The organism is Bradyrhizobium zhengyangense (assembly GCF_022012555.1).
In the GTDB taxonomy this organism is placed as follows: domain Bacteria; phylum Pseudomonadota; class Alphaproteobacteria; order Rhizobiales; family Xanthobacteraceae; genus Bradyrhizobium; species Bradyrhizobium zhengyangense.
Genome location: NZ_JAKLTZ010000011.1, coordinates 1 through 56,894, shown reverse-complemented (window position 1 = coordinate 56,894; position 56,894 = coordinate 1). Strand labels below are relative to the sequence as shown.

Sequence of the window (56,894 nt, the reverse complement as noted above, 5' to 3'; positions counted from 1 at the left end):
ACCGCACCGCCGTAGCGACAAGAACCGCGATGGCGGCATTTGTGCCCATCGTACTCAGCCAGGGTCTCCAGCCGCCACGCATTCTCCCTACCGGCCATCGATGCTTCAGAATGAAGAGATAGGCGGGACCGACGCCAAACATCACCAGGGGATGCCGATAGAGACGATATAGCAGCCGACGCCCGCGCGGCTGCGCGAGAAACTCACCCACGGTCAATGTGTCGATGTCGCCCAGTCCCCTGTGGTCGAGATTGCCGGAGTTCGCATGATGGCATGCATGGCTGTATCGCCAATAATCGTAAGGCGTCAGGGTCACAACACCGAGAGTTCGGCCAACCCAATCGTTCACGACCCGGCTGCGAAAGAACGAGCCATGTCCGCAATCGTGCTGGATCATGAAGAGGCGCACGAGCAAGCCAGCCGCGGGCGCCTCCAGCAGCAGGCCAGGCCAATAACCGTGACTAAAAGCACCCTGGATCAGAGCCCAGATGAGCAGGAACGGCACAGCCGTGATCACCAGTTCAAAAACCGCACGCGTGCTGTCGGGTTCGCGATAACGGGCGAGCAATTGTGGCAGTGCGCGGATTTCCGGCAATGTTGGGCTCATATCTGATTTGCTTCCGAACATGCCCGCACAAGCCGATAAGGTTCTCGCGCACGGACGCCTCCGCCAGCGGCTCCGGGGTCGCGCCCCACGTACTCCCATATTGATCAGTGCGCGGATGCTTTGCTGAGCAATATTGCACAGTCCAGGATCCAGCGATCCCATCCGAACATCCCGGGCCGCGCGGCTCACCGCGATCGGAGGCGGCCCAGCGCTCGCTCCGGCCATCAGGCAATTGCCGCATATGAGCAATATTGAACAGTGGCCGACATGGGAGCGCGGCATGCTCACGCCGTCGTAGCGGGCGAATCGGCTGCGAGCGGCGGCGGCTTCGGGTGCGGCATACCCCGCCATATCGGCAGGAGCTTCATATGTCAGAGGTCTACGCTCGTCCCGAACCGACGCTGATTCCCATACCCCGGCCACTCTGTCCGGCCTGCCAAACCCGCATGATGCTGATCCACGTCGCGGCAGGTTGCGACGGGCCCAATCTACGGATCTTCGAATGCTCGAAGTGCGGGAATGTCCACAAACTATCCAGCGTCGATCCGACGGTGGCAGCCAAGTAGCGGCTGAAGGGGAACGTTGGAAGAAGCGACCCTGGCACAGGGGCTGCGAGCCAGGGCCGCCATTCATCGGATACGATGAGTGGGCATCGTATCCGGTCGCCATCACCAAGTAGCCCCGGCGACGTTCGTTCCAAGCGCATGCTCTCGCGAGGCGCTACCAGCGTTTCCGCCAAGCGCCGCCCCAGCTTCCGCCCCATCGGCTCCGCCCGCGGACGAGCCCGATGATCAGGAGCAGCAAGATCGCGCCGATCGCTGCGTCAACGATCTGCGCAACCATCCCAGAACCGAGATGGAATCCAAGTTGCGGAAATATCCAGCTCGCAACGAAGGCTCCTGCGATTCCCACGACGAAATCGCCAACCAGACCCAAGCCCGTACCCATGACGATCTGACCCGCCAGCCAGCCAGCCGCAACGCCCACGACCAATATGACGAGAAGGCTCTCACCGGATATGTTCATGTTCACGTCCTCACCAACAAACTGCGGAACTTCCGCCACCGCTCAGAATAGACCAGAGCGACAGCGCGGGATGTGCAAAACGGCTCAGATGCCTGTCGTCTGAGCGGCGCGGGGCTTGCCGCTATTGCGGACCAATCCTCCGACAGGGCTGAGCAATTCTGCTCTACGGAGACGCGACCTAGCTGCTGGACTCGATGACGTCGCCCACTATTCGAAACGACCAACCGCATCGCGGAGCTTAATGCCGCACTCATGATGAGCCGGCAGAAAGCAAGATTCGGCTAACCGACCAGGTGTCGGCCTGCTAAACTGAGGTGATCCTGCAGAGGACTTCCACGACATCATGCCAAAAGCGCCGAAAGGAACATTCGATCCAAAGACCTTTCTCGCCAAGGTCGGCGACGGCAAAGCCATATTGAAATTCGACAAGAACCAGGTCGTGTTTTCGCAAGGCGATGCTGCGGATACCGTTTTCTATATCCAGAAGGGGAAGATCAAGGTTCTGGTCGTCTCCGAGCAGGGCAAGGAAGCGGTGGTCGGAATCATGGAGCCGGGGCAATTCTTTGGCGAAGGCTGCCTGAACGGACATCCCTTGCGAATTTCGACGACGGTGGCGATGGAACAGTGTGTGATCACGTCCATCGCGAAGCCAGCGATGCTTGCGACACTCAAGAGCGAGCCGAAGTTTTCCGAATTGTTCATGGGGTACCTTCTCAGCCGAAACAGCCGCATCGAGGAAGACCTGATCGACCAGCTGTTCAATTCCAGCGAGAAGCGGCTCGCACGGCTCCTCCTTCTCCTGGCAAATTTTGGAAAAGACGGCGGCGCCCAACCGATTGCAGTGCAGATCAGTCAGGAGACGCTCGCCGAGATGATCGGGACAACGCGCTCCCGGGTCAGCTTCTTCATGAACAAGTTTCGCAAGCTCGGCTTCATCACCTACAACGGCAAGATCGAAGTTCACAATTCCCTGCTGAACGCGGTCTTGTATGACAAGCCAGAGATCGTGAGGGACGACGACTGAGCCATTCGATCGGAAGGATCGAAGCGGTCCGGGCGATCTCCCGCGCATAGCGGAACATCAAGCGCGCCGTCTCGTTGCCTATAATGGCAGTCGATCACGCGAGGCGCGATGCAGGACAATGACCGGCGCTTCGACTTTGCAACGATGCGAGAAGAACCAATGAAAAAGCCCCCTGCACCAGCAGACGAGAGTGAGCCGAGAATCGTTCAAAGAGCCGACGTGGCGCCAACGGACGGCTTCTCGCTGGTGGTCGACGGTCGCTTGAAGGCGCATTACGACGACCAGAATGCCGCTCAGAAAGCCGGGGCCGAACTGCTGGGCAGGTTTCCAATGCTACAGATCCTGATCTACGATGCCGCGACGAGGACGAGATCCCCGCTGCAATGACGCTCCGCGCTCATTCCTTCTTGCGACGATCCGACGGGGTGTCGGGGACCATCCGACGGAGACGTATTGCTTGCGCGAAGCTGGCAGACGGCTGCCGCTTCGGGACGGCAGGCTTCTCCGGCTTGATAGATTCCGGGCGTCCTCGGACGGAAAGAAGCTCTTGGCTGTGGCGATCCAGACGCTTGTCCGAGCCGGGCGTATCGAGCAAATGGCCGACCAATTCGCCCGAGAGACGATAGATATTGTTGCCCCTGAGCTCGTAAACCTTTCTGCCGGCAAGGTCGAAGATGGCCGTGCCGGTCTGAAGTCCAGCGCGAGCACCCTTGTTGTTGATAATGTACCCGCTCATGACACACCCTCCATCAAGAGTTCCTTGATGGTGCACCCATCGTCAGCCATCCGGCCGCGACCGGAACCTTCGCCTCTTCTTCGATGAGACGTTTCAATAGCCACTGCCGTCGGGCATCGTCCTGGGCCAGATCAAGCTGCCTTCTGAAGAGTTTCAGGTTCTCGCGGTGAACGAATTCCTCCAGATCATCAATTCGGGTCACTCGGTCAGGTCGGCGGCCTGAGTTCGTGACTGGCGAGCCAGAGGACGGCTGTCGAGCGCATCGGATCTGCTTCAACTGTGGCAGCATAGATGTGCTGGCAACAGTCGCAATCGAACATTCCGATGTCCAATGCGGATGGCTCTCCAATTCTTACCAGGTTCACGTGTCCACCGCACTTGGGACAGCGCGGCTGCAGGACCGGTGCAAGTGACGGGCCGGATGAGTGGAAGTATTGCGAAAGCAAACGATTCACTCCTATCGGGCGAGAGCGTTGCATCGCCGATAGTTGCCCATAGGGACGACGACCAGGACACCATGTGCCTCCGGGTCCGAAGTTGCTGGTCAATATTGCTCGCTGGAACAAACCCCGCGCCGTAGCCGGATGCGCGCCTCCGGGGGGAATGAGGCCGAAATCGCCCCTAGACGCCTAGCGCCTTGCGATTGAACGTTCGCAGGAAGCGCAGCGACAACGTCCGCACATTGGCGACATTGAGAAGCCACGCGAGGGCGACATAGGCAAAGCCGCCCGCAACGCTCACGATGATCAGCGCCGCGATACCCGTCCCATGGATCTGCGACCGCGCGAGGAGGATCGCAGCTGCCATTGCCGCGGCAGAAGCGGCGACGCCGGCCAGGCGATTGACGTCGAACGGCACGGGATGGGCACGGCGCATGAGAACGACGGCGACGACGAAGCCGATCACCTCGGTTGCAAGCGTCGCCAGCGCAGCGCCGTAGATGCCGTAACCCGCAACCATCGTGAACATCAACGCAATGCTCAAGACCAGCGTGAGGAACGACTGTGCCGCCAGCATGAAGGGCCGTTCGGCGAGCTGGAAGCTGAGCTGGACGTAGAATTGATTGGCGATGCCGAAGCAGCGGGCGAGCACCAGCGTCGGCAGCAGCGCGGACACGCCGGCGCGAAAATCGACACCGACGAGCGTGCCCGTGACCTGATCTGCGGCGAGCGCAAGCCAGACCGCGACGGGCGCGACGACGACGAGCAGCAGCTCGAGACTCTCGGTCAGCCGCTCCCGCGTCGTGTCCTGCTCCGACAGCGAGCGGAACACCATCGGCACGGTGGCCGCGGCAACGCTGGTGGCGATCATGACCATGAACTGGCGCGGCAGATCGGCGGCGACACCGAAGATGCCGGCGGAATCCCTGCCGAGCAAATAGGCGACGATCAGCCGGTCGCTGGCCGAATAGACCGCGACAGACAATCCAGCCAGGGTCAACGGCAGGCCGTAGCGCGCGAGCTGCATGAACTGGTTGCGCGAAAAGCTTGCGACCCTGGCGCGATCGCTGACGAGATTGAGGATGACGCCGGCGAGCGAACCGAGGCCAAAGGCTGCGAGCAGGCCCATGCCGCCCCAGCCAAGCCAGATCCCGAGCAGGCCGAATCCGACGCTCGCCACGCTGCGCACCATCGAAATCGCCGCAAATCGAAAGGGCCGAAACTTGGCACGTTCGAACTCCTGGCCGACGTCGAACCCATTCGACATGATCGCGACGAACATGCTGGCGAGCACCAGCTCGACACTGACGTCGATACGGAACAGGAAGACCAGCGGGGTCGCCGCACACATGGCAAGGACGGTCAGTGCAAAGCCAACCATCGCCGTGCCGCGAAAATCCACTTCCGCCGACATCGCCTGATAGCGCGACACCGACAGCTTGATCCAGGCGAAGAAGATCGCGCCCAGAATTCCGGCGATGCTCATGCCGACGACATAGACGCCATACTCCGCCGGCGTCAGCAGCCGCGTGTAGGCGGTGACCGCAAAAAAGCCCATCGCAGCAGACAGGATGTAGCTGACGAGGTAGATGGAGAAATGGCGGTTCAGCATGCGTGCACGGGACCGGCGGCCTTGAAATCGAGCGGCCGTTAATCAGTTGGACCTTGGCGTGATGGTTCGACTGCGCCGCAGCATCTCCCAAGATAGTCATTTAAGTCTGCAAATCGGCCGCCAAATGGGATGGCTCCACCGCTTTCGCGCGTTAGCGTTAAATTTGCGCTGTCCTTGAACGGGGCGCCGCGATCACCGAAAAGAAACCATGATTTCAAGACGTCGCCCGGCGTTTGGTTAACGTATGGACGTGGCTAAAATGGACGTTGTCGAACGCATAGGGGCAAACCCGAGTTCCCTGCCCCATGGCGGGACCGATGCGTCCCTGGTCCCGGCGTCCCCTGCGGACGGGGGCGAGCGGATGACGCTCAATTTGTTCTTCGAGGAGCGCGACGACCGCTGGTTTCCGGGCGACCGCCACGTCCGGCCGCTGGTGCGGCGGATGCTGCTCGGAAAATCCTGGATCAGCGGCCAGCGGCGCGTGTTCCTCAATCTCTGCGCTGGGCTCGACCGGGTCGGCATCCCCTATCGCGTCAATGACTACAGCTACATCCGCAAGCATCCGGAGGAGCTCGCCTGCATCCTCGGGCGCCCCTTCGTGCTCGACTGGTTCGCGTGGAAGAACCCGCTGCTGCTCGGCGTCGTCATGTACAACCATCCTGTCGACGTGCCCGAGCGCCTCAAGGAGTTTCACGAGAACACGATCCTCGTGCCCTGCGACTGGTATGCAGAGATGTGCCGGCCATATTGGCCGCGTATCGAGGTGTGGCCGGTCGGCATCGAAACCGATTTGTGGATGCCAACGCCGGCCGCGCAGAAGAGCGTCGACGTGCTGCTCTATGACAAGGTTCGCTGGGACCATGACCGCTATGATCGCGAGCTGATCGAACCGATCCGCAAGCATCTCGAAGCAAGCGGCCGCTCGGTGGAAGTGATGCGCTACGGCCATTACAAGGAAGATGACTACAAGGCTGCGCTGGCGCGCTGCCGCAGCATGGTCTTCCTCTGCGAGCACGAGAGCCAGGGCATCGCCTGTCAGCAGGCGCTATCGAGCGACGTGCCCGTATTCGCCTGGGATCGCGGCGGCCCGTGGCAGGATCCGGAATATTTCCCGGACCGCGTGAGATACGAAGGCGGCGTGTCCTCCGTGCCCTATTTTGACGCACGCTGCGGCGGCACATTCGTCGATGCCGATGGCTTCATCGCCGGCTGGAGCGGCTTCTGGTCGCAGGCGAGCGCAGGCAGCTTCGCGCCTCGCGACTATGTGATCGACCATCTCACGCTCGAAAAGGGCGCGCTTCACTATTACGACATCGCCGAAGCGGTGATGCAGCGCCACGCGCGCTGAGCGGAACATTCGCGACAATTAACCCAACAACAGGAAACCGCGGCGCTGCAAGGCGCCGCTTGGTACGATGGCGCGTTGGTTCCGAAAGGACTTCCACCACGTGACGACGCTCGACAGACGCCAATTTCTCCTCGGCAGCGCCGCAACGCTCGCGACAGGCGCGTCGGCGTCCGCGGCCCCGCCAGCGTCGAAACTTGTCCAGCGTCATCAGGGCTATGGCGCGGCCGCCACGCTCTGGGATTTGCAGGCCGATCCACGGCTGGGCGAGGCCATCAGCACCTATTGCACGCAGGTGGTGCCGGTGCTCGAGCTGAAATGGCCGATGCTCCGGCCGGACGCGCACACCTTCGCCTTCGAGCGCGCCGACGCGATCTATGATTTCGCGCAAAAGAACGATTTGACCATGCGCGGCCATACGCTCGCCTGGTATCACGACATTCCTGACTGGACCAAGCAGATCAAGGATTCGAAGGGCGTCGAGCGCGCCTATGTCGATCACATCAACACCGTCGTGTCCTATTACAAGGACAAGCTGACCTCGTGGGACGTCGTCAACGAACCGATCCCTGACAATCCCGGAAGCGTCAAGGACCGTCGCGATACATTCTGGACGCAGCATCTCGGCGACGGCTGGATTCCGCTCGCGTTCCGAACGGCCGCAGCGGCCGATCCCTACGTCAAGCTCGCGATCAACGAATACGATATCGAATCGGCAAAGGATTCGTTCATCGCCAAGCGCGCGGCCTACCGCAACCTCATCATGGAGCTGCTGGATCAAGGCGTGCCCCTGCACGCGGTCGGGCTGCAATCGCATCTGCATGCCGAGCTCGAGATCGACACCCACGGGCTTGCCGAATTCGTCACCGAAGTCCGCTCATGGGGCCTCGAGGTCTTCGTCACCGAACTCGACGTCGACGACCAGAAGCTGACCGGAAGCCCTGCGGAGCGCGATGCCATCGTCGCCAAACGCGTCGACGATCTCCTGACCGCGATCTCGACCAGCGGACCTGTGCGCTCGGTCCTCACCTGGGGCATTTCCGACCGTTACAGCTGGATCAACGGCTACGTCAAACGCCCGGACAAGCAGCCGAACCGGCCATTGCCGCTTGATGGCGAGTTCAAGCCCAAGCCGTTGATGAATGTCATCAGCAAGTTCACGAAGGACGTGTGAGGATCAGCGCCTGTCTTACCTCGTCCTCACCGGGACAGGTGAAACTCGGCTCTTCGTCAGCCATCCGACGGCAGTCCCTGCTCGAGCCCGCGAAAGCGCAGCGGCGCCAGGGCGGATGCGCGTTGCCACCAGTCGGCGACGCAGTCGTCGAGTGCCGTCACCCCGCGGCCATGGCCCGGAAAGATCCGAATCTGCTGCACCGCTTCGGCGACGAACCCCTTGCCCCGGCGCGTGATCTTGAGTGCGGCGCCTTCGCGGTCACGCTGCGTCAGCGGCACCAGCAGCCGACCGCGCCGGCGGAGCGCGGCAAGCCAGAGCGGATGCGGATGCGAAAAGCCGGCATGCACGATGATGATATCGGCCGGCTCGCCGATATCGCGACAGCCGTCGCCGTTGATAATTTCGACATTGGGATAGGCCCGCAGGTAATTCGCAGCGCGCGCCGCGAGCCGGGCGTCGCATTCGATTGCACGCACCCTGCCCTTCGCCCCCACGATCTCCGACAGGATCGCGGAGAAATAGCCGAGCCCGCAACCGATCTGGACCACATGATCCTTCGCTCGGACATCGAGCAGATCGATGAAATGGGCCCACAGGCTCGGCAATCCGGTGTCGAGCTTGCGGCGCGCGTCGATGGCGACGAGCACGTTATCGTAGAGATGAACGGGATCGGCGCTGGGTGTCAGCCGATAGCTGCGCGCCGCCTCGGTTTTGATGCGCCAGGGCCCCTTCGCCAGAAAATTTTCACGCGGCACCGACGCGAGGGCGGCAAGCAGTCGCTGCGAAGCAATCCGCTCGCGCTTCGCAATGAGCTCGACGTAGCGCGCCCGCGCGGCGGACAGATCGCTCATTTCACCGGATCGGCCTGTGGACGCGCCGGTGTATCGCCGCCGAGTTCGTGCACCAGCTGCAAGGCGAGCTTCAGGTCGGGCGTCAGGAAACCCTCGTTGAACTTGCCGACGATCGGCACGAGCAGAAGGCTTGCGTGCTCGCGCTTGCCCGATGCGTGCGACAGCCGCGCGAGGCTGACCGCGGTTCTGAGCTCCCAGGACAACGCGCCCTGCTTGCGTGCCGTCTCCAGCGACAGGTCGAACAGATCTTCGGCCTCCTGCACCGAGGCCGGATTGCCGTCCGACAAGGTGATCTCGCCTTGCAGGCGGTAGACCTCGGCGAGATAGGAGTGATCGCCGGTGCGCCTTGCGGTCGCGAGCGCACCGTCCAGCGCGCGCAAAGCGGCGTCGCGCATGCCGACCTTGGCATAGGCCTCCGCGAGCAAGCAACGGAACCAGCAGCCGGCGAGCCAGGAATCCATCGCCTCATATTCATCGAGGCCAAAGCGCATCTGGCTGATGCCTTCATCGGCATCGCCGAGCTGGGCCAGCGCCCAGCCGCGCAGGATCGCGGCCTGCTGCTTCCAATGCAGGAAATTGTGTTCGGTGGCGATGATCATGGCGCGGTTGGCATGATCGCGTGTGCCCTCGATATCGCGCAGATGCTGGCAGAGATAGGCGCCGAACACGAGCGCGAAGGCGAGCGAGAACGGATGGCGGATCTTCTCCGCGAGTGCAATCGCCTGCTCGCTGTGCTGGCGCGCCGCATCGGGCTGGCCGAGGAACCAGAGGAGATAGCCGAGATAGGACAGCGAGACGACGCCGGGATCGGTGCCGTGGCGCTCCATCAGGTCGGAATGCAAATCGGGACTGTAGAGATCGATGCAGCGATGCAGATGATGCTGCGCGGCGGCGAAGCGACCGCGATAGAGCATGGTCATCGCGATCGAGCGGTGCGCCTCGATCAGGTAGCCAGTCTGCTGCACCGTGTCCTCATTCAACCGCTCTCGCTTGGCGAATTTCAGCAGTTCGACGCTGAGATCATGCGCGCGGGTGAGGTCGGCACGGATGAAATGGCACACCCATAGCCCGCGCGTGGCCGCAAAGGCCTTTTCGTCGTCGTCCAGCTGCTGGCCGAGCTCGAGGGCGCGGATGTAATTCTCCTCGACCTCCTGCACGGCGTAGCCCTTGGCGGCGATCAGCGCGTTGCCGAGCGCGATCCGCAGCTCGAGCTCGATCTCGTCGGCGCCCTGCATGCGTGCATTGGCCTGCACGACGCTCAAGCCCCGGCGGAGATGGCCGATCGCCTCGAGGTTGGCGCCGCTCTTGGCCGCTTGCTTGCCGGCCTTGAGCCAGAAGCTCGCCGCGCCTTCGCTCTGCCCGGACTCAGTCAGATGATGGGCCAGCAGCTCCGGCTCGCGATCGGTCTTCTCCGGATACATTTCGGCCAGGACCTGGGCGATGCTGGCATGCAGCTTGCGCCGCTCACTGTGCAACAGGCTGTCATGCGCCGCGTTCTGGATCATGACGTGCTTGAAGGAGTAGAGCGCATCGGGCGGATGCCCCCGGCGCATGATCAGGCCGGCCTCCTCCAGATGGGTCAGCGCCGCCTCGATCTGCTCCGCCGGCATGTTGGCGACCGCGTGCAGGGTCTCGTAGGAGAATTCGCGGCCGATGGTCGCGCCGATCTGTGCGATCCGCTTGAAAGGCCCCATCCGGTCGAGACGGGCCATCAGCGAGTCCGTCAAGGTCGCCGGGATCGCGAGCTGCCGCCACGGGCCCGACAGCACGTAGCGCCCGTGCCGCTCGGTCAGAAGGTTGGATTCGAGAACCGTCTTGGTCAACTCCTCAAGGAACAGCGGCACGCCGTCGGTCTTGACGATGATCTCCTCGACGACCTCCTTGGGAAGCTCTCTGCCCGCAACGCGCTCGACCAGCGTGGTGCGCAGCGCCCGGCTCAACCGGTTCAGCACCAGCGTTGTGATGTGCGAATGCGCATTCCAGCTCGGCTGGAATTCGGAGCGCGCCGTGATGATGGCCAGGATCGGCTGGTTCTGCACCTGCTCGACCAGCAAATCGACAACCTCGCGCGACGTCGGATCGATCCAGTGCAGGTCCTCAAAGGCCATCACCAGCGGCATCTCGCGGGCGAGCCCCAGGAAATGATTGACCAACGCCGCGACAGTTGCGTCTTTCTGTTGCTGCGGCGACAGGTCCAGCGGCGCATAGCGCTCTCCGGTCGGGATCGACAGCAGCGCCGCGAACAGCGGCGCCACCTGCTCGATATCGCCATGGGCCGCTGCAATCGCATTCTCCAGGCTGGTCAGCGACAGCGCGGAGGCATCCTCGCGGTCGAGGCCGAGGGAGAATTTGAGCTGCTCGACAAAGGGATAGAACGCGGTGGAGGTGTAATAGGGCGAGCACTGGAACGCGACATGCCCATGCCGGTCACCGGCGATCCGCTCAAAAATCTCCTGGATGATGCGCGACTTGCCAATCCCGGGCTCGCCGAACTTGACGACGACCTGGCCGTCGCCCTCCTTGACCTGCTGCCAGCGCGCCATCAGCAGCGCAATTTCCTCCTCGCGGTTGACGAGCGGGGTCAGTCGCGTGCCCATGGCGGCGGCGAAGCGGGTCTCGACGCGCGTGGCGCGCACGACGTGCCAGGCCTGGGTCTTTTCCGAGATGCCTTTCAACGCCTGGGCGCCGAGATTGCGGTAGTCGAACTTGCCCTTCAGCAGCGATTGCGTCGAGGCGGAGATCACCACGCCGTTGGGCGGCGCCAGCGCCTGCAGACGCGCGGCGAGATTGACGGTCTCGCCAACGGCGGAGTCGCGCTCCTCGGTACCCTGACCGACGAGGTCGCCGACCACGACGAGGCCCGTCGCGATCCCGATGCGGACGGCGGGCGCGTGGCTGAGCGCACCGCGCGGCTCGATTGCGCGCGCGGTCGACAGCACCCGCACGATCTCGAGCCCGGCGCGCACCGCGCGCTCGGCGTCGTCCTCATGCGCAGTCGGATAGCCGAAATAGACCAGAATGCCGTCGCCGACGAAGCGGGCGGCAAAGCCTTCGTAATGCTTGACGACGCGCACGCAGGTTTCGCGAAAGCTGGCGATCATGTCACGCACGTCTTCCGGATCGAACTGGGCCGAGAGGGCCGTGGAATCCACCATGTCGCAGAACATGGTGGTGAGCTGGCGCCGCTCGGCGCCAACCTCTATGCGGGTCTGCGGACGCGCCGGCGCAACCGGCGCCTCCACCGTCTCCGCCTTGAACAGCGCGGCCATGGCCCGCTGCAACCGCTTGCGATCACCGAGCGGCAGCCCGAGCTCGGCAAGATCCGCCTCGGTCAGGTCGCCCATGACGTCGAGATCGAGGCGGTGCTGCGCGAACAGATCGGTGTAGTGACCGAGACCAATGCCTTCGAGCCAACGCTTCAACCCGACTTCAGTCCCCGGCTCATTCTCCAGCATGGTGATCCCGCCGTACACTCCCTCCGCCAAAGGGCTTAAGGTCCCTCAACCACAGATTTTGGGGCCTAAACTTCACCTCAGACTGGACGCATTCCCAAACTCCAGGGAAGAATAGCCCAATCGGATCAAAAGGGAATGGCATTGTCGGATATTGCACCCGAGGCGGGAGATAGACTGGCCGGCGCGGGCGTCGAAACCGAGAACCTTGCCGATATCGGTAGCCTTCTCGCTTTTCACGCGCGCGCGATGCCCGCGGCGCCCGCGCTGCTGGCTCCCGGCCGGCCTCCTCTGACCTATGGCGCGCTCGGCACGAGGATCGCGCATGTCGTCCGCACGCTGCGCGGGCTCGGCATTACACCTGCCGACCGAGTTGCCGTTGCACTGCCGCGCGGGGCCGACAGTGCATTGGCGCTGCTCGGGGTGGCATCGACCTGCGCCTGCGTCCCCGTCAATCCCGACTTCACGGCGGACGAGCTGCAACGCTATTTCAGCGAATTGAAGCTCACAGCGCTCGTCACACGGGCGGACATGAATTCGCCGAGCCGCGACGTCGCCAGGGCGCTTGATATCGCGGTGGTCGATTTCGTGCCGGGACCGGAGGCGGATCTCGGCGGCTGCGAGTTCGTTGGCCCGACGATCGGCCCGGCCTGTGCCGACGGCGCAGCCCGCGCGGAGAACGACGCCTTCATCCTGCTGACGTCGGGCACGGCCGCGCGCCCGAAGATGGTGCCGCTGACGCACCGCAATGTGTGTCTCTCGGCGCAGAATGCCGGCCGGGTGCTCGCGCTCACACCACATGATCGCCTGCTCAATGTCCTGCCGCTGTTTCATGCCCACGGCCTGATCTCCGGCCTCCTGACCGCGCTCGCGGCGGGCTCCAGCGTGATCGCGACCAATGGTTTCGACGCGCCGTCCTTTTTCGGCTGGATGCGGGACCTGCAACCGACCTGGTACACGGCGGTGCCGACCATTCATCGCGCGCTGCTGACGGCCGCGGAAGCGAGCCCCGAGCGCGTCCGGTCATCGTCGCTGCGCCTGATCCGTTCGGCCTCGTCCTCGCTTGCGCCCGCGATCCTCAACGGGCTGGAGGCGATCTTCGGCGTCCCCGTGCTGGAAACGTACGGGATGACGGAAGCTGCCTCGCAGATCGCCGCCAATCCGTTCGAGTTGCGCAAGATCGGTTCGGTCGGCCGTGCCGCAGGCCCCGAGATCGCGATCATGGATGAAGCGGGCCGCCTGCTTGCGCACGGCCAGCATGGCGAGATCATGCTGCGCGGGCCGAACATGAGTCGCGGCTATTACAATGACGAGGCGGCAACGCAAGCCGCCTTCCGCAACGGCTGGTTCAGGACCGGCGACCTCGGCTATCTCGACGCCGACGGCTATCTCTTCATCGTCGGCCGCATCAAGGACGTCATCAACCGCGGCGGCCAGAAAATCTCACCGCTCGAGGTGGAAGAGGTGCTGCTGGCGCACCCCGCTGTGCTGGAAGCCGGTGTCTTCGCCATTCCCCATGCCAAGCTCGGCGAGAACGTCGCCGCCGTCGTGGTGCTCAGGGACAATTCCGAGACAACCTCGGACCAGTTGCGCCAGTTCGCGCGCAAGCGTCTCGCCGCCTACAAGGTGCCGGGCCTGATCCACAGCGTGGCCGCACTGCCGAAGGGCGCCAGCGGCAAGGTCAAGCGCAACGCGCTGGCCGAGCTGATTTCAGCGCCCCACGACGACGACGAGACGCAGCTGCCGCGCAACGAGCTGGAAACCCAGCTTGCCGAGACCTGGGCCGATCTGCTCGAGCTTCCGCAAGTCGGAATCGATCAGGATGTCTTTGCGCTCGGCGCGGATTCGCTCGCGGTCACGCAGATGCGTTCGCGCCTGCGCGAGCGGTTCAGCGTCGATTTCTCCTTCGAGGACATCTTTGATTGCGCCACGGTCGGTGCTCTCGCCGCCCGGATCGAGACCACGGCGCACCGCGACGCGAGGCTGCCGGCATGGCGCCAGGAGGCTTCCGGAGGAGACGCCCCGCTGTCGTTCCAGCAGCAGCGGATGTATGTGCTCTCAAGGCTCGATCCGACGCGTTACAATTATAACGTGGTCGAGGTCGCGCTGCTGAAGGGCGCGGTCGATATTGCTGCGCTTCAGGTCAGCCTCGCTGCGATCTGCACACGCCATGAGGCGCTGCGTTCGGTCTTCGTCGAGCGCGAGGGCGAGCCTGTGCAGCGCGTGCTTCAGGCATCGCCACAGTTCGAGCGGATCAAACTCAAACCCTGCCCTCCGCACCGGCGGGTTGCTGTCGTCAGGCGCGAGGCGCTCAAGCTCGCGCAGTCCGCATTTGATCTTGCCGGTGAGCCGCCGCTGAAGGTCACGCTGCTTTCCTTCGACAAATCCAGCCATGCGCTGGTGGTCAATGTCCATCACCTCGTCACCGATGGCTGGTCGCAACGGCTGTTCTGGGAAGCGCTTGCCGCCGAATATTCTGCCGCGCGCAAGGCGAGTGTGACGGCGTTGCCCTCGCCCAGCTTTCAATATCGCGACTTCGCCCGCTGGCAGCAGAGCTGGGCGCAGACGCCGGCCGCGAAGGAGCAGCTCGACTATTGGCGGACCCAGCTCGACGGCGTCACCACGCTGCCGCTGCGGACCGACCGGCCGCGGCCGGAGGTCTGGAGCGGTCACGGCGCCCGTCATCATTTCGAATTCTCCAAGGCCCTTTCCGCCGACATCCGCTCGCTGAGCCAGGACCAGGGCGTGACGCCTTTCATGGCGCTGCTCGCAGTGTTCCAGTGCCTCCTGTTCCGCCACACCTCGCATGAGGACGTCGCGACGGGATCTCTGATCGCGAACCGCAACCAGATCGAAAGCGAGCGACTGATCGGACTGTTTGCGAACACGCTGATCCTGCGCAACGATTTCGGCGGCGACCCGACCTTCGGCGAGCTGCTGCGCCGGGTGCGTCAGGTCACGCTCGATGCCTACCGCAACCAGGACCTTCCGATCGAGGAAGTCCTGCGCGCGTTGCAGGTCGCGCGCAGGAGCGACGGCAATCCGCTGTTCCGGATCATGTTCATCCTCCAGAATGCATCGATCGAAGCCGCGCGCTTCCCCGGCCTGTCGACGCGGCGGCTGGAAATTGACCCGGAAGTCGCGCGCTTCGACATCACGCTCGAGCTGGTCGAGGCCGAGGGCCGCTTCACCGGCTTCTTCGAATATGCCACCGATCTGTTCGACGCGGGTACGATCGAGAGCATGGCAAACCAGTTCAAGACCCTGCTCAAGGCGGTCATCGCCAATCCCGAGCAGCGCATCTCGCATCTGCCGTTGCTGACCGCCACCGAGCGCCGGCAAGTGCTGGCGAAGGGCAGGCCTGTCAACTTCGCAGCGCGCGGAAATCTCTGCGAACGCTTCGAGCGGCAGGCGAAAAAGACGCCGAATGCCGTCGCGGTTTCAGATGCACATGTGTCCTTGAGCTATCGCGAATTGGCAGGCCGGAGCCAGGCTATCGCGCGCTGGCTCGCTCGCGAAGGTGTCGGTGCGGAAACCGTGGTCGCGCTGCTAGCGGATCGCGGACCGGACCTGCTCGCAGCGATGATCGCGGTGCAGCGTGTGGGCGCGGCGTTCCTCAATCTCGATCCCGAGCAGCCGCCGGCGCGGCTCGCAACCATCCTCGGCTCGAGCTGCGCAAGCGTGCTGCTGACGGGTCGCGCGCAGTCCGCCATGGTCGACACGCTGCTCGAACCGCTGGTCGCGCGCATCCGGGTCGCCGAGCTCGACGAGACAATCGCATTCGCATCGACCAAGCCGGGCCGCCCTGCGCGGCGCGTGGATTCGAGCCTGGCCTATCTCATCTATACGTCCGGCTCCTCCGGCGCACCGAAAGGCGTCATGATCGAACAGCGCGGGCTGTCGAACCATCTCGCCTCGCTCATCGACGAGCTCGGCCTCACGGCCAAGGACGTGATCGCGCAGACTGCGCCGCAGAGTTTTGTGATCTCAGTCTGGCAGTTCCTTGCCGGTCCCATGGTTGGTGCGCGCGTCCATGTCTGCGCCACCCCGGCCGTGCAGGATCCGATCCTGCTGGCACGGGAGATCGATCGCGCGGGCATCACGGTGCTCGAGATCGTGCCGTCGCTGCTCCGCGTGATCCTCGAACGGATGGACGAGGCGCCTGTGCTGCGCGCCTTTGCGAAGCTGCGGCTGCTGATCTCGACCGGCGAGCCGTTGCCGGTCGATCTCTGCCGCGCCTGGTTCGCCCGCTGCCCGAAGGTGCCGCTGATCAACGCCTATGGCGCCTCGGAATGTTCAGACGACGTCTCCCTGCACCGGCTGACCCGCGCACCTGAACCCGCGACAACCAATGTTCCAGTCGGAGCGCCGCTGCCCAATACCCAGATTTACGTGCTCGATCCGCATCTGGAGCCGCAGCCGATCGGCGTGGTCGGCGAGCTCTGCATCGGCGGCGCCGGAATCGGCCGCGGCTATGTCAACGATCCCGCGCAGAGCCGGGAGCGCTTCATCCCCGATCCGTTCGCGCCGAGGGAAGGCGACCGGCTCTACCGCACCGGCGATCTTGCCCACCGGCGCGCCGACGGAACAATCGAATGCCTCGGCCGCGCCGACCTTCAGGTCAAGGTCCGCGGCTATCGCATCGAGCTCAAGGAGATCGAGGCTGCGCTGGCAGACCATGCGAGCGTGTGGGCCGGCATCGTCGAGCCACGGCGCGACGGCAATGGCGATGTCAGGCTGATCGCCCATGTCGTTGCCAAAGCCGGCAACAAGATCAGCGCCAACGAGCTGCGGGATTTTCTGAAAAGCCGGCTGCCTGTTCATGCAATCCCGTCGGCGTTCCTGTTCCTGGATCAGGTCCCGCTTAATGCCCACGGCAAGCTCGATCGCTCCGCCCTGCTGGCGCCGATGCAGCAGGAGAGCACCGCGACCGAGACGGCCGTGCCGGCGCGCCGCTTCACGGAAAAGGTCATGTCCGACATCTGGGTCGACCTGCTGAAGGTCGAAAGCCTCGGCGTCACCGATAATTTCTTCGATCTCGGCGGCCATTCGCTGCTCGCCGGCCAGGCAATGGCGCGCATCGCCCGGGCACTCGGCGTATCACTGCCGATCAAGACCATCTTCGAGGCACCGACGATCTCGGAGCTCGCCCGGCGGGTCGACGAGGCCGCGGCCACGACGCGGCAAAAGCCCGCGGCCGGCGTTCCACGCCTGGCCGAAAGCGCGCCCCCCACGCTGTCGATCGCGCAGGACCAGATGATGCGGATCGAGCGGAACCTGCCCGATCTGCCGCTGTTCAACCTGCCCTTTGCCTTCCACCTCGAAGGCCCGATCAATCCGCGCACCCTGGCGCAGGCCATCGACGACATCGTGCGCCGCCACGAATCATTGCGGACGGCGTTCGGCTGGAATGGCGAGGAGCCGGTCAGCCGAGTCCTCGCGCCAGCCACGCTCGGTCCGGTCCTGACCGTCGAGACCATCGGTGACGGACGACCCCACAACAACCGGCGGCGCAAGGCGCTCGAACTCAGGAAGATCGAGCTCCTGGTCGCGCAGGAGGCCTATAGCCCCGTTAACACCGCCCGGGCGCCGCTGCTGCGGGCGCGGCTGCTGCGGCTTCACGCCGAGGATCACGTCCTGTTGCTGACGCTGCACCATGCCATCGCTGATGGCTGGTCGATCGGCGTGCTGTTCGAGGAATTGTCCAACCGCTATGCCGCGCTGGCAGGCCATCCACCGCCGCCCCTGCCGAAGATGCCGCTGGCGTTTTCCAGCGTCGCGCGCTGGCAGCGCTGGTGGTGCGGAACCGATGCGGCCCGCCGGCAGGCCATCGACTGGGCCGAGAATCTACGCGGTGCAGCCCCCTTGTTTGACGGCGAAGGGCGCGCGGGCGCGGCGACCGGCCATCATCCGCTCAGCCTGGAGCGTGATCTCGTCGCCAGTCTCGCCTCCTATGCGCGCCAGCAGAACAGCACGCTGTTCATGTGTCTGCTCACCGGCTTGAAGGCCCTGCTGCTGGCGCGGACCGGGCGCACCGACATCTCGGTCGCCACCGCCATGGCCAACCGCGCTCAGCCAGACACTGATCGCATCATAGGCCCGTTCGAAAACACCGTGATCGTCCGCAGCCGAATCACGCCCGATCTGTCTTTCGCGCAGGCCTTGGACCGCGTGCGCCGGGGCGTGCTCGACGCGCATGCGCGGCAGGAGCTGCCGTTCAACATCCTGGCCGACCATCTGGAGCAGAAGGGCATCGACCCGGCTTCACTGCTCCAGGTCTATTTCACGCTGCAAAACCCGCTGCGCCAGCCGCTCGACCTGCCCGATGTCACGGTGCGATCAATCGGAAACGTCGCGAGGGAGGGCCAGCCGGTGCTGCCGGTCGACCAGACCTGGCTGTCGCTGATGCTGAAGGAGCGTCCGACCGGGATCACAGGTTCGTGCAATTACAAGGACGATCTGCTCGACGGCGCCACGGTCGGCGCATGGATGGAGGATCTCGTCGCGCTGCTCAAGGCCGCCATCCTCAGGCCAAACACGCCGCTGCAGCGCTTGCTCGCTCGCAGGGCCGCATGACCGGCCGTACAGGACCGGCGAACACGAGTTCACCCGTCAAAGCTGTGAATGCCCAAGTTGCATCTTGATTATTTGGCTCCAGCGCGCAAGATTATTCGCGCCTTTTGATTTGGACTGATATTTTCAACCGGGGGAGTGTGATTATGGGTTTCATCAAATTTACCAAAGGCACCTCGCTCAGCGACAAGGACCGCAAGTCGCTGCAGAAACTGCTCACTGCCGAGAAGAAGAAGCTTCAATCCGCACTGAAGGACGTCGACGCCAGCCTTTCGATGCTGGGCGGGTCGAAGAAGGCTAAGAAGAAGAAGTAAGATTCGGCGGCCGGGACGCCGCGCGGATCTTTGCATTTCATTATCGGATTTTGGCCGCTCGCCTGTCGGGTTGGGGTCTCGCACAAGCTTGCGCCTGTAAACCGGCCAGCAATCGACAAGAATTTGCCCGGGTGGGCCGCTAGAAGCGATCCGCCGAGTTGCTTCCTGTTCGGTTGATCCTTCAGTCAGGGCCGGATTTGGCCTCCGCCTGACGCTATGGGCCCAATTGATGGCAGACGACGGAATTGGACTGTTTATCGGATTGATTGAGAGCATTGACACGCCGGGCACAGTCGATGCGTGCCGACGGTTGCTCTCGCTCGACGAGAGGATGCGCGCCGACCGCTTCAAGTTCGAACGGCATCAGCGGCAATATGTCTTCGCGCATGCGATGCTGCGGCTCGCGCTGTCACACGCAGCGCCGGATGTCGAACCGACCGACTGGTCGTTCTCGACCGGACGCTATGGGCGGCCCTTTGTCGCGGCACCTGCGACCTCGACGCCGCTGCATTTCAGCCTGTCTCATGCCGATGGCTGCGTCGCGTGCGTCGTGTCGAAGCACGAGACCGTCGGTGTCGACGTCGAGACCGTGTCGCGGCGCGTCGCGCCGCTCTCGACCGCGCTCCGCTTCTTTGCGCCGGAAGAGGTCGAGACACTCCGCACGCTGCCGGAGCCCGCCGCGATCGAGCGATTCTTCGACTATTGGACGCTGAAGGAAGCCTATCTGAAAGCGAGGGGTTTTGGGCTCAATCTGCCGCTGGATGCGTTCGCGATGCAGGTATCGCGGGAGGCGATCGGGATCAGCTTCAAGCCCGACATCGCCGATGACCCTGCAGGCTGGCGCTTCTCGCTGTGCTCGCCGTCGCCATCGCATCGCCTCGCGATCGCCGACGGCTCGCGCGCGGCCGGCGGCCTGCGCATCACCCGCAACGCCTGGCCGCTCCAGGAAGCGGCGGAGTGATGCCGGCGCGGCTGCGCGTCTTTCCCGCGATCTCGCGCAACCGCGATCCCAAAAAATATGTCGGCGAACTGATGCGGGTGGCTGATTTCGCCGACCGCAACGGCTTCGAAGGCATTTTGCTGTTCGAGGGCAATGACGTCTTCGTCGAGCCCTGGGCCATGGCCCAGCACATCCTCGCGGCGACGACACGATCTTCGCCACTGATCGCCGTTAACCCCGTCTACATGCACCCGTTCGCGGCAGCGAAGTTCGTCTCGTCCTTTGCGCAGCTCTACGGCCGCAAGGTCTACCTCAACATGATCACGGGGACGGCGATCAGTGACCTGGAGGGGCTGGGCGACGAGCAGTCTCATGCCGACCGCTATGTCCGGCTCGGCGAGTTCGTCACCTTGATGCGACAGCTGCTCTCGAGCCCGCGCCCGGTGAATGTCGACGGCCGATTCTATCGCGCCAGCAATCTGCAACTGCGGCCGCGCCTGCCCGCCGAGCTGATGCCGGAATTTCTGATCGCGGGGCAATCGGACGCTGCCAGGCACGTCGCCGAGGAGACCGGCTGCATCAAGATGCAGATGTTGCCGCCCGACCTCGATCGCGGCCTCAGCGCATCCGGCATGAATTTTGGCATCTTCGCGCGCGAGGGCGGTGAGGAGGCGCGGCAGGCGGCCAAGGCCCGTTTCCGCGACAACCCTGACGATCGCGAGCTGCTCGCGCTTACGGTCGAAAATTCGGATTCCGTCTGGAAGCGGCGATTGTACGAGGGGCAAAGCGGCGAGCTCGCCGACAATGGCTATTGGCTGCTGCCCTACCTCACCTTCCAGGCCGACTGCCCCTATCTCGTCGGCAGCTACGCCGAGATCGGCGCCAAGCTGAAGGAGTTTGCGGCGAAGGGGCTGACCACAATCATGCTCGACATGGTCGCGGATAAGGCCGAGATGCAGCATGTTTGCAACGCGCTCAGAGCGAGCGGGATGTTTTAGAATCCTCTCTCCCCGCACCCGCCTTCGCCAAGGCTCCGGCGAGACAAGCGCGGGAAGAGGTAAAAACCTCACCGCACCTCTTCGAAGCCCGCCAACACTGAGGTCAGGTTGGCGCCGAGAATATCCGAGAGGTAACCGCCCTCCTGCACGAACACGGTCGGCAGGCCCATCTTCGCGATGGCCTGGCCGATGCGACGGAAGCCGGGCGTGGTGACCGCGAGACCCTTCAGCGGATCGTGCTCGGAGGCATCGAGGCCGAGCGCGATCACGAGTGCGCCGGGCGCAAACGACTCGACCGCCTCGCGCGCGACGTCCATCGCCTTGAGGTAGCCGTCATCGCCGGTGCCGATTGGCAAGGGAATGTTGAGATTGGCGCCGAGGCCGGGGCCCTCGCCGCGCTCATGCGCGTAGCCCCACACGTAGGGATAGTAGGCGATCGGATCGGCGTGGATCGAGATCGTGTAGACGTCCGGCCGCGCGTAGAAGATCCCTTGCGTGCCGTTGCCGTGGTGGACGTCGACATCGAGGATCACGACGCGCTCGTGCTTCTGCCGCAGATGCGCGGCCGCGATGGCGCTGTTGTTGAGGAAGCAGAAGCCGCCGGCCATGTCGCGATAGGCGTGATGGCCGGGCGGACGGCAGAGCGCGTAAACAGCATCCTCACCGTCCATCACCATCTGCGCCGCGGTGACCGCGACATCAGTCGCCGCGCAGGCTGCAGCCCATGTGCCGGGGCCGATGGGAGCTGCAGTGTCCGCTGTGTGCCAGCCGAGCTTCCCGACGATATGGGTGGGATAAGTCGCTGCGTGGCGCACGGGATGAACATTACCGATCATCTCCGGACCGGAATCGCCGAGCGCCGCCCAGGCATCCCAGGCTTCGCTGAGGAACGACAGATATTCCGGGCTGTGAATGCGCGCGCGCGGGCCCTGGCCGAATTTGGTCGGATCGACCAGCTGATGCTTGCCGTCCTTCAAGCCCTTGAGCAGGCGGTCGGCGCGCTCGGGCTGCTCGGTGGTGCGCTTGACCACACCGCGAACCAGGAAGAATTGCGGGTCGTGGCTGCGGTGCAGTTCGGTATGGACGGCTTTCACTCAACACTCCGTGCTCTTCAACAGCGCCACAGAGTTCTTGATCGCTGCGGCGGCCAGATGCAAGCAAGAAGAATGCCGGCCTCGCCTAGCCGTCCTGCGTCGGAAGCAGATCGCCTCTGAGCAGGCGCTCAACAGCGCCCGCGCTGAAGGCAGTGCTCGCGACCCTGCTGGTCGGTCCGGAAGGACTCGATGAAGCCGCCCTGGCGCTGGGTGACGTAGACGGTCTTGCCGTCGCTGCCGCCGAAGGCGAGATTGGTTGGCTCTTTCGCCCTCAGTGCGATCTCGCGCTCGACCACCCCACTCGGCTTCATCAGCGCGATCGTGCCCTTCAGAATGCGCGCGACGTAAAGCCGGCCAGCGACATCTGTGCGCAGGCCGTCGATGGTGTCGGGCTGGAATGTCTTGACGAGCTTGGCATCGGCGAGCTCGTTGCCGCGGATGGTGTAGGACCAGACCTGACCATTGCTGGACTCACCGACGTAGAGCGTCTTGCCATCGGGGCTGAGATCGATGCCGTTGGTGGTGCCCATCGCACGCGGTGCCGACATGATCTGTCCTTGCACCACGCCATCGGGGGCTTTCGCAATGCGCCAGATGTGACCTTCCCGTCCCTTCCAGTTCGGATCGCTCGCGTAGATCGCGCCGTCACGGGCGATGGTGATGTCGTTGGGCTGGTTCATCTCGTCGGCGTGAAACCAGACAATCGGTTCTGTTGCGCCCTTCGCGATCGCAAAGATGTTGTGCTTCTTGTAGTCGGCGATGAACATCGTGCCATTGCGATCGAAGCGAATCGCATTGCCGACGCTTCCCTCGGGAAGCTCCGTGAAGGCTTCAGACGCCGCAGCGCCCGCGGGCAATCGGCCGATGGTGCCGGGCTTGCCGAAATTGACGACGAAGAGATTGCCATCGAGATCGGCGGCGGGCCCCTCGATGCCATGTGTGTATTCACCGTCGGGCGTGACCTGCACGCTTTCGAACAGCTTCGCCTCGGCTGCGAAGAGCGGCGTTGCGACGACAAGCAGAATGCTACTGCACAGGCACCAGAAAGTCCTGCCGGATGTAATAGCCATCATCGTCGCTGCAATCGCCATTCAGATAAGGATCGGCTGGCCGGAAGAAGCGGCTGAAGCCGGGTTTGTCTACAGCGTTCCTTTGTGTCACGACGACGACCTTGGCAGCCGGTATTTCGCCGCATTCCTTGTTCGCTCTGCTGAAGAATTTGCGCTGCGGCAGGCCAAGCCTGATGAGCATCGGCGTTCCCGGAACCATCCTGGCAACGAGCAGATCCGCGGTGGTGAGCAGGGCCGCGTAGCCGGGCTCGGTCTTCGGCAGGCTCTCGCCGCCGGGCGGCATCAGCTTCTCCGCGCCTGTGCCGCGCAGCCGTGTGCGCAGTCTGCCGGAGACGGGATCGCCTGGGTAGATCCAGCCGTCCTGGGACAGCATGAACTTCAGCACGGTCGCGTCCTTGTCTGCATCCGACTGCCCCGCCTTGAGGCCGAAATCGGAATGACAGCCGACGCAATGCTCTTCAACGAGGTTCTTGCGTAGCGTGGTGAGCCGTATCTTGTTCTGCGGGTCCTTGGCGACGAAAGCGGCGAGCTGGTCGATCAGCGCCTGGCTGCGGGTATCGCAAGGCAATGGCGGCGGAGGATCGCCGGCGGCGCGATCGACGCGGATGATGGTCTGGTTCTTATCCTCGACCAGCCAGATTGCACCGTCCTCCGCGACCGTCATGCCGACCGGCGCGCCTTGCGGCCGCGTCCCGTTGACGCGGTGCCAGCCGGCGATCAGCTCGTCGAACGGTGCCGCGGCGACATCGCCGGCGTCGGTCTGGAAATTGTGGGTCGGATCGGCCGCGCAGCTGACGTGGTAGCGCACCGGCGGCGGAGCAGGCTTTGGGAAGCCGTGATTGTCGACATCGTAGATCAGCACGCGGCTGCCGGTCGGGCGATAACCGTGCAGGCCGATCAGGAGCTTGCCTTCCAGCTCGGGGAACTTGGCACCGTGATAATACAGCATCGCGAGCGGCGCACCGTGTGGCGGCAGCAGCGAGAACGGCTGCTTGTAGAGCGTGTTCGCCGTACAGAGCGATTTGTAGACGCCCGATTGCAGCACGCTTTTGAACTCGGGGCTCGGCGTCGACAGATCGTAACAATAGGGCCAGCCATAATGCCTGCCCTGCTCGATCGCGTTGATCTCCTCGTTCGGCTTGAAGATATCGGGCAGGTCCCGACCATTCTCGCCTTGCAGGAAGGCATAGCCGGCATCAGGGAAGTTCGGATGCAGTGCCAGCGCGAGCGAGTTGCGCAAGCCGCGCGCGTAGATCGTGTGAGCCGGATCTGGATCGCCAGGCTTCAAGGCCGGGAAGACGCCGCCTGACGGCGGCGTAAACAGCCAGAGCGCCGCCATGGCGGACGTGCCTTCAGCCGGCGCGCAAGGCTTCGTGATCGGCGCCGGCGTGATGCAATCATCGCTGTGGGCACCGACATTGACGAACAGCCGTCCGTTCTTGTCGAAGACAAACTGCTTGAGCGGATGCGCGGCCTCCTCGAGCTTGGTGCCGTCAGGCAGCGTGATGCGGCGGCCCGGCATGTGACGGATGATGGTCTCGACCGTGCCGCGCGGATTGTCGGCGAGTGGATCGAAGCGGAAGATCGTCTCGGCGGTCGAGGCATAGAGCTTCTTGTCCGGCCCGATCACGAGCCCGAACGGATATTCAATTCCGGTTAGGAGTTCCTTGAAGCGTTGGCCGCTGGCGGCGCGGGGATCAAGCAGCAGCAACCGGCCATCGCTGTGGCCCCAGCCGCCCATGTCGGCCACCACGAACAGATCACGACCGGGCACCTGGATGATCGACCGGGGAAATTTCAGATGGTCCTCCTCGCTGCCGACGAGGCCGGCGCAGAAGCCCGCCTTCATGTCGATCTGGACCTTGGGAAAGGCGAGATCGCCGCTGCCGCAGGTCTCTGGTCCCACCGCATAGCCGCTTTTCCGCAAGGGATCGGACGCGGCCAGAGAGGCAAAGCCGAGCAAGACCGCGCTGACGACGACGGCAGCTGCGCACAAGCTTCGGCGTCCATTCTGCAAAGTGAGATGATTCACGACGGCCTCCCCAGGCTTTCGGCTGAGGGTTGTTCCATGCCGTTTAGGCGCCGTCCAGTTGGACATCACCGGCCTGTGATCAAACCCGCAAGGCGCGTGATGCCGACCAACCTCCGTAGATTTCCTTACCGGGCTTGACCCGAATATTTTTCGGCTCTTTCGGGTGGTACCGATATGCCATCCAAATCGCTTTCAGAGGAGGCGTGTATGGTTCAGATGTATTTCCACTGCTCGAATGCCGAAGGCACTCTGGTTGATCGCTACGGCACCGCAGTCGCCAATCTGACCGAAGCGCGCGACCGCGCCGCCCAGATCATGCGCTCCATGATCGAGACGCCAGGCGCGGAAGACTGGCGCGATTGGGTGATCCACATCAGCGACGACGACGGCGAGGAAATCTTCGATCTCCCCTTCACCGCCATGCTCGGCAAGCCCCATTGAGGTGATGCCATGCTGTTCGCTTCCCTGACCCTGCTCCGCCATCCCCTCACCTTCGTCGCCAGCAAATGGCAGAAGCTGGTGCAAGTCGCCGGCAACCCCTACCGCCCCGAACTGCACTACATGCGCGGCCCCGGCCCAAAATGGCACGCCAAATATCAGGCCAGCCGCCTGAACCGCACGCTCTGAGTTCGGCGGCTTTTGCCGCTTCCCCGCAAATCTCCTCTTCAACAAGGCCGGGCTTGACCCGGCCTTGTTGCGTTTAGGAGCTGGCCCGCCCTTCACCTCCCCGTGAACTTCGCCTTACGCTTCTCAACAAAGGCCCTGCGACCCTCGATCGCATCGGCACTTGTGCGGACCGTGGCCTGAAGCTCGATCTCGCGGCGGAACTGCGCCTCGTAGCTGCTGTGCTCGCTCTCCTCGACCAGAGCACGCGTCGCCACCAGCGCGCGCGTCGGCCCCTCCGCCAGACGACGCGCCAAGGTCAGCGCCTCCTCCATCAGCCGCTCGTCGTCGACGACCTGCCGCACCAGGCCGATCTCCTGGGCGCGTTCGGCCGTGAGCAGCTCGTTCAAAAGCATCAGCTCAAGCGCGCGCTGCCGGCCGATCAGCCGCGGCAACAGCCAGGTCGAGCCGAGGTCGGGCACCAGCGCAATGCGGCTGAAAACTTGAATAAAATTGGCTGAACGCGCCGCAACAATCATGTCGCCGGCCATCGCCAAGCTGAAGCCGCCACCGGCCGCGACGCCATTGACAGCAACGACGACAGGCACGCGGCATTCGCGCAGGGCCTTGAAGGCCGGCCAGTAGAAGCGCATCACGCCGGCGGCGAGGTCTTCGCCCAGCGCTCCGGCCGCCTTCAAATTCTGTCCTGAGCAAAATCCGCGCCCCTCACCGGTGAGGACAAGGGCTCGGACTTCCTCATCCCCAGTCATGTCGGCGATCGCAGCGGCGAGTGCGCCGAGCAGGTCTGGCGTCATCGCGTTCAGGCTTTCAGGCTCGTCGAGCGTCAGGATCCCGACAGCGCCATCCCGCGCCTGTTTCACACCTGCCATGTCGCCTCTCCGTTTCGATGTTCTCGTTGCCGGCAATGTGCCATCCTTCGCGCGCTCCGCCAATTACGGAGCGTCAAGGTCATCGCAACAAAGCCAAAACAAGCACAAGCGACATCATGCCTCATCAGTTCAGCCTCAACCAAACCGTCCGCAAACCCGCCGTGAAATCCAAGGGCGGCATTGTCGCTTCGCAATCGCGGCGGGCGGCTGAGGTGGGAGCGCAGGTGCTGGCGGCGGGCGGCGACTGCGCCGACGCGATCGTGGCGACCACTTTTGCACTGAACGTGCTGGAGCCCTGGAACAGCGGCATCGGTGGCGGCGGCGCGATGGTGCTCTACCGCGCCAAGGAAAATCGCTATGAGGTGATCGACTACGGCATGAGCGCACCGCAAAGCCTGCGGGCGGCCGACTATCCCATCACCGGCGACCGCGTCGCCACCGACCTGTTTCCGTGGCCACGGGTGAAGGACGATCGCAACGTTCACGGCCCCGGCGCGATCGCGGTGCCCGGCGTCGTCGCCGGCATGGAAGAGGTGCACCGTCGCCACGCCAGGATGCCGTGGAAGGACCTGGTCGAGCCAGCTGCGAAACTCGCCGGCGAAGGCCTGCTGGTCGACTGGTGGACCGAGCTGACGATCGCGGGCTCGGCGGCAGATCTTCGCCGCTATCCCGCGAGCGCGGCCATGTTCTTGAAAGACGGCCTGCCTCCGAGCCCGCCCTGGAGCATTGAGGCTGAGATCCGAATGCCGCAGGACAATTTGAAGGCGACGCTGTTGCACCTCGCCGAGGCAGGGCCGCGCGACTTCTACCAGGGCGATCTCGCCAAGAGCATCGCGTCCGACGTCAAGGCCGATGGCGGCTCGCTGTCGGTCGAGGATCTCGCCGCATTCCGCGCCCATCTGCGCGAGCCGCTGGCGATCCCCTATCGCGGCGGCAAGGTGCTGGCGACGCCCGAGCTCACGGCCGGCCCGACCATGGCACATGCGCTGCGCCTGTTGCAGCAGGCTTTGAAACCGACAGCCGCGCCGGATGCGGCCGCCTACACAGAATATGCCGCCGCGCTGCAAGCCGCCTTCCGCGAGCGGCTCAAGGACATGGGCGATGCCGACGGCAAGCGCTCGCTCGGCGCTGAATATCTGGCACCCGCCTGCACCACGCATTTCTCCGTGGTCGACCGCGACGGCAACATCGCCGCGGTGACGCAGACGCTGCTCTCGTCCTTTGGCTCGAAATATGTGACGCCGCACAGCGGCATTGCCATGAACAATGGCATCATGTGGTTCGACCCGACGCCGGGCACCACCAACTCGCTCGCTCCAGGCAAGCGCTGCCTCACCAACTACACACCTGTCATCGCCGAGACCAGCGACGGCAAGCGCCTCTCAGTGGGCGCCTCCGGCGGCCGCCGCATCCTGCCTTCGGTCCTGCAGCTCGTGTCCTTTGTGATGGATTTCGACATGGATCTCGATACTGCCATCCACCAGCCCCGCATCGATTGCAGCGAGGGCGCGATCGTGCTCGGCGACACCAGGCTGCCCGCGGATGTGCGCAAGGCGCTTGCCGCGCGCTTCGAGTACAGGGAGGCGCCGGTGCAGACCCTGCCGATGAAGTTCGCCTGCCCGAGCGCGGTGATGCGCGACGGCGACATCAATTCAGGCGCGGTCGAGACCTTCCAGCCCTGGGCCGACGCGGTGGCGGAGGCCTGAGGCTAGATTCCCAGCCGGTCTCGCACGCGGCCCGCAATCACCGCCGTGGTTACGCCGACCGGCCAGAACGCATGCATCGGGATTGGCTTGATGCCCGTGATAGGCATGTCGATCTCGGCCTTGGCGCCGCCGATCAGACGACGCGCGAGCTGCGCGCCCATCGCGGTCGAGAGCGCGACGCCGCGACCGTTGCAGCCGAGCGAGATCAGGATGCTTTCCGTGGGCTCGTGCACGTGCGGGTAATGGTCCCCGGTGATGGCGAGCCGGCTGTTCCAGCCGTGGGTCCAGGCCACGCCCTTGAGCTGCGGCCATAACCGCTCGGCGTAGCGCATGAGATAGGCGACATCAGTTGGCGACTTGATCCAGCGCATCGGGCCGCGACCGCCCATCAGCAGGCGGTTGTGCTGGTCGATGCGGTAATAGACGGTGATGTGCCCGCTCTCGTAGAGCACGGGACGCGTCGGCATGATCGAGCGGGCGACCTCGTCGGAGAGGGGAGCCGTGGCCGCGATCGAGGAAAACACCGGCACGATGGTGCGGCGGAGTGCGGGCCACAGATCGTCGGTAAAGCCGTTGGTGGCGAGCAGCACCTTCTCCGCATGCACGACCGCACGCGGCGTCTCGATGCGCCAGCGACCACCGTCGCGGCGGAGCGATAGCGCCGACGTCTCGCCATATACTTTCGCGCCTGCTGAGATTGCCGCGCGCGCGAGGCCGCGGGCGTAGCTGAGGGGATGCAGATCGCCGCCGCGGCTATCCAGCATGGCGCCGATATAGCGGTCCGTGCCGGTCATCTTGCGCAACTGCTCGCGACTGAGATACGACACCGGCATGCCGCGGCGGATGCATTGCTGGGCGGTCTTCTCGATCGCGGCGGCGCTGGCCTCGTTATACGCGGCGCGGAGCGTCCCGTTCTGGCGCGCTTCGCACGGGATCTGGTAGCGGCGGATCAAATCATGGGTGAAGCTCGGCGTGCCGTAGGAAAACTCGATCATGCGGCGGCCGAGATCGGTGCCGAAATCGGCCTCGATCTGATCAGGGTCGTGCTTCAAGCCGGGATTGGTGTGGCCACCATTGTTGCCGGACGCGCCCCAGCCCGGCTCCTGTGCCTCCAGCACCAGCGCCTCGACGCCCTGCTCCGCCAGATGCAGCGCCGTGGACAAACCCGTGTAGCCGCCGCCGACGATCGCGATGGAAACGCTCTTGTCCATATCGAGCGGCGGCGTCGCCACCGGTGCGACGGCAGTGTCGGCATAGAGCGATGGCGGCAGAGGCAGGCGTGTCATTGTAGAAGTCCGGTCAGAGCGGATGCAGCACGCGGCGCAAAAAGTCCTGCGTGCGCGGATGCTGGGGCTGGTTGAGCAGCGTTTTCGCCGGCCCCTGCTCGACGATGATTCCACCGTCGATGAACAGCACGCGGTCGGCGACGTCGCGGGCAAAGCCCATCTCGTGGGTGACGACGACCATAGTCATGCCGTCGTCGGCAAGCTTGCGCATGACGCCGAGCACGTCGCCGACCAGCTCGGGGTCGAGCGCCGAGGTCGGCTCGTCGAACAGGATCGCCTTGGGCTGCATGGCCAGCGCGCGCGCAATCGCGACACGCTGCTGCTGGCCGCCGGAGAGCTGCGGCGGGTGCGCGTCGGCCTTTTCGGCGAGCCCGACCTGGGCGAGCAACGCACGCCCGCGCTCGGTCACCTGGGCACGCGGCTCTTTCTTCACGAAGAGCGGACCTTCGATGACATTCTCGAGCACCGACCGATGCGGGAACAGGTTGAAGCGCTGGAACACCATCGAGACCTGGGTGCGGATGTTCACGATCGACGGCGCGTCGCGGTCGACCTTCAGGCCTTCGACGCTGATGTCGCCGCGATCGTAGCTTTCCAGCCCGTTGATACAGCGCAGGATGGTGGACTTGCCCGAACCCGACGGGCCAATGATGCAGACCACCTCGCCCTTTTCGACCGACGCCGTGATGCCCTTGAGCACCTCGTTCTGGCCAAAGCTCTTGTGGACGTCGCTCAGCTCGATCATTTCTTGCCCGCCCGCTTCTCGAAGTGACGGACCAGCAGGATCAGCGGGATGCTCATGGTGAGATACATCAGCGCAACGAGCGTGAACACGTTGGTGTTCTTGAAGGTCGAGGATGCGATCAGCTTGCCCTGCAGGGCAAGCTCAGCGACCGTGATGGTGGAAGCTTGCGAGGAGTCCTTCAGCATCATGATCATGACGTTGCCGTAGGGCGGCAGCACGATGCGTACCGCCTGCGGCAGAATCACGCGGCGCATGGTCAACCACCAACCCATGCCGATCGACTGGGCCGCCTCGATTTGTCCCTTGTCGATGGCCTCGATGCCGGCACGGAAGTTTTCGGCCTGGTAGGCCGAGTACGCAATGCCGAGCCCGAGGATGGCAGCCTGCAAGGCTGACAGCGTGACGCCGAGATCGGGCATCACGAAGTAGAGATAGAACAACAGCACGATGATCGGGATGCCGCGGATCACATTGATCAGGCTGGCGCTGAGCATCGACAGCGCCTTGATGCCGGAGACCCGCATCATCGCCCAGATCAGGCCGAGCACCGTCGAGAGCAGCAGCGAGCCGATCGTGACGATGATCGTCAACGCGACGCCGTTCATCAGGATCGGGAAGAACTCGACAGCGTCGTGCCAAAAGCCTTTCATCGGAAAGCCTGCGATCAGCCTCTATCAGCTTTGCGCCTTCTGGCCCCATTTTTCGAGGATCTTGCCGATGGTGCCATTGGCCTTGAGCTTCGCCAGCGAGGCGTTGATCTTGCCGAGCAACTCGGTTTCGCCCTTGCGGACCCCGATGCCGACCGAGCCGACGGTGACAGGCTTGTAACCGTCGACGAGCCGCACCTCGGGGAAGCCGCCCTGCTTCAGATTGTAGGCAAGGATTGGATAGTCGGCGTAGCCGGCCTTGAGGCGGCCGGTGTTCACGTCGCGCAGGATGTCCGGAATCGTGTCGTAGGCCTTCACGTCGGCGAACAGGCCGGACTTCTTCAGCGCATCGACGAAGGCGGTGCCGACTTGCGCGCCCACCGTCTCGCCCTTCAGATCATCCTGCGTGGCATAGGCCTTGGTGTCGCTCTTCGGGACGACCAGGCCTTCGCCATAGGTGTAGATCGGGTCGGAGAAGTCGACGACTTCCTTGCGTGGCGCAGTGATGAACATCGCGGCCGCGATGATATCAATCTTGCTCGAGGTCAGCGATGGGATCAGTGCCGAGAACTGCATCGGCTCGATCTGCACGTTGAAGCCGGCGTCCTTGCCGATCTCGGTGACGAGATCGACCATGATGCCCTGAATCGAATTGGTCTTGGTGTCGAGGAAGGTGAAGGGAATGCCCGTCGGCGTCGAGCCGACCTTCAGCACCTGCTGCGCCGACGCCGGCGTCACCGCAGCAATTGCGAGCGCCGCGACCGCGGCCAGACCAAAACGCTTTAACGCCATCGCATCCCCCTTTGGGTCCGGCCGATGACGGCGCTCGCAGACGTCTTGATCGCAGACGTTGCGGGCCAAGCCGTTTCGGCCTATTTTCACCAATATGAAAATTTGGTCACACTTTCGCCGACGATGCAAGCGGTTTTCATGCACATGAAGGAAGCGTTTTGACGTGAGCGGTGGCAAGAGAATGCGCAAACCGGCTGTCGCAAAGCCGGCCAGGAATGGCAACAAGAGCGGGAAGAAGGCTACCGCGAAGCCGACGGAGCCCGCAATGGACGTCGCGGTCGGCCGCCGTATCCGCGATCTCCGGCGTGTCAGGCAGTTTTCGCTCGAAACGGTCGCGGCGCGCACCGAGCTTTCGATCGGCTTCCTCAGCCAGATCGAGCGCGGCTTGTCGTCGCCGTCGCTGCGCGTGCTGGCAACGCTCGCCGACGTGCTCGGCGTTGGCATCGCGGCTTTGTTCGGTGCGAGCCCAAGTGCCGACGGCGCCTCCGACCAGGTGGTGACGCGCGGGCTTCAGCGGCCGGAACTGAAACTCTGGCGCAGCGGAATTTCGAAGCAATTGCTGAGCGCTGCGGGCAGCGACAACCGGCTCAATTTATTCCTGGTGCATATCGATCCCGGCGGCTCCGCGGGCGACGAGCTCTACACCCATGACGGCGAGGAAGCCGGTCTCGTGCTCGAAGGCGAGATGATGCTGACGGTGGACAGCGAAACGTGGTCGCTGAAGGCAGGCGACAGTTTTCGTTTTGCCAGCCGAAGGCCGCACCGGTTTTCGAATCCTGCGCAGGAGACGAAGGCCGTGGTACTGTGGGTGAATTGCGTGACGGGGGCGGGATAAGCTCACGGTCATTCCGGGGCGATGCGAGGCATCGGACCCGGAATCTCGAGATTCCAGGTTCGCCTCTTCGAAGCGCCCCGGAATGACAGCATGAATCACCCAAACCGGTGCTGATACCGGTCCACCGTCAGCGCGCTCACATCCACCTCCGGCTTCTTGCCCGAGAGCATGTCCGCGAGCACGCGCCCCGAGCCGCAGGACATGGTCCAGCCGAGCGTGCCGTGGCCAGTGTTGAGGTGGAGGTTGGCGTATTGGGTCGGGCCGATCACTGGCGGGCCATCCGGCGTCATCGGGCGCAGGCCGCTCCAGAACGTCGCCTTGGAGAGGTCGCCGCCGCGCGGAAACAGATCGGTCAGGGAGTGATCGAGCGTGGCGCGGCGGGCGCCGTACAGCTTGGTCGAGAAGCCCGAGATCTCCGCGGTGCCGCCGACGCGGATGCGATCGCCAAGGCGCGTGATCGCGACCTTGTAGCTCTCGTCCATCACGGTCGATTCCGGCGCGCCGGAGGCGTCCTTGATCGGCACCGTGATCGAATAGCCCTTGACCGGATAGACCGGCAGCGCGATGCCGAGCGGCGCGGCCATTCGTGACGAATAGCTTCCGAGCGCGAGAACATAGCTATCGGCCTGCAACATCCCGGCGCTGGTCGCGACACCGCTGACGCGTCCGCCATCCGTGACGATACGGTCGATGCCGGTATTGAACATGAAGCGCACGCCGAGCGCCTCGGCATGCTTGGCCAGCGCCTGCGTGAACATGTGGCAGTCGCCGGTCTCGTCCTGCGGCAGGCGAAGGCCGCCGACGAATTTTTCCTTCACACCTGATAGCGCCGGCTCGACCGCGATGCAGCCTTCGCGGCTCAACGTCTCGTAAGGCACGCCGTATTGCTTGAGCACGGCGACGTCTTCGCCGGTGCCGTCGAGCTGCGCCTGGTAGCGGAACAGCTGCAGTGTACCTTTCGAACGTTCGTCATATTGAACGCCGATGTCGCGGCGGAGATCACGCAGAGAATCGCGGCTGTACTCCGCGATCGGAATCATCCGGCTCTTGTTCACCGCGTAGCGCGCACTGGTGCAGTTGCGCAGCATCTTGAGCAGCCAGACCCACATGACAGGGTCGAGCTTCGGCCGGATCACTAGCGGGCCGTGCTTCATCAAGAGCCATTTGACCGCCTTCACCGGCACGCCGGGGCCGGCCCATGGCGAGGAGTAGCCTGGCGACACTTCGCCGGCATTGGCAAAAGAAGTCTCAAGCGCCGGCTCGGGCTGACGATCGACGACCGTCACCTCGTGGCCGGCACGGGCGAGATAGTAGGCAGAGGTGACACCAATGACACCGCTGCCGAGGATCAGAACTTTCACGCTTGGTCAAACTCCCGCGGCATCACGCTCGCCGCTGCATCATTGCTGCAAAGAGCAATTATCAGGCCACCTTCTTGATGGCGTCGCCAAGGATCGAGACGATCTGGTCGATGTGGCTCTTCTCGACGATGAGCGGAGGCGACATCGCGAAGCTGTCGCCGCTCATGCGCAGGTAAAGGCCGGTGTTGAAGCAGTCGACCATGACGTCGTAGCCGCGCGCGCCGACGGCACCCTCGCGCGGAGCGAGCTCGACCGCGCCCATCAGGCCGCAATTGCGGATGTCGACGACGTTGGGCAGGCCCTTGAGCTGATGCAGCGCGTCGCGCCAATATTCGGCCATGGTCGCACCGCGCGTCAGCAGGCCCTCGTCCTTGTAGATGTCGAGCGTCGCGATGCCGGCAGCGCAGGCGGTCGGATGTGCCGAATATGTATAGCCGTGGAACAGCTCCATCTGGTTCTCGGGGCCGACCATCAGGCCGTCATGCACCTTGCGGCTGGCGAACACCGCGCCGCAGGGAATGGTGCCGTTGGTGATGCCCTTCGCCGTGGTCATCAGGTCCGGCGTGACGCCGAAGAAATTGGCGGCAAACGGCGTGCCGAGGCGACCGAAGCCGGTGATGACTTCGTCGAAGATCAGCAGGATGCCGTGCTTGTCGCAGATCTGACGCAGGCGCTGCAGATAGCCCTTCGGCGGCGGCAGCACCGCGGTCGAACCCGGCACCGGCTCGACGATGACGGCAGCGATGGTCTCGGCGCCGTGCAGGCCGACCAGACGCTCGAGATCATCGGCGAGCTCGGCGCCGTGCTCGGGCTGATCCTTGGCGAAGGCGTTGCGGGAAAGATCATGGGTGTGGCGGATATGGTCGACGCCTGGCAGATGCGTGGCGAAGGCGCGGCGGTTGGCGACCATGCCGCCGACCGACATGCCACCGAAGCCGACGCCGTGATAGCCGCGCTCGCGGCCGATCAAGCGGGTGCGGCTCGACTGGCCGGTGGCGCGATGATAGGCGAGCGCGATCTTCAGCGCGGTGTCGACCGACTCAGAGCCGGAGTTGGTGAAGAAGATTCGGTCGAGGCCCTTCGGCGCGATCTCGGCAAGACGCTCGGCGAAGTCGAACGCCAGTGGGTGGCCCATCTGGAAGGTCGGCGCGAAGTCCAGCGTCATCAGCTGCCGCTCGACGGCGGCGGCGATCTGCTTGCGGCCATGACCGGCATTGACGCACCAGAGGCCGGCGGAGCCGTCGATCACCTTGCGGCCGTCGACGGTAGTGTAATGCATGCCCTCGGCCGAGGAGAACAGGCGCGGCGCCTTCTTGAACTGGCGATTGGCCGTGAACGGCATCCAGAACGAGTCGGTCTTGATAGTGTTCGGAATCTGATGAAGGGTCACGGGCCACGCTCCTTTGCTGACGGCATAGCAGAGCCACGGCTTCGATAGCGCAACAAGTCCTTTTCTGGTGACCTGCAAGCCATTGATTTTCCTGGGGCAGCCGGTCCATATTTGCGCGATCCGCAACACTTGCAACAGGGGCCAGAGGCATGAGCGTCGACATCGGTGGACGGCTGCGATTCATCCGGGCCCGCCAGAAGCTGTCGCAGCGGGAGCTCGCCAAGCGCGCCGGCGTCACCAATTCGACGATCTCACTGATCGAATCCAACCAGATGAACCCGTCGGTCGGCGCGCTCAAACGCATCCTCGACGGCATCCCGATGGGGCTCGCCGAGTTCTTCGCATTGGAGCCGGAGTCCAGGCGCAAGATCTTCTACCGCGCCGAGGAGCTGACCGAGGTTGGCAAGAAGCCGATCTCGTATCGGCAAGTCGGCGACAATCTGTTCGGCCGCAGCCTGCAAATCCTGAAAGAGTGCTATGAGCCCGGCAGCGACACCGGGCGCGTGCACCTCGTCCACGACGGTGAGGAAGGCGGCATCGTGATATCAGGCAAGCTCGAAGTCACCGTCGAGGACGAGCGGCGCATCCTCAATCCCGGCGATGCCTACTATTTCGAAAGCCGCCGCCCGCATCGCTTCCGTTGCGTCGGCGGCAAGCCGTGCGAGGTGATCTCGGCCTGCACGCCACCGACGTTCTAAGGCGCGATCGCGACCTCCGCAATCATACGGAGCACCGGCATCTTACGGAGCTTGAGCCAGCTCAATTTCCGCGGACCGAGCCGCTATATATTACGAGATGTAGCCGAGCAGCCTCGCGCAAAGGTGCTGAGGTTATGGCCCCGGACTCCTAGGCGCTCCGGGGCCGCTTCGTAACAGGGCTCGCGATGAAGACCACCCTCGCCAATGCAGAAGCTGCGCTCGACGAAGTTCAGCGCGATACCAGAAAGCTCCATTCTCGGGAGCTGCGCGCGGCTATCGAGAAATACATCGAAGAGCAGAGAGAGCAGATCAAGGCACTCCGCCGGATGATGAACTGATCCGGCCGCCAGGGCGGACGCGACGTCACGCGGCCTCCTGAACCGGAAGGATGCAAGCGGCGACCAAGGAGCAGATCCGAACCTGCTTTGACCACGAGCCGCCCATGTCCAGGCCTGTCCGCCTCGCGCTGCTTGCAGCCGCGTTGCTCAGCTCCGCCACTGCCGACGCGATGGACGATTTCATGCGCGCCAGCAGCAGCGGACCGCTGGCGATGACGTTCTGCGCGAAAAACTCCGACGGCAGCAAGATCGAGGGCGGCGCGAGCAAGTTTTGCAAGGCCAACGGCTACGACAAGCACGTTGCTGCGGTCGAGGCATCGTTTGCGGCGGCCATCGCCAAGGCACCGGCAAACGTTCGGCCCCTGTTCAAGCGCGACCAAGTCTGGTTCAACGAGATGATCCAGGAAGCCGCCTATACCGTCGAGGAAGCCGACGAGGCCGAGCTGCGCCAGAACATGACCAACGTGCTGCGCCAGCGCGCGACCGTGCTGGATGACCTCGCGCGCGGCTTCGGTCGCAGCGGCCTGACCGGCGGCTGGGCCAACGCCTTTGGTGGCATCACCGTCGCGGCGACCGAGACGGGCAGCTATCGTCTCGATGCGGAGCTGAACTCCGATTATGGCAGTGACAAGCATTGGCACTGCACGCTCACGGCAAACGTCAAGGCCGGCGCAGACGGCTGGCTCGCAGGCGTCACGGTCCCGACACAACCATCCGAGCCCGGCGCAAAACCTGCCGATCCGGTTTCGATCAAATTGCGGCGCCAAGGCGACACGCTCCGCGTGGTGATCCTGGCAAGCGAGGAGCAATGGTCGTTCTCCAACGATCCGGATTGCGATCGCCTCGGCCAGGTGACCGGCACCTATTTCGCGAGCGCCAAGCAGAATGGGACCGACAAGATCGATACCGCCTTCGTGTCTCCGACGTTCGACTGCACTCGCCCTGAAACGGCGACCGACGAGGAAATCTGTGCCGACCCGGATCTGGCCGCGAACGACCAGCGGCTGAACCGTGCATGGAAAGCGCTGTTGCCGCGGCTGGACGAAGCAACGCGACGCGGGTTGACGGACGACCAGCGCCACTGGGTGAGCGCCCAGTCTCTGCAATATCCCGAATTCCTGCATCCCGCATGGGAGAAGCAGACATCGGCGATGCATTACACGGTGTTTGGACGCGACCGTCTCGACAGCCTGCAACGCGAGCGCATCGCGCTGCTCGAAGGCTTCGACGACAAGCGCGCCGGCCTCGCCGGCACCTGGCTTGCCTATAACGCCGTCATCAGGATCACCGTGGACAAGGACGGTTCGGTCGACGCCCAGGGATGGAAATGGTCGCAGGCTGACTGGAAAGGCGGCTGTGACTACGAGATCAGCGGCGACATCAAGGGCGGCACGTTCCAATCAAGCGAGCAGCGCAAGAACCCTGATACGCTCGAACGCGACCATGGCATGCTCGTCGTCAACCGGCTCGACGACGTTTTTGCCAGGAAACGCGAGGGCAAGAACGACAACGCCGACGACGAAGCGAAATGCAAGCGCAACACCACGATCTCCTCGACGGCACGGCTGTTTCCGGCAAAGCCGTCCGAAGACATCGACAAGCCGACGAGTGCGATACGCTAAAACGCGATGAGATTCTGGTGAATCATCATCGCGCTTTGCGGCAGCATCGATTGTCGGACCTCAGCGCTGCGTCAGCAGCTCCTCGATCCTGATCGGGAAGCGGCGCACCCGCACGCCGGTCGCATGCCAGACGGCATTGGCAACCGCGCCGGCACTGCCGGTGATCCCGATTTCGCCAACACCCTTGATGCCGAGCGCATTCACATGCGGATCGTGCTCCTCGACCGTGATCACATCGAGCGGCGGCACGTCGGCATTCACGGGAATGTGGTACTCGCCGAGATTGGCATTCATGATCCGGCCGCTGCGGCGGTCGGTGATGGCTTCCTCGTGCAGCGCGAAGGACATGCCCCAGATCATGCCACCGAACAGCTGGCTCTTCACCAGATGCGGATTGACGATGCGCCCCGCCGCGAAGGCGCCGACCATGCGGGTGACACGGATCTGGCCAAGCTCGGGATCGACCTTCACCTCCGCGAACACCGCGCCATGTGCGTGCATGGCATACTCTTCCATCGCCGCCGGGTTCGGTGCGCCGGTACCGCGCGCCTCGACCTCGGCAACGCCGGCGCGCGCCAAGATCTCGCTGTAGCTCTCGCTGCGGCTGTCGTCGTCCCGCCGGATCAAGCGGCCGTCGCGCGCGATCACACCGGTATTGCCGGCGCCGAACAGCGGCGAGCGCTCATCATTGGTGGCGAGGTCGGCGAGCTTTGCGATCACGGCCGCACCGGCGCTGTGGATCGCAGCACCCGCGGTCGCCGTGTGTGCCGAGCCGCCGGCGATGCCGGCATCCGGCAGGTCGGACGTGCCGGCCTTGAAGTTGACGCTGTCGATATCGAGGCCGACCGCATCGGCCGCGATCTGGGCCAGCGCCGTCCAGGCGCCCTGCCCCATATCATGCGCGCCGATTTCCATCGCGCCGGTGCCGTCACGGCGGATCGCCGCGCGCGCTTCAGCCTGGAACATCAGCGCGGGGAACGTCGCGGTGCCCATCCCCCAGCCGACCAGCAGTCCGGCATCGTCGCGCATCTGTCGCGGCCGGAGCGAGCGCTTCGCCCAGCCGAAACGCGCCGCGCCCTGATCGTAACAGGCACGCAGCGCTTTCGAGGAAAACGGTTTTCCGGTGATCGGCTCGACCTCGGCATAGTTCTTCAGGCGGAAGGCGAGCGGATCCATCCCGCAGGCCCAGGCCATCTCGTCGATCGCACTTTCCAGCGCGATCGAGCCCGTTGCCTCGCCCGGCGCGCGCATGAACAGCGGCGTGCCGGTGTTGACGCGCACGGCGTCATGCGAGGTGCGAATCGCAGGCGCCGCATAGAGCGTGTGCGAGGCATCAGCAGCCGGCTCGTAGAAATCGTCGAACGTGCTCGACACAGTGCGCGCGTGGTGATCGAGCGCGGTCAGGCGACCTTCGGCATCAGCCCCAATGCGCAAGCGCTGACGCGTCGGCGCACGATGACCGACCGGGCCATACATCTGCTCACGGCGCAGCACCAGCTTGACCGGCCTTCCGACCAACTTTGCCGCCATGATGCCGAGGACCGGAGGACCGGCCATCAGCCCCTTCGAGCCAAACCCGCCGCCGAGGAACGGGCTGCGGATGTGGATCTTGTCATGCGCAATGCCGAACAGCTCGGCGACGCGCGCCAAGGACAGCATCAATCCCTGGGTCGGCATGTCGATCTGAAGATGATCGTCGTTCCAGTGAGCTACGATCGCATGCGGCTCCATCGCATTGTGATATTGCGCCGGCGTCTCGTAAGTCGCATCGATCTGCTTGTCGGCTGACGCAAGGCCTGCTGCGACATCGCCGTGATGATTCTCCGAGGGATTGCCGACGCCAACGACGGGAGGCACGTAACTCTTGCCGGAATCGAGCCCGACCAGCGCGGGCAGCGTCTCGTAGCGAGGCGCCAGCAGCACCGCGCCTTCCGTCGCCGCCTCGAGTGTCTCGGCGATCACGACGGCGATCGGCTGGTTGGCGTAGCGGACCTCGTTGCCCTGCAGCACCTCCATCCGGAACACGAACGGATTGGTCTTGATTTCAGGATCGATCGCAAGCTGCGGCTTGTGATCCGGCGTCATGACATCGACCACACCCGGATGACGCTTGGCAGCAGCGGCATCAAGCGAGGTGACTCGGCCATGCGCAATGCTGGAGACGGCGATCACCGCGAACAACATACCGGGCGGATGATTGTCGGCGGCGTAGGTCGCCTGCCCCTTGACCTTGAGCACGCCGTCGCGGCGCGTCAGCGGCTGGCCGATGCTCGAGCCGTGACGAAGATGCGCGGGAGCGCTGGTGAGATTGAGCTCAGGCATGAATGGCTCCAGAGGTCGAAGCAAAGGGAGATGCCGGCAGCGCGGGGATGCGCGCGGGCGTCCCGGCAGCGGCAAGGGTCAGCGCGCGCATGACGATGCGGCGCGCCAGCTCGATCTTGTAGGCGTTGTCGCCGGACGGTTTTGCGTCGGTCAGCGCGCGCCAGGCGGCTTCCTGGAAGGCATCTGCGGTGGGCGCGACGCCTTTGAGGACATCCTCCGCGGCCCGGGCACGCCACGGCTTTGCTGCAACACCGCCGAGAGCAAACCGCGCATCTGCGATCTTGCCGTTCTCGATCCGCAACGCTGCCGCAGCCGAGACAATGGCGAACGCATAAGACGTCCGCTCGCGGACCTTGAGATAGCGCGCATGCGCGGCAAACCCGCGCGCCGCGGGCGGCAGGCGCACCGCGACGATGAGGTCGCCGGGCTCGAGCGCAGATTCACGCTCGGGCGCATTGCCGGGCAAGCGATGTAGTTCGTCGAGCGCGATCTCGCGACGACCGTTCTTGCCTTCGATCTCAACGATGGCGTCGAGCGCGACCAGCGGCACGCAGAAGTCTGAGGGGTGCGTCGCGATGCAGCTGTCGCTCCAGCCAAGCACGGCATGGGTGCGGTTCTCGCCGTCTCGGGCGTCGCATCCGCTACCGGACTCGCGCTTGTTGCAGCGGCTGGCGGTGTCGTAGAAATACGCACAGCGCGTCCGCTGCAACAGATTGCCGCCCACCGTCGCAGCGTTACGCAATTGCGCAGACGCGCCGGAGAGCAGCGCTTCCGCGACGGCCGGGTAGGCCTTCGCAAACTCAGCATCATGCGCAAGATCGGCATTGCTCACGAGCGCACCGACCCGCAACGACCCGTCCGCGAGGCGCTCGATTCGATCGAGCCCGTCGAGATGGGTGACGTCGACCAGCCGGTCCGGACGGCTGATATTACCTTTCATCAAATCGAGCAGATTGGTGCCGGCGGCAAGATAGACAGCGCCCGGCTGGGCGGCGGCGGCAACGGCTTCGGTGACCGTCGCGGGCCTGACATAAGCGAACTGTTTCATGCGGAGCGCCTCTGGTTGGTTTCGTCGGCACCGGCCTGAGCCTCGAGCACGGCATCGACGATACCGGCATAGGCGCCGCAGCGGCAGAGATTGCCGCTCATGCACTCGCGGATGCGTTCGGGATCATTGCCGGCCTGGGCTTCCCGCATCATGCCGATGGCACTCATGATCTGGCCGGGCGTGCAGAAGCCGCACTGGAATCCATCATGGGCGATGAAGGCGGCCTGCACGGGATGAAGCTGGTCGCCTCGAGCGACGCCTTCGATGGTCAGGATGTCGGCGCCATCATGACTGATGGCGAGCGCAAGGCAGGAATTGATACGCTTGCCGTCAACGAGAATGGTACAGGCGCCGCACTGGCCGCGGTCGCATCCTTTCTTGGTTCCGGTGAGATGCAGGCGCTCACGCAGGAGATCGAGCAGCGTGACGCGCGGATCGTCGAGGACGAAGTCGCGCCGCGCACCGTTCACGGTGAGGCTGATGGAGTGGTTCATAAAGGGCTCCGATCAGATATGGACATGGCTCATCGTTCGGCGCGCCACCGCCGTGGTCGCCGTCGATATCGCGCCAGCGCGGACATGTTCCGGCCGACACCCGCGAAGATACGGAGGCACCCTCCGTTTAACAAGGGCCCCCCGAAAATATTTGGAATTCGTCAAAAGCCCGTGGGCTGACAACGCGATGCAGCAGGCTCGGGGTTCAATCTAACCAATTCGTGATCTACATTGCCTGATATGGACGACCACACCGACCATGCCCGAAAACCCCGCGCCGATGCCGTGCGCAATCGCGAACGCGTGCTCGAAGCGGCCAAGCTCGTGTTCAACGCGGGCGGCCCGGAGGCGAGCCTCGAGGCCGTGGCCAAACGCGCCGGGCTCGGCATCGGCACCCTCTACAGGCATTTCCCGACGCGCGAGGATCTGTTCGAGGCGGTGTACCGGCGCGAAGTCGAGCAGCTCAGCGAGTTCGCCGAGCAGTTGAAGAACGCCAAGGACCCGGTCGATGCGCTCAGGCGCTGGCTCTGGTCAGGTGTCGAGTTCGTTGCCACCAAGAAGGGCATGGTCGCAGCCCTGGCACTTGCGGTGCAGAGCGGGTCCGAGTTGCATGCTTTTTCCTTCGAGCGCCTGACCAAGGCGGTCGGCTCGCTGCTCGATCGCGCAGTCGCAGCCGGCGCAATGCGCGCCGATATCAGTCCCGAGGATTTGCTGCGCGCGTTCTTCGGCATGTGCTACATGCACGACCAGCCCGGCTGGCAATCCTCGGTGCTGCGGATGCTAGACGTATTCGTAGACGGATTGCGCGTGCAGCCCGTCGCAAAGGCCAAGACACGTACCAACACGCGCACAGCCAAACCGGCGAAGGCGGCGGTGAAACGGAAGCGGTAGCACGTCCGTATTTCCCCAGGTCGTGCTAGCGTCAGTATCGCCGGGATATCAACGCGGAGCCTGTCATGCGCATTGCAGCCTTGGTCGTCGCCCTCACCATTGCCCTGAGTCCCCTCGCCGCGCGCGCCGACGATGTCTCGGCGGCACAAGACGCGATCCGCGCGCAGGAGCAGGCCTTCATCCATGATGATGCGAGCGCCGCCTATTCCTATGCCGCACCGGCGATCAAGCAGATCTTCCCCGCACCCGATATTTTCATGTCGATGGTGCAGAACGGCTACGCGCCGGTGTACCGCCACAAGAGCTTTGAGTTCGGCGACAGCAAGACCGAGGGCAGCTCGATTGCCCAGCGCGTCCACATCATCGATGCCAATGGCGAAGCCTGGGAAGCGCTCTACACGCTGGAGCAGCAAGCGGACGGAAGCTACAAGATCACTGGCTGCTCGCTGCTGAAGGCGGGACAGGCGGTTTAAGCCGCCTCGAGCATCAAGGACATCACGGTCGCGATGGCACCCAAGGTGATGGCCGTGTCGGCGACGTTGAAGATGGCGAACGACCAGGTCCCGTAGGAGAGATGGACGAAGTCGATCACCGAGCCGATCCGGGCGCGGTCCAGCAAATTGCCGAGCGCGCCGCCGATGATCAGGGCCAGTCCAGTGGCCAAGATCGGCTGTCGCGCCGGCACGCGGCGAAGCCACCAGGCCAATAATCCGCAAGCGAGGAGCGACAGGCCAACCAGCGGCCAGCGCTGCGCATCGCCGGCGAGCCGCAGGAAACTGAACGACACGCCTTTGTTGTAGGACAGCAGAAAGTCGATCGACGGCAATGCGCCGGACGCGAGAATGATCATCGGTCGATCCGGCTCCAGTAAACCGACGGCGAGCTGCTTGGTGCCCTGATCCAGCAGCACGACAACAATGATCAGCCAGATCCACCGGCGTGACGGCGCCAGCGGCATGGTCAAAGTGTTCCGGTCTGCATCGATACGACCTCGCGCCGACGGTGCGCGGCTCAAGTCGCGAAGCCGGCCCCTGCTCTTGCCGTGTTCATGCGCGAGCGGATCAGCAGCGTCAAGACGATGCTGACATTGAGGGCATTCCACGCGACGCCGTTGGCGAACGCTGCGCCGTAGGATCCGGTGGCATCAAAGATGATGCCGGACACCCAGCCGCCAAAGGACATGCCGAACACGGAGGCGAAGATCACGATGCCGACGCGGGTTGCGGCTTCACTCGCCGGCATCGCCTCCCGCACGATGATGGCGTAGCTCGGCACGATGCCGCCCTGGAACAGGCCGAACATCGCGGAGATCAGATAGAGCGAGGTGAGGCTGTCAAAGAATAGATAGAACACGAGCGCAAAGCCTTGCGCCAGCGAGCCGAGCAGCAGCGTACGGATGCCCCCGATCTTGTCGGCGAGATAGCCCGAGCCAATGCGGCTGACGATGCCGCAGGCCATCATCAGCGACAGCATCTCGGCGCCCCGCGCCACGCCGTAACCCAGATCCCCGCAATAGGCGACGATATGCACCTGCGGCATCGCCATGGCGACGCAGCAGGAAATACTGGCGATCGAGAGCAGCACCGTCAGCGTGTTTGTCGAGAGCTTGAGATCGACGCGCGGCGGCGGCGCGTTGGCGTGATTGCGGACCTTGTCGTCGCCCATCTGCGCGCGCAGGACCAGCACCAGCATAGCCATCAGGCTCGCACAGACGAGGCCAATACCGATGTGAGTGGTGCGCCAGCCCACCGTACTCATGCCGTAGCTCACGATTGGCGGCCATATCGTGCCCGCGACATAATTGCCGCTTGCCACGATGGTCACTGCGAGCCCGCGATAACGCTCGAACCAGTGCGAGGCCTCCGCCATCAAAGGGGCAAAGGTCGCCGAGGTACCGAGACCAATGAGAAAGTAGGCAGCCACGAACTGCCAAAGCTGCGTCGACAGCCCGGCCAGTACGTTAGCGATGCCAAGGAAGGCGATACTGATCGCCATCGCCGGCACGATGCCGAAGCGGTCGGTGATCTTGCCTGCAATCACGCCGCCGAGGCCGAAGCCGAACATCATGAGCGTGAAGGCGAGCGACACCGCGCCTCGTGTGGCAGCGAATTCGGCCTGCACCACGGGAATCACCACGACCACAGCCCACATGCCGACGCTGCCGATCGAGCCGATCACCAGTGCGAGCAAAAGCCGCACCCAGGCCTGACGCGAGTCAGGGGCGAATGAGTCTGGTCTTTGTCCTGGATGATTTGGCGCGTGCACGGCCGGACCATGGCCTGTGGATCGCGACACGGTCAAGCAACGTGGCGATATATTGGGCATGCGTGGTGCGCTGCGGTAAGAAGGAGCTTGGCGAACGCGCGTTTTGCCACTAGTTTGCAATCAGCGTGAGCAACCTTGCCGCGCGAGGAGCATATCGGCGGAATGTTGTTGCGGTTGACGCGACCAATGCGGATCAGGGTGGGACGGATCATCGCCCTTGCCTATCTGCTCTGCGTGCTCGCGCCGGCGGGAGGCCTCGCTTGGGGCACCGGTCCCGCGCCATGCCTCGACGATACGCTCGTCGCCGACCTCGTGCCGGTGCATCAGCAGATGGCGAGCCATCTGCATGGTGATTCCTCGCACGAACATGCGGGAACCCATGCGCATCACCAAATTGCGGCAAAGGACGCACCCGCTCCGCATAACCATGGCGGCAAGGGAACCGTGGGTCCTTGCTGCGCGATGATGTGCGTCAGCGCGCTGCCAGCCGATCTGCCCAGCGTTGCCACACCGGTCCGGCCGACCTCGACCTGCGCGCCCGAGATCGTGGCCAGCCTGCACAGCACTGCGCCGCCCCAGCACTACCGTCCCCCCATCGCCTGATCTGACGCAACGACGTCGGTTCGAGCGCGCGTCTGCGCGCGCGAACCTGTGGTTTCCAGATCAGGGATGAATCATGCTTGCGCTTTTCGGGGCGAAGTCTGCCGCCGCATCTGCGGTGGATGGACGATATTTTCGATTCAATTGGCTGCTGCCGGCCTTCGCCGCGTTGGCGCTGTCCGGCTGCATGCCGGCAACGACACAAGTCACCAGCGCCGACCCCGCCGATCCAGCGGCAAAGGCGGCACGCGTCGGCTATCGCTCGACCATCGCGCCCTACACCAGCCTGCGGCCTGCGGCACCGACACCGTGGCGGGACCGCAACGACGCCGTCGCGCCGCAACCGAAGCAAGACCGGTAGGGGCGCGCCATGGCACATCATCTTGCGCGGGGCCTGCTCATGCTCACCGCGTTCGGACTTTCGTCCATAGGTCTTGCCGGCTGCATGGCATTCTCGCCGGACGGCGGCATGACAACGGTCTCGGACCTCACCAGCCAGACCATCAAGAAGGACGTCGCCTTCGTCCGATCGGCCGAAGGTGCCGAGGCCGTCGATGCAACCGTCCGCCGGTTGCTGGCGCGCACGCTGACGATCGAGACCGCGGTGCAGATCGCGCTGCTCAACAACAAGGGTCTGCAAGCCGCGTATAACGAGCTGGCGTTGGCCGAAACCGATCTGGTCGAGCAGAGCCTGCCGCCCAACCCCGTGTTCTCGATCTCGCGCATCGGCGGGAACGGGGCGAGCGAGGTCGAGCGCCAAGTGGTCGGCGACATCCTCGCGCTGGCGACGCTGCCGTTCCGCTCCGACATCGCGCGCGACCGCTTCCGTCAGGCCCAGTTGCGTGCGGCACTGGCGACGTTGCGGCTCGCTGCCGACGTGCGCCGCGCCTATGTCCGCACAGTTGCCGGCAGCGAGATGATGGCGCTGCTCACCGACGCGAAGGCGACGGCGGAATCCACCGCGCAGCTTGCAGTCAAGCTCGGTGAAACCGGCTCGCTCAACAAGCTCGACCAGGCCCGCGAGCAGGTGTTCTACGCCGAAACCACCGCCGATCTCGCGACGGCGCGCCAGGCGGCGACGAGCGCGCGCGAAAGACTGGCGCGCCTGATGGGACTGTGGGACGACGGCCTCGACTTCCGTCTACCCAACGCGTTGCCGTCGTTGCCAGGCCGGCCGCAGGCCCTGCCCTCGATCGAGGCCGATGCGGTCGCTCATCGCATCGACCTGCAGATCGCGCGGCTCGAACTGACGGCCCTGGCGAAGTCGTTGAACCTGACCGAGGCGACGCGCTTCGTCACGCTGCTCGATCTCGCCGGCATCTCCCGCCGGACCCAGGATCCAGAAGGCGCCCCGTTCCGCGAACGCGGCTTCGACGTCCAGTTCCAGATCCCGATCTTCGACGGCGGCGAGGTGCGCGTGCGGCAGGCGGCGGAGACCTACAATCTCGCTTTCAACCGCCTGACCGAGCGTGCCGTGAACGTTCGCTCGGAGGCGCGCGATGCTTATCGCGCTTACCGATCGACTTACGACATCGCCAGCCACTACCAGCGCGAGATTTTGCCCTTACGAAAAATCATCACCGAGGAGATGCAGCTGCGCTTCTCCAGCATGCAGGTCGACATCTTCGCGCTGCTGACCGAGGCACGGCAGCGCCTCGCGTCGCTGCGCGGCGCAATCGACGCCAAGCAAAGCTTCTTCCTCGCCCAGTCCGAGTTGCAGGCCGTCGTCAATGGCGGCGGCACGCCTGCGTCCGGCGGCGACAGTCCCACCAATATCGCCGCGGCAGCGCCTGCCGATGGCGGTCACTGACATGGAGACCAGCATGTTTTCCCGCCGAGGATTTTTGGGCACCGCCGCGCTCGTCAGTGCGTCAGCCGTCAGCGGCCGCGTCCAGGCCGCGTCGATTCCGGAAGCGCCCACCATGGATAAGGTGGTGATGCAGCCGCCGCTGCACCCGATCAACGGCCCCGACTATCGCCCCGTGGTCACGCTGAACGGCTGGTCGCTGCCGTTTCGCATGAGCGGCGACTGGAAGGAATTCCACCTCGTCGCCGAGCCCGTGGTGCGCGAATTCGCAGAGGGGATGAAGGTGAATTTGTGGGGCTATAACGGCCAGTCGCCGGGCCCGACCATCGAAGCGGTCGAGGGCGACAAGGTCCGCATCTTCGTCACCAACAAACTGCCCGAATACACCACCGTCCACTGGCACGGCATGATTGTGCCGAGCGGCATGGACGGCGTCGGCGGCTTGACCCAGCCGCACATCCAGCCCGGCAAGACCTTCGTCTACGAGTTCGAGATGAGGAAGAGCGGGACGTTCATGTACCACCCGCATTCCGACGAGATGGTGCAGATGGCGATGGGCATGATGGGCATGGTCGTCGTGCATCCGCGCGATCCGAACTTCAGGCCCGTCGACCGCGACTTCGTTTTCGTGATGAGCACCTACCGCGTCGATCCCGGCACCTATCTGCCGCGGGTCAACGAGATGACCGACTTCAACATGTGGACCTGGAATTCGCGGGTGTTTCCGGGCATCGACCCCTTGCCGGTCCGGCTCGGCGACAAGGTGCGCGTGCGCATCGGCAATCTCAGCATGACCAACCATCCGATCCACCTGCACGGCCACAGCTTCGCGGTGACCTGCACCGACGGCGGCTGGATTCCGGAGAGCGCGCAGATTCCCGAAACCACGACCGACGTTCCCGTCGGCGCTGTCAGGGTGTTCGACGTGCTCGCCGACAATCCCGGCGACTGGGCGTTCCACTGCCACAAGTCACATCACACCATGAATGCCATGGGACACGAGGTGCGTACCCTCATCGGCGTGTCGCGCAAGGATCTCGCCAAGGCCGTCGGCAAGCTCGCGCCCGACAGCATGGCGATGGGTTCGACCGGCATGGCGATGGGCAACATGGAGATGCCGGCGCCCGACAACACGTTGCCGATGATGACCGGCAACGGCCAGTTCGGCCCGATCGAGATGGGCGGCATGTTCACGGTGATGAAGATCCGCGAGGGCCTCGCGCGCGACGATTACCGCGATCCCGGCCCCTATCAATTCCCGCAAGGCACCGTCGCCTACGAGGTCGCCTCGCCCGCGGCGGAGCCTCCACGGCAACCGGCGGCGCCGATGCCGAAGATGAAGATGTAGCCGAGCGTTTCCATGAACTACCAACCGGAGACTACAATGAAGAAGACGATCGAACTCGCTCTCGTGCTGGCCGCGCTCTCGGCCGCACCCGCCCTCGCGCACGAGGGGCGCGACCATCACGGCTTCTCGGCCGGCGAGCCCGGCGATCCCAACAAGCCGGCGCGCACCATCGAGATCGCGTTGAGCGAGATGTCCTACGAGCCATCGAAGATCGACGTGAAGCGCGGCGAGCAGATCCGCTTCGTGTTGCGCAATGTCGGCAGGGAGGATCACGAGTTCCTGCTCGCCACACCCAAGGAGAATCTCGCCCATGCCGAGGTGATGAAGAAGCATCCGCACATGGAGCACGACGATCCGAACGGGGTGCGGCTCGCGCCGAACAAGACGGCCGAGATCGTCTGGAAGTTCACCAAGGCCGGTACCTTCGAATTTTCCTGCCTGATCCCCGACCATCGCGACTACGGCATGGTCGGCCACGTCACCGTGAAATGAAGCCAATGGAGACATCAATGAAGCCAATCATCCGCATCACCACCGCAGCGCTTGCGCTGACGCTGGGCCTGACCATCAGCGCGCTGGCGCAAGCCGCCTCCATCAGCGGTGAGGTCAAGAAAATCGACGAAGGTGCCGGCAAGATCACGCTCAAGCACGGTCCCGCCAAGAGCCTCGGCATGGATGAGCCCATGACCATGGTCTACCGCGTCAAGGATCCAGGCATGCTCAAGCAGGTGAAGGTCGGCGACAAGGTCACCTTCGAAGCGGAGGAGGCCCCGTCGGGGTACATGGTGACCAGCATGCAGAAGGCGAAATAGGAGCATCCCCTCAACGGTCATTCCGGGGCGCGCCTCTTGGCGCGAGCCCGGAATCCATTTCCCCACAACACCTGCGGCACGATGGATTCCGGGCTCGATGCTGCGCATCGCCCGGAATGACGGCCGGAGGCCCCGAAATACCCCGGCCCGACCTCTTCCCGCCCCCCCTCCGTTAACCCTTTGCTAACCATAAACCCGGCAAGAATTGCCGGGTGAAGTCGAGTGTCGTCAGCCGCGTAGAACGGGAGCCCCCGTGGACGCCAGTGCGGTGCCTCACTTTCGGACCGGCGGCCCATCGGCCGCCGCGCAGACGTTTGGGGCGCGCGGACGGCAGTCGCGCGGGGAGGCAGCTACCATGGTCGACGTCACCGCGGGACAGGGCGTAGGCAACACGAAGGCCGGCGTTCCCACCCTCTCCGAGATCGTCAACATCCTCAAGCGCGGCGACATCGCGCTGGCGCTCGGCATCCTCACCATCCTGGTGGTGCTGATCCTGCCGCTGCCCGCGATCGTGCTGGACCTGTTCCTGGCGATCTCGATCACGCTGTCGATCCTGATCCTGATGACGTCGTTGTTCATCCAGGCGCCGCTGGAATTCTCCGCCTTCCCGACCATCCTCCTGATCTCGACCATGCTGCGGCTGTCGCTCAACATGGCCTCGACCCGCCTGATCCTGTCGCACGGGCACGAGGGCACGGATGCGGCTGGTCACGTCATCGAGGCCTTCGGCAGCTTCGTGATGGGCGGCAATTTCGTCATCGGCATCATCGTCTTCGCCATCCTGATCATCGTTAATTTCGTCGTCATCACCAAGGGTTCGGGCCGTATCGCGGAAGTCGCCGCGCGCTTCCACCTCGACGCCATGCCCGGCAAGCAGATGGCAATCGACGCCGATCTGTCGGCCGGCCTGATCGACGAGAAGGTCGCCAAGGAGCGCCGCAAGGCGCTGGAGGACGAGAGCGGCTTCTTCGGCGCCATGGACGGTGCCTCGAAATTCGTCCGCGGCGATGCCATCGCCGGCCTCTTGATCGTCTTCATCAACGTGGTCGGCGGCATGATCATCGGCGTCGCGCAGCAGGGTCTGTCCTTTGCCGATGCGGGACGCAGCTACACGCTGCTGACGGTCGGTGACGGCCTCGTCACCCAGGTGCCGGCACTGATCGTCTCGACCGCGGCCGGCCTGCTCGTCTCCAAGGCTGGCGTCTCCGGTGCGGCCGACAAGGCGCTGATGAAGCAGTTCTCCGGCTATCCGCAGGCGCTGGCAATGTCCTCGGCGGTCATGCTGGTGCTGGCGGCGCTGCCGGGCATTCCGACCCTCCCCTTCCTCGCGCTCGGCGCCGGCGCCGGCGTGCTGGCCTGGACCGCGCGCAACCGCAACCGTGCGACGGCCAAGGCCGAAGCCGCTGCCAAGGCCGCGCCAGCGGCAGGTCAGCCCGGAGCGCCGGGCGCAGCTGCGGCCGAGGAGCCGATCTCGGCGGCGCTGAAGATCGACGACCTCAAGATCGAGCTCGGCTATGCGCTGCTGCCGCTCGTCAACGGCCCCGATGGCACCGATCGCCTCACCGAGCAGATCAAGGCACTGCGCCGTTCGCTCGCGATCGAGATGGGCTTCGTGATGCCGGCCGTGCGCATCCTCGACAACGTCCAGCTCGAGGCCAACACCTACATCATCAAGATCAAGGAGGTCGACGCCGGCACCGGCAAGATCTGGCCGAGCCAGTTCATGGTCATGGACCCCGGCGGCAGCCAGGTGCAGGTGCCCGGCATCCACACCACCGAGCCGACCTTCGGCCTGCCCGCGACCTGGGTCGATGCCAGCCTCAAGGAGGAGGCCTCGCTCAAGGGCTACACCGTCGTCGACGCCGCCACCGTGCTCTCGACCCATCTCACCGAGCTGCTCAAGGCTAACATGTCGGACCTGTTGTCCTACGGCGAGGTGCAGAAGCTGCTCAAGGAGCTGCCGAAGGAGCAGAGCGAGCTGGTCAAGGACATCGTGCCCGGACAGGTCACCGTCTCCGGCATCCAGCGCGTGCTCCAGCTGCTGCTCGCCGAGCGCATCTCGATCCGCGACCTCTCGACCATCCTCGAGGGCATCGCCGACTCGCTCGCCTTCTCGCGCAATCCCGCGACCATGGTCGAGCATGTCCGCGCCCGCCTTGCGCGGCAGATCTGCGCGCAAAACACTTCCTATGCAGGCTACCTGCCGCTGATCGCACTGTCGGCGAAATGGGAGCAGGCCTTTGCCGAATCCATCATCGGCCAGGGCGAGGAGCGCAGCCTCGCGATGCAGCCCTCGAAGCTGTCGGAATTCATGACCGCCGTGCGCGAGGCCTTCGAGCGCGCCGCCCGCGAAGGCGAGGCGCCGGTGCTGGTGACCTCTGCGGCAATTCGTCCCTTCGTCCGCTCCCTGGTCGAACGGTTCCGGGCTCAAACAACTGTCTTGTCGCAGGCTGAAATCCACCCCAGAGCGAGGTTGAAAACGGTCGGAAGCATCTGATTTGGCTTAAGAAGCCGTGTGTTTTTTGGCCACAGGCAAATGGTTTTTGAGTTCCTGGCGCCTTGTCGACCAAATGCTGACAAGGCGCCTCACAAGCGCATTACCACTTTGAAATAATTGTAAAATCGAACGATCAAGACCTGCTTTTGATCGCGATCTTTCACGTCCTATCACGCTCTTGTGATGGCCCCTTGGGAACGAATCCCCCCAATACTAGGTTGTTGGGCACCGGAAGCATGAACCTGCCTGAACAGGCTGGCGACTACTTCGGGTAGATGGCGGCAGGAGGCTTCCATGAACCACTCGATCTACAGCGCGGATCGCTCGACCCACCTGAAGGTGGTGGCCGTGGCGCTCGTTGCTGGCATCGCGGTTGCGGGCTTTGGCATATCGGCGCGCACTGGGTCAGATGAAGGCCTCACACAGACTGCTCGCGTCATCAAGGCCGGCAAGCCGGTCGTGATCACCAGTTCGAACGCATCGCTCGTTCGCTAAGGAGATTTTGAGTTTTAAGGAATTCACGCGGCTCTTTACCAGCCCCCCAAAGTCGCCACGTGGATATGTAGACGACCCCAACCCCAAGTCGACTACAGAAAGCGCCCGCCCCCCACGGGCGCTTTCTCATGTCTGGGGTGTAGCGCACCATTCTCTTCTCCCGTGTCCCGGACGCGCCGCAACGCCTCTTAGCGTTGCTTTTGGGCACACCTGCATCAACACCGTCATTGCGAGCGCAGCGAAGCAATCCAGAGTCTTTCCGCGGAGGCAGTCTGGATTGCTTCGTCGCAAGGGCTCCTCGCAATGACGGCGTGTGTGGTGGCGGCGTCGCTCTTTCGATCCGCATCTTCATCGCAGACACACTTTCGCATTCTCGCGGCTCATCTCGCCCGAGCTTTGCTTTGTCGCCTCACCCTCATCTGAAAGAGGGCGCAGGGAAGACCGGGTGCCCGACTGGCACCTGGGGTCCACTGTGCGATACCTAAAAGAAGAGGCTGCACAGCGGCGTACAGGTGAAGCCGAAACATCCGGCCTTCCCTGCGCAGTGGTTTTACGGCTTATGTCGTGCTCTCCCCGGGGAGCGAGGCACTATCCCCGTCGTCTCGCAGATCGCCAATACGAAGGTCCGCTTGGACCACCCGTATCACCACGAGCCTTGACGCACAGACCCGGGCGCCAGGACCACACGATTTTGCCGTACGCAGTCACACCGGTCGTTTGCGCGGATAGCCTTGCTTACGGTTGCCCGCCCTGCAGAGCTGATCGCGCCGACGTGACCCACGTCCACCGCCGTCCGGCCCGCGTCGTGACGATCGCGATACGCCCCTCTTTCATGGGCCGGGTCGCCGCGAAACATACGCCATTTCCGAATTTCGGTAAAGCGGAATATTTTGCCGGCGTATATTGCCCCACGACTAGCGTGTTTTGCCCGACAGCCAACACAAGGGATCGTGGATGTGCCGGCTGCGCCTTGATAACGAATGGCAGTGCGACAGGAGTTCCAGTCTCAGGTGGCAAGGGCGGTACGTGAGATCCCATTGATTCAAATCTTTGGCATTCAGATCGGCTCTGCCGGCGTCGCCATCGTTCATTGATCCATCTCAAATGCCGCCTCCCCCATCGAGATAGGTCTCGCTCACGAGTACGGTCAGCCCCTGCGGGAGGCCATCATGTTCGAGATGTTGCAGCTTGTCGCCAGAACCGACCCATTGCAGCTCTTTCTCGCCGTGCTGATCTTCGATATTCCCCGCTTTACGCTATCGCTGATTTCGCTGGCATTGTTCGGCATGCGCAAGTCAGGCGTCGCGCCGCCGGCCGCCGACGCCACGGTCAGCGTCATCATTCCGACCTTCAACGGCGGCTCTGGTCTCGAACCGACCATCGCTTCGCTGCACCGGCAGACGTTGCGCCCATTCGAGATCATCGTGATCGACGACGGCTCGACCGATCAGACCCGTGCTGTCGCAGAGCGGGCGCGCGCGCTCGGCCTGGTGGATATGGTGATCTGTCACGGCACGCGCTGCGGCCGCAGCCCGGCGATCAACGCCGGCGCCCGGTTTGCACGCGGAGATCTCATCCTGACCGTCGATGCGGATACGGTCTTCGAGCCTCATGCAGTAGCCCAGCTCGCAGCCGCGTTCCACGATACCCGCGTTGCAGGCGCGAGCGGCAACATCGCGCTCGGCAACGAGGCCGATTCGCTCTGGACCGGCCTGCAAAGCGTCGAGTACCTGATGTCGATCAGCGCCGGCCGCTCCATCCTCGACGTCGCAGGCGCGATCGCGTGCCTGTCCGGCGCCTGCGCGATGTATCGTCGCGACGTCTTCCTGCGCCAGGGCGGCCTCGACGTCGGCCCCGGCGAAGACCTCGAATTCAGCTTGCGGCTGCGCCGCCTCGATTATCTCATTCGTTTCGTTCCGGACGCATGGGCGGAGACCGACGGGCCGGCGAGCGGCATCGGCCTGTTGCGCCAGCGCGCGCGCTGGGATCGCGACTCCCTGAGAATTCGGCTCATGATGTACGGCGAACTGAACTTCTTTCATCCGCTCGAAGGGCTCGCGGACACGCTACAAAGGCTCGATTTCATCGTCTTCGATCTCGTTCCGACGTTGGCGCTGCCGTTCTACCTGGCCTACGTCGTTCTGCTGTTCGGTCCGAGCGCTGCCGCGTTCCTTGGCGCCATCTACCTGCTGCTGCTCTGGATCTCGTTTTTCAACTTGGCGCTTGCCTTCGTGATGTTCAATCGGTCCGTCGGCTTCTTTGCTCTCGGCGCGTCGCTGATCTTTCCGTTCTATCAGGGCGTCTATTTGAAGTTCGCCCGGTTCGTCTCCTATTCGTCGGAGATCATATTCGCCACGTCGCGCCACGACGACTTCGTGCCACCGCGGGTTCGTCGAGCTCTCCTCAAAGATCGCATTTGAGTGCACAGGACATGGACATCAAGCTCAATCGTCTCGATCCCAATTTACCCGATCCGGTTGAAAGCCGGCGCCGCGCAGCGGGTCGCGTGGTGCGCTTCGCCTATGCGATGATCGTGTTCGGCGTCCTCGCATTCTTCGTCATCTACTTCGGCGCGCCCTTCGTCTATCTCGGCGGGCCCGGCATCGTCACCTCGCCACGCCAGATCGTGTCGCTGCCCTATACCGTGCAGATCACCAGGATGAACCTGGAGCCCGGCGCGACCGTCAAGGCGGGCGAGGAAATCGCGGAGGTGGTTTCGCCGGAGCAAGACAGCATCGTCTCGACCTATATGCGCGCGCTGGCTGACATCAACGGCCGCACCGCCGAATTGCGTATCAAGGCCCGCGTTGCGCAGGAATCCCTCAACGCCGCGCGCGCTTACCTGCAGGTGACCGAAGAGGCAGCAAAGCAAGTGGACGGCATGACCTCCGCAACTGTGACGTTCCGCATGGAAGTTTTGCGCGAACGCGCCTCTGCTGGCAAAGCCGTGGTCTCCCATGAGGCCGAAGTGGCGGAATCCACCATCCAACTCGCCTCACTGGATGAATTCATTCGTCAGCTGCGCAGCCAACTGGACGAAGCGCAACGGCACTTCGGCCAAGGGAAGGCCTTTGCTCCCACCGCTGGCGTCGTCTCGACCGGCATTGCGCATGTCGGCCAGTCCTTGACGGCGGGCACGTCGATCGCCGAAATCCTCGATCCAACCGATACGTTTGTCGACTGGTATATCCCCAATGAACGCCTGATTGACCCGACCGTTGGCAAAGAGGTGTTTGTCGTGTTCGGCAATCGGCGCATCCCCGGAACGATCGCACAAATCCTGCCAGTCTCGGCCGTGTACACCGGAACGCAAAATCAACTGAGAGACCGCCCCGCGACCCAGATCGCGCGCATCCGCTTCGATCCCGGCGCCTCGGCGCCGCCCCTCAACTCCACGGTCTATGTGCATATGCACTACAGCAGGTTTGCTGCCTGGCTGGGCGGCGCGCTCGTTCGTCTCTTCGGACTGCAGTGAACCGCAGAGCATGCAGATTGAAAGCAACCAGATCGTCTGTCCGGCCTGTGGCGCCGAAGGCCTGCAAAGCTTTCCGGTATTTCATCACCTGATCTGCGCCTATGTCGGGCCGGCGTACGACTTCGAGCTGGGGACTTCAGGATATTCCTGCCCCAAATGTCGCCGCAACATCGGACCGAACGACATGACTTGCGAGATCGTCGGGACGAGCGCGCGCTGCGATGAATGCCGCAGGGAGATGGTGGTGTCGCCTTGAGGGCCGCGCAGACGCGGCCGGTATCTGCTATTCGATCACACCGTCGGCGCGCGCAATGATTGTTTGCAAAATATGCCGAGCCTTTTCGCGGACTTGAGATTGACGACCAGCTCGAATTTTGTCGGCTGCTCGACCGGAATCTCGGCCGGTCGAGTGCCTTTGAGTATCCTGTCTACACAGGCGATGATGCATGAGAGATGTCGTCAAGACCTGATGAACGAGAGCAGGTCGGGGTTGAGGACATCCGCATGCGTCGTGAGCATGCCATGGGGATAGCCGGGATAAGTCTTCAGCGACCCGTTCTTGAGCAGGTTGACCGCACGCGGCACTGAACTTGCGAACGGGACGACTTGATCAGCCTCGCCATGCATCACCAGCACCGG

50 protein-coding genes and 2 pseudogenes (1 of these 52 running past the window's edge) are annotated in these 56,894 nt (G+C 63.9%); 28 read left to right on the top strand and 24 right to left on the bottom strand.

The genetic code is table 11. The features are described 5' to 3' along the window. Both L6639_RS31185 and L6639_RS31180 read right to left on the bottom strand, forming a co-directional pair. On the bottom strand, positions 1–607 hold the 5' portion of the coding sequence (locus L6639_RS31185) for a fatty acid desaturase (RefSeq protein WP_237865246.1). It extends 407 nt beyond the left edge of the window; the window shows 607 of its 1,014 coding nt (coding positions 1–607); the start codon lies at positions 605–607; the stop codon falls past the left edge of the window. Positions 608–1,327: 720 nt separating this feature from the next. Then, positions 1,328–1,633, bottom strand: a complete 306-nt coding sequence (locus tag L6639_RS31180; RefSeq protein ID WP_237865244.1) for a GlsB/YeaQ/YmgE family stress response membrane protein — start codon at positions 1,631–1,633, stop codon at positions 1,328–1,330. Positions 1,634–1,976: 343 nt separating this feature from the next. Between L6639_RS31180 and L6639_RS31175 the strand changes: the two genes are divergently transcribed. Together L6639_RS31175 and L6639_RS31170 are read left to right on the top strand one after the other, a co-directional pair. After that, positions 1,977–2,657 (top strand): Crp/Fnr family transcriptional regulator, encoded by a 681-nt coding sequence (locus L6639_RS31175; RefSeq protein WP_237865241.1) that lies wholly within the window; start codon positions 1,977–1,979, stop codon positions 2,655–2,657. 108 nt (positions 2,658–2,765) lie between these two features. Then, positions 2,766–3,044, top strand: a complete 279-nt coding sequence (locus L6639_RS31170) for a hypothetical protein (RefSeq protein WP_333909303.1) — start codon at positions 2,766–2,768, stop codon at positions 3,042–3,044. Between the two features lie 10 nt (positions 3,045–3,054). Here L6639_RS31170 and L6639_RS31165 read toward each other — a convergent pair whose 3' ends face one another. The 3 genes from L6639_RS31165 to L6639_RS31155 form a co-directional block, all read right to left on the bottom strand. Then, complete coding sequence (locus tag L6639_RS31165; RefSeq protein ID WP_237865239.1) at positions 3,055–3,393, bottom strand: hypothetical protein; 339 nt, start codon at positions 3,391–3,393, stop codon at positions 3,055–3,057. Positions 3,394–3,406: 13 nt separating this feature from the next. Further along, positions 3,407–3,595, bottom strand: a complete 189-nt coding sequence (locus tag L6639_RS31160; protein WP_237865237.1) for a hypothetical protein — start codon at positions 3,593–3,595, stop codon at positions 3,407–3,409. Between the two features lie 419 nt (positions 3,596–4,014). Beyond that, entirely contained in the window at positions 4,015–5,445 is a 1,431-nt protein-coding gene (locus L6639_RS31155; protein WP_237865235.1) for a lipopolysaccharide biosynthesis protein, read from the bottom strand. Positions 5,446–5,704: 259 nt separating this feature from the next. Between L6639_RS31155 and L6639_RS31150 the strand changes: the two genes are divergently transcribed. Further along, positions 5,705–6,793, top strand: coding sequence for a glycosyltransferase family 1 protein (locus L6639_RS31150; protein ID WP_237865233.1), 1,089 nt, complete (start codon positions 5,705–5,707; stop codon positions 6,791–6,793). Positions 6,794–6,893: 100 nt separating this feature from the next. Next, entirely contained in the window at positions 6,894–7,964 is a 1,071-nt protein-coding gene (locus tag L6639_RS31145; RefSeq protein WP_237865232.1) for an endo-1,4-beta-xylanase, read from the top strand. A gap of 56 nt (positions 7,965–8,020) precedes the next feature. Here the strand turns inward: L6639_RS31145 and L6639_RS31140 are convergent, their stop codons facing one another. Both L6639_RS31140 and L6639_RS31135 read right to left on the bottom strand, forming a co-directional pair. Beyond that, positions 8,021–8,815 (bottom strand): protein-L-isoaspartate O-methyltransferase family protein, encoded by a 795-nt coding sequence (locus L6639_RS31140; RefSeq protein WP_237865230.1) that lies wholly within the window; start codon positions 8,813–8,815, stop codon positions 8,021–8,023. Beyond that, entirely contained in the window at positions 8,812–12,270 is a 3,459-nt protein-coding gene (locus L6639_RS31135; protein ID WP_237865228.1) for an ATP-binding protein, read from the bottom strand. Before L6639_RS31135 ends, L6639_RS31140 begins: the two co-directional genes overlap by 4 nt. Positions 12,271–12,405: 135 nt before the next feature. Between L6639_RS31135 and L6639_RS31130 the strand changes: the two genes are divergently transcribed. From L6639_RS31130 to L6639_RS31115, 4 genes are all read left to right on the top strand, one after another. Further along, positions 12,406–18,843, top strand: coding sequence for a non-ribosomal peptide synthetase (locus L6639_RS31130; protein WP_237865226.1), 6,438 nt, complete (start codon positions 12,406–12,408; stop codon positions 18,841–18,843). A 143-nt stretch (positions 18,844–18,986) separates the two neighbouring features. Further along, positions 18,987–19,154 (top strand): hypothetical protein, encoded by a 168-nt coding sequence (locus L6639_RS31125; RefSeq protein ID WP_237865223.1) that lies wholly within the window; start codon positions 18,987–18,989, stop codon positions 19,152–19,154. 262 nt (positions 19,155–19,416) lie between these two features. Next, positions 19,417–20,115, top strand: a complete 699-nt coding sequence (locus tag L6639_RS31120) for a 4'-phosphopantetheinyl transferase family protein (RefSeq protein ID WP_237865222.1) — start codon at positions 19,417–19,419, stop codon at positions 20,113–20,115. Further along, entirely contained in the window at positions 20,112–21,092 is a 981-nt protein-coding gene (locus L6639_RS31115) for an LLM class flavin-dependent oxidoreductase (protein WP_237865220.1), read from the top strand. The genes L6639_RS31120 and L6639_RS31115 overlap by 4 nt, the downstream gene beginning before the upstream one ends. A gap of 68 nt (positions 21,093–21,160) precedes the next feature. Here L6639_RS31115 and L6639_RS31110 read toward each other — a convergent pair whose 3' ends face one another. The 3 genes from L6639_RS31110 to L6639_RS31100 all read right to left on the bottom strand — a co-directional run bounded on the left by L6639_RS31110 (position 21,161) and on the right by L6639_RS31100 (position 25,273). Beyond that, a complete protein-coding gene (locus L6639_RS31110) occupies positions 21,161–22,186 on the bottom strand; it encodes a histone deacetylase family protein (protein ID WP_237865218.1) in 1,026 nt (341 codons plus the stop codon). Positions 22,187–22,314: 128 nt separating this feature from the next. Beyond that, positions 22,315–23,256 carry an SMP-30/gluconolactonase/LRE family protein gene (locus tag L6639_RS31105; RefSeq protein ID WP_237865217.1) on the bottom strand — a complete coding sequence of 314 codons (942 nt, stop codon included), beginning with the start codon at positions 23,254–23,256 and terminating at the stop codon, positions 22,315–22,317. After that, positions 23,213–25,273, bottom strand: coding sequence for a PQQ-dependent sugar dehydrogenase (locus L6639_RS31100; protein ID WP_249798433.1), 2,061 nt, complete (start codon positions 25,271–25,273; stop codon positions 23,213–23,215). The genes L6639_RS31105 and L6639_RS31100 overlap by 44 nt, the downstream gene beginning before the upstream one ends. Positions 25,274–25,495: 222 nt before the next feature. On the opposite strand from L6639_RS31100, the gene L6639_RS31095 reads away from it, so the two are divergent. Next, positions 25,496–25,729 (top strand): DUF6894 family protein, encoded by a 234-nt coding sequence (locus tag L6639_RS31095; RefSeq protein WP_237865214.1) that lies wholly within the window; start codon positions 25,496–25,498, stop codon positions 25,727–25,729. A 9-nt stretch (positions 25,730–25,738) separates the two neighbouring features. Beyond that, positions 25,739–25,915 carry a hypothetical protein gene (locus tag L6639_RS31090; protein ID WP_237865212.1) on the top strand — a complete coding sequence of 59 codons (177 nt, stop codon included), beginning with the start codon at positions 25,739–25,741 and terminating at the stop codon, positions 25,913–25,915. 92 nt (positions 25,916–26,007) lie between these two features. Here the strand turns inward: L6639_RS31090 and L6639_RS31085 are convergent, their stop codons facing one another. Then, positions 26,008–26,781, bottom strand: a complete 774-nt coding sequence (locus L6639_RS31085) for an enoyl-CoA hydratase-related protein (RefSeq protein WP_237865211.1) — start codon at positions 26,779–26,781, stop codon at positions 26,008–26,010. A 116-nt stretch (positions 26,782–26,897) separates the two neighbouring features. Here L6639_RS31085 and L6639_RS31080 point away from each other — a divergent pair, with 116 nt between their 5' ends. After that, positions 26,898–28,487: a gamma-glutamyltransferase family protein gene (locus tag L6639_RS31080; protein ID WP_237865209.1), complete on the top strand. Its 1,590-nt coding sequence runs from the start codon at positions 26,898–26,900 to the stop codon at positions 28,485–28,487. Positions 28,488–28,489: 2 nt separating this feature from the next. Here the strand turns inward: L6639_RS31080 and L6639_RS31075 are convergent, their stop codons facing one another. The 4 genes from L6639_RS31075 to L6639_RS31060 are packed head-to-tail and all read right to left on the bottom strand — an operon-like array spanning position 28,490 to position 31,957. Beyond that, on the bottom strand, positions 28,490–29,773 hold the full coding sequence (locus tag L6639_RS31075) for an NAD(P)/FAD-dependent oxidoreductase (RefSeq protein ID WP_237865207.1): 1,284 nt from the start codon (positions 29,771–29,773) through the stop codon (positions 28,490–28,492). Positions 29,774–29,786: 13 nt separating this feature from the next. Further along, positions 29,787–30,518, bottom strand: a complete 732-nt coding sequence (locus tag L6639_RS31070; RefSeq protein ID WP_237865205.1) for an amino acid ABC transporter ATP-binding protein — start codon at positions 30,516–30,518, stop codon at positions 29,787–29,789. After that, entirely contained in the window at positions 30,515–31,168 is a 654-nt protein-coding gene (locus tag L6639_RS31065; RefSeq protein WP_237865203.1) for an amino acid ABC transporter permease, read from the bottom strand. Before L6639_RS31065 ends, L6639_RS31070 begins: the two co-directional genes overlap by 4 nt. Positions 31,169–31,192: 24 nt before the next feature. Beyond that, the gene (locus L6639_RS31060; RefSeq protein WP_237865201.1) at positions 31,193–31,957 is read right to left on the bottom strand and encodes an ABC transporter substrate-binding protein; all 765 of its coding nucleotides are present in this window, start codon (positions 31,955–31,957) and stop codon (positions 31,193–31,195) included. Between the two features lie 181 nt (positions 31,958–32,138). On the opposite strand from L6639_RS31060, the gene L6639_RS31055 reads away from it, so the two are divergent. Next, the gene (locus L6639_RS31055) at positions 32,139–32,792 is read left to right on the top strand and encodes a helix-turn-helix domain-containing protein (protein ID WP_237865199.1); all 654 of its coding nucleotides are present in this window, start codon (positions 32,139–32,141) and stop codon (positions 32,790–32,792) included. Between the two features lie 95 nt (positions 32,793–32,887). Here L6639_RS31055 and L6639_RS31050 read toward each other — a convergent pair whose 3' ends face one another. Together L6639_RS31050 and aptA are read right to left on the bottom strand one after the other, a co-directional pair. Then, the gene (locus tag L6639_RS31050; protein ID WP_237865197.1) at positions 32,888–34,153 is read right to left on the bottom strand and encodes a D-amino acid dehydrogenase; all 1,266 of its coding nucleotides are present in this window, start codon (positions 34,151–34,153) and stop codon (positions 32,888–32,890) included. A 61-nt stretch (positions 34,154–34,214) separates the two neighbouring features. Continuing rightward, positions 34,215–35,543: an omega-aminotransferase AptA gene (aptA, locus tag L6639_RS31045; RefSeq protein WP_237865195.1), complete on the bottom strand. Its 1,329-nt coding sequence runs from the start codon at positions 35,541–35,543 to the stop codon at positions 34,215–34,217. A gap of 149 nt (positions 35,544–35,692) precedes the next feature. Here aptA and L6639_RS31040 point away from each other — a divergent pair, with 149 nt between their 5' ends. From L6639_RS31040 to L6639_RS31030, 3 genes are all read left to right on the top strand, one after another. Next, positions 35,693–36,241, top strand: coding sequence for a cupin domain-containing protein (locus L6639_RS31040; protein ID WP_237865193.1), 549 nt, complete (start codon positions 35,693–35,695; stop codon positions 36,239–36,241). 185 nt (positions 36,242–36,426) lie between these two features. Continuing rightward, positions 36,427–36,579 carry a hypothetical protein gene (locus L6639_RS31035; protein WP_164934218.1) on the top strand — a complete coding sequence of 51 codons (153 nt, stop codon included), beginning with the start codon at positions 36,427–36,429 and terminating at the stop codon, positions 36,577–36,579. Between the two features lie 104 nt (positions 36,580–36,683). Continuing rightward, a complete protein-coding gene (locus L6639_RS31030) occupies positions 36,684–38,201 on the top strand; it encodes a lysozyme inhibitor LprI family protein (RefSeq protein ID WP_237865190.1) in 1,518 nt (505 codons plus the stop codon). A gap of 60 nt (positions 38,202–38,261) precedes the next feature. On the opposite strand, the gene L6639_RS31025 is transcribed toward L6639_RS31030, so the two are convergent. Genes L6639_RS31025 through L6639_RS31015 form a run of 3 tightly spaced genes read right to left on the bottom strand, consistent with a single transcriptional unit; the run spans position 38,262 to position 42,065 of the window. Then, entirely contained in the window at positions 38,262–40,523 is a 2,262-nt protein-coding gene (locus L6639_RS31025) for a xanthine dehydrogenase family protein molybdopterin-binding subunit (protein WP_237865189.1), read from the bottom strand. After that, entirely contained in the window at positions 40,516–41,571 is a 1,056-nt protein-coding gene (locus tag L6639_RS31020) for an FAD binding domain-containing protein (protein WP_237865187.1), read from the bottom strand. The genes L6639_RS31025 and L6639_RS31020 overlap by 8 nt, the downstream gene beginning before the upstream one ends. Continuing rightward, the gene (locus L6639_RS31015) at positions 41,568–42,065 is read right to left on the bottom strand and encodes a (2Fe-2S)-binding protein (RefSeq protein ID WP_237865185.1); all 498 of its coding nucleotides are present in this window, start codon (positions 42,063–42,065) and stop codon (positions 41,568–41,570) included. Before L6639_RS31015 ends, L6639_RS31020 begins: the two co-directional genes overlap by 4 nt. 240 nt (positions 42,066–42,305) lie before the next feature. On the opposite strand from L6639_RS31015, the gene L6639_RS31010 reads away from it, so the two are divergent. Next, complete coding sequence (locus L6639_RS31010) at positions 42,306–42,956, top strand: TetR/AcrR family transcriptional regulator (RefSeq protein ID WP_237865501.1); 651 nt, start codon at positions 42,306–42,308, stop codon at positions 42,954–42,956. A gap of 65 nt (positions 42,957–43,021) precedes the next feature. After that, positions 43,022–43,429, top strand: coding sequence for a DUF4864 domain-containing protein (locus tag L6639_RS31005; RefSeq protein WP_237865184.1), 408 nt, complete (start codon positions 43,022–43,024; stop codon positions 43,427–43,429). Here the strand turns inward: L6639_RS31005 and lspA are convergent. Together lspA and L6639_RS30995 are read right to left on the bottom strand one after the other, a co-directional pair. Further along, positions 43,426–43,914: a signal peptidase II gene (gene lspA, locus L6639_RS31000; protein ID WP_237865182.1), complete on the bottom strand. Its 489-nt coding sequence runs from the start codon at positions 43,912–43,914 to the stop codon at positions 43,426–43,428. The two genes, L6639_RS31005 and lspA, sit on opposite strands and share 4 nt — an antisense overlap. A 53-nt stretch (positions 43,915–43,967) precedes the next feature. Further along, positions 43,968–45,155 carry an MFS transporter gene (locus tag L6639_RS30995; protein WP_237865180.1) on the bottom strand — a complete coding sequence of 396 codons (1,188 nt, stop codon included), beginning with the start codon at positions 45,153–45,155 and terminating at the stop codon, positions 43,968–43,970. Positions 45,156–45,407: 252 nt separating this feature from the next. On the opposite strand from L6639_RS30995, the gene L6639_RS30990 reads away from it, so the two are divergent. The 11 genes from L6639_RS30990 (at position 45,408) to L6639_RS30940 (ending at position 56,511) form a co-directional block, all read left to right on the top strand. Further along, complete coding sequence (locus L6639_RS30990) at positions 45,408–45,824, top strand: hypothetical protein (protein ID WP_237865179.1); 417 nt, start codon at positions 45,408–45,410, stop codon at positions 45,822–45,824. A gap of 73 nt (positions 45,825–45,897) precedes the next feature. After that, positions 45,898–46,182, top strand: a complete 285-nt coding sequence (locus tag L6639_RS30985; protein ID WP_237865177.1) for a hypothetical protein — start codon at positions 45,898–45,900, stop codon at positions 46,180–46,182. A 9-nt stretch (positions 46,183–46,191) separates the two neighbouring features. Beyond that, complete coding sequence (locus L6639_RS30980; protein ID WP_237865175.1) at positions 46,192–47,631, top strand: TolC family protein; 1,440 nt, start codon at positions 46,192–46,194, stop codon at positions 47,629–47,631. A gap of 13 nt (positions 47,632–47,644) precedes the next feature. Next, a complete protein-coding gene (locus L6639_RS30975) occupies positions 47,645–48,976 on the top strand; it encodes a copper oxidase (RefSeq protein WP_237865174.1) in 1,332 nt (443 codons plus the stop codon). Positions 48,977–49,012: 36 nt separating this feature from the next. Then, a complete protein-coding gene (locus L6639_RS30970; protein ID WP_237865173.1) occupies positions 49,013–49,468 on the top strand; it encodes a cupredoxin domain-containing protein in 456 nt (151 codons plus the stop codon). Positions 49,469–49,485: 17 nt separating this feature from the next. Continuing rightward, entirely contained in the window at positions 49,486–49,788 is a 303-nt protein-coding gene (locus L6639_RS30965; RefSeq protein ID WP_237865172.1) for a copper-binding protein, read from the top strand. 355 nt (positions 49,789–50,143) lie between these two features. Next, positions 50,144–52,285, top strand: a complete 2,142-nt coding sequence (gene flhA / locus L6639_RS30960) for a flagellar biosynthesis protein FlhA (protein WP_237865170.1) — start codon at positions 50,144–50,146, stop codon at positions 52,283–52,285. 294 nt (positions 52,286–52,579) lie between these two features. After that, a complete protein-coding gene (locus tag L6639_RS30955) occupies positions 52,580–52,780 on the top strand; it encodes a hypothetical protein (protein ID WP_237865169.1) in 201 nt (66 codons plus the stop codon). A gap of 1,169 nt (positions 52,781–53,949) precedes the next feature. Further along, the gene (locus tag L6639_RS30950) at positions 53,950–55,200 is read left to right on the top strand and encodes a glycosyltransferase family 2 protein (RefSeq protein ID WP_237865168.1); all 1,251 of its coding nucleotides are present in this window, start codon (positions 53,950–53,952) and stop codon (positions 55,198–55,200) included. Between the two features lie 11 nt (positions 55,201–55,211). Further along, positions 55,212–56,255, top strand: coding sequence for an HlyD family secretion protein (locus L6639_RS30945; protein ID WP_237865167.1), 1,044 nt, complete (start codon positions 55,212–55,214; stop codon positions 56,253–56,255). A gap of 10 nt (positions 56,256–56,265) precedes the next feature. Continuing rightward, positions 56,266–56,511: a TackOD1 domain-containing metal-binding protein gene (locus L6639_RS30940; RefSeq protein ID WP_237865166.1), complete on the top strand. Its 246-nt coding sequence runs from the start codon at positions 56,266–56,268 to the stop codon at positions 56,509–56,511. Between the two features lie 27 nt (positions 56,512–56,538). Here L6639_RS30940 and L6639_RS30935 read toward each other — a convergent pair. Beyond that, positions 56,539–56,687 (bottom strand): annotated as a pseudogene (locus L6639_RS30935) (ABC transporter substrate binding protein); the annotation flags it as partial. A 27-nt stretch (positions 56,688–56,714) separates the two neighbouring features. Then, a pseudogene (locus tag L6639_RS30930) lies at positions 56,715–56,894 on the bottom strand (alpha/beta fold hydrolase); the annotation flags it as partial.

What these genes read in the sequence shown, in the direction of transcription:
- L6639_RS31180 (WP_237865244.1), bottom strand. Translation starts at nt 1,633, where the DNA reads ATGAACATATCCGGTGAGAGCCTTCTCGTCATATTGGTCGTGGGCGTT.
- L6639_RS31175 (WP_237865241.1), top strand. Translation starts at nt 1,977, where the DNA reads ATGCCAAAAGCGCCGAAAGGAACATTCGATCCAAAGACCTTTCTCGCC.
- L6639_RS31170 (WP_333909303.1), top strand. Translation starts at nt 2,766, where the DNA reads ATGCAGGACAATGACCGGCGCTTCGACTTTGCAACGATGCGAGAAGAA.
- L6639_RS31165 (WP_237865239.1), bottom strand. Translation starts at nt 3,393, where the DNA reads ATGAGCGGGTACATTATCAACAACAAGGGTGCTCGCGCTGGACTTCAG.
- L6639_RS31155 (WP_237865235.1), bottom strand. Translation starts at nt 5,445, where the DNA reads ATGCTGAACCGCCATTTCTCCATCTACCTCGTCAGCTACATCCTGTCT.
- L6639_RS31150 (WP_237865233.1), top strand. Translation starts at nt 5,705, where the DNA reads ATGGACGTTGTCGAACGCATAGGGGCAAACCCGAGTTCCCTGCCCCAT.
- L6639_RS31140 (WP_237865230.1), bottom strand. Translation starts at nt 8,815, where the DNA reads ATGAGCGATCTGTCCGCCGCGCGGGCGCGCTACGTCGAGCTCATTGCG.
- L6639_RS31135 (WP_237865228.1), bottom strand. Translation starts at nt 12,270, where the DNA reads ATGCTGGAGAATGAGCCGGGGACTGAAGTCGGGTTGAAGCGTTGGCTC.
- L6639_RS31130 (WP_237865226.1), top strand. Translation starts at nt 12,406, where the DNA reads ATGGCATTGTCGGATATTGCACCCGAGGCGGGAGATAGACTGGCCGGC.
- L6639_RS31125 (WP_237865223.1), top strand. Translation starts at nt 18,987, where the DNA reads ATGGGTTTCATCAAATTTACCAAAGGCACCTCGCTCAGCGACAAGGAC.
- L6639_RS31105 (WP_237865217.1), bottom strand. Translation starts at nt 23,256, where the DNA reads ATGGCTATTACATCCGGCAGGACTTTCTGGTGCCTGTGCAGTAGCATT.
- L6639_RS31095 (WP_237865214.1), top strand. Translation starts at nt 25,496, where the DNA reads ATGGTTCAGATGTATTTCCACTGCTCGAATGCCGAAGGCACTCTGGTT.
- L6639_RS31090 (WP_237865212.1), top strand. Translation starts at nt 25,739, where the DNA reads ATGCTGTTCGCTTCCCTGACCCTGCTCCGCCATCCCCTCACCTTCGTC.
- L6639_RS31085 (WP_237865211.1), bottom strand. Translation starts at nt 26,781, where the DNA reads ATGGCAGGTGTGAAACAGGCGCGGGATGGCGCTGTCGGGATCCTGACG.
- L6639_RS31080 (WP_237865209.1), top strand. Translation starts at nt 26,898, where the DNA reads ATGCCTCATCAGTTCAGCCTCAACCAAACCGTCCGCAAACCCGCCGTG.
- L6639_RS31075 (WP_237865207.1), bottom strand. Translation starts at nt 29,773, where the DNA reads ATGACACGCCTGCCTCTGCCGCCATCGCTCTATGCCGACACTGCCGTC.
- L6639_RS31070 (WP_237865205.1), bottom strand. Translation starts at nt 30,518, where the DNA reads ATGATCGAGCTGAGCGACGTCCACAAGAGCTTTGGCCAGAACGAGGTG.
- L6639_RS31065 (WP_237865203.1), bottom strand. Translation starts at nt 31,168, where the DNA reads ATGAAAGGCTTTTGGCACGACGCTGTCGAGTTCTTCCCGATCCTGATG.
- L6639_RS31060 (WP_237865201.1), bottom strand. Translation starts at nt 31,957, where the DNA reads ATGGCGTTAAAGCGTTTTGGTCTGGCCGCGGTCGCGGCGCTCGCAATT.
- L6639_RS31055 (WP_237865199.1), top strand. Translation starts at nt 32,139, where the DNA reads ATGCGCAAACCGGCTGTCGCAAAGCCGGCCAGGAATGGCAACAAGAGC.
- L6639_RS31040 (WP_237865193.1), top strand. Translation starts at nt 35,693, where the DNA reads ATGAGCGTCGACATCGGTGGACGGCTGCGATTCATCCGGGCCCGCCAG.
- L6639_RS31035 (WP_164934218.1), top strand. Translation starts at nt 36,427, where the DNA reads ATGAAGACCACCCTCGCCAATGCAGAAGCTGCGCTCGACGAAGTTCAG.
- L6639_RS31030 (WP_237865190.1), top strand. Translation starts at nt 36,684, where the DNA reads ATGTCCAGGCCTGTCCGCCTCGCGCTGCTTGCAGCCGCGTTGCTCAGC.
- L6639_RS31025 (WP_237865189.1), bottom strand. Translation starts at nt 40,523, where the DNA reads ATGCCTGAGCTCAATCTCACCAGCGCTCCCGCGCATCTTCGTCACGGC.
- L6639_RS31020 (WP_237865187.1), bottom strand. Translation starts at nt 41,571, where the DNA reads ATGAAACAGTTCGCTTATGTCAGGCCCGCGACGGTCACCGAAGCCGTT.
- L6639_RS31015 (WP_237865185.1), bottom strand. Translation starts at nt 42,065, where the DNA reads ATGAACCACTCCATCAGCCTCACCGTGAACGGTGCGCGGCGCGACTTC.
- L6639_RS31010 (WP_237865501.1), top strand. Translation starts at nt 42,306, where the DNA reads ATGGACGACCACACCGACCATGCCCGAAAACCCCGCGCCGATGCCGTG.
- L6639_RS31005 (WP_237865184.1), top strand. Translation starts at nt 43,022, where the DNA reads ATGCGCATTGCAGCCTTGGTCGTCGCCCTCACCATTGCCCTGAGTCCC.
- lspA (WP_237865182.1), bottom strand. Translation starts at nt 43,914, where the DNA reads ATGCCGCTGGCGCCGTCACGCCGGTGGATCTGGCTGATCATTGTTGTC.
- L6639_RS30990 (WP_237865179.1), top strand. Translation starts at nt 45,408, where the DNA reads ATGCGGATCAGGGTGGGACGGATCATCGCCCTTGCCTATCTGCTCTGC.
- L6639_RS30985 (WP_237865177.1), top strand. Translation starts at nt 45,898, where the DNA reads ATGCTTGCGCTTTTCGGGGCGAAGTCTGCCGCCGCATCTGCGGTGGAT.
- L6639_RS30980 (WP_237865175.1), top strand. Translation starts at nt 46,192, where the DNA reads ATGGCACATCATCTTGCGCGGGGCCTGCTCATGCTCACCGCGTTCGGA.
- L6639_RS30975 (WP_237865174.1), top strand. Translation starts at nt 47,645, where the DNA reads ATGTTTTCCCGCCGAGGATTTTTGGGCACCGCCGCGCTCGTCAGTGCG.
- L6639_RS30970 (WP_237865173.1), top strand. Translation starts at nt 49,013, where the DNA reads ATGAAGAAGACGATCGAACTCGCTCTCGTGCTGGCCGCGCTCTCGGCC.
- L6639_RS30965 (WP_237865172.1), top strand. Translation starts at nt 49,486, where the DNA reads ATGAAGCCAATCATCCGCATCACCACCGCAGCGCTTGCGCTGACGCTG.
- flhA (WP_237865170.1), top strand. Translation starts at nt 50,144, where the DNA reads ATGGTCGACGTCACCGCGGGACAGGGCGTAGGCAACACGAAGGCCGGC.
- L6639_RS30955 (WP_237865169.1), top strand. Translation starts at nt 52,580, where the DNA reads ATGAACCACTCGATCTACAGCGCGGATCGCTCGACCCACCTGAAGGTG.
- L6639_RS30950 (WP_237865168.1), top strand. Translation starts at nt 53,950, where the DNA reads ATGTTCGAGATGTTGCAGCTTGTCGCCAGAACCGACCCATTGCAGCTC.
- L6639_RS30945 (WP_237865167.1), top strand. Translation starts at nt 55,212, where the DNA reads ATGGACATCAAGCTCAATCGTCTCGATCCCAATTTACCCGATCCGGTT.
- L6639_RS30940 (WP_237865166.1), top strand. Translation starts at nt 56,266, where the DNA reads ATGCAGATTGAAAGCAACCAGATCGTCTGTCCGGCCTGTGGCGCCGAA.